Here is a 56167-nt window from a genome sequence, read left to right as displayed (position 1 = left end):
GGAAGGCGAGCCCGACATGCATCCGATGCTGGCGGGATTAGGCGTCGAGCCTACAGGCAACGCACTGGACGGCACGCTGCTCGCTTCGTTGCTGAAAGGTCGCAAGTCACCGCTGAAAGCGGCACTTCTGGACCAGAGGCTAATTGCCGGGCTAGGCAATATCTACGTCTCGGAAGCGCTTTGGCGGGCCGGCCTGTCGCCGCTGCGCGAAGCGGGCACCCTCGCGAGAGCCGGCAAGAAAGCCAAAGAGCAGAGCGAACGCCTGGCCGAAGCTATCCGCTCGGTCGTCGCCGATGCGATCGCCGCCGGCGGCTCGTCGTTGCGCGACTATATGCAGACCGATGGATCGCTGGGCTACTTCCAGCATTCCTTCGCGGTTTACGATCGCGAGGGCGAAGCCTGCTCCAAGCCTGGTTGTGGCGGCCACATCGAGCGTATCGTGCAAAGCGGTCGTTCGACTTTCCACTGCCGGGCCTGTCAGGCTTAAACCAGAAGCGAGGAGGAGCAAAGCATGGGCTATGAAACCATCATCGTCGAAACCCGCGGCAAGGTCGGGCTGATTACGCTGAACCGGCCGCAGGCGCTCAACGCGCTGAATTCACAAGTGCTGGCGGAACTGGTCGCCTCGGTGAACAGCATGGGCGCCAATGCCGACATTGGCGCCATGGTCATCACTGGTTCGGAGAAGGCTTTCGCGGCAGGTGCCGATATCAAGGAAATGCAGTCGATCTCCTACGTGGATGCTTATGTGCAGGATTTCTTCGTCGGCTGGGAAGAATTTACGCGGGCACGAAAGCCGATCATCGCGGCGGTGGCGGGCTATGCGCTGGGGGGCGGCTGCGAACTGGCGATGATGTGCGACTTCATCATCGCCGCCGACACCGCCAAGTTTGGCCAACCCGAGATCACGCTGGGCGTCATGCCCGGCATGGGCGGATCGCAGCGCCTGACCCGCTTTGTCGGCAAGTCGAAGGCAATGGATATGTGCCTGACGGGACGAATGATGGACGCAGCCGAGGCCGAGCGTTCCGGTCTTGTCTCGCGCGTCGTGCCAGCCGGCGAGTTGATCGAGGAAGCACTTAAGGCAGCAGCGAAGATCGCCGATTTTTCCTTGCCGTCGGTGATGATGGCGAAGGAGGCCGTCAACCGCGCCTATGAGACGACGCTCACCGAGGGTCTGCGGTTCGAGCGCCGGCTGTTTCATTCGCTGTTTGCGCTGGATGACCAGAAGGAAGGCATGGCGGCCTTCACCGGCAAGCGGAAGCCGAATTTCACGAACCGGTGAGATGACGAGGCACCGGTCAAAAAGAAAACACTGCAGCGTTGACGTGCCGGAAAAGCTGAACTATAAGCCGCAACAACCGAGGCGGCCCTGTGGCTGCCCGTTTGTTTTTTGCGCCCCGCGGTATCCCGCAAGCGCCCACCAGATCAGAAGAGAGGCACCATGGCCAATACCTCCTCGGCCAAAAAGGCAACGCGCAAGATCGCCCGTCGCGCAGCGATCAACAAGAACCGCCGCTCCCGCGTCCGAACCTACATCCGCCAGGTCGAAGAGGCGCTCGCGGCTGGCGACAAGGCGGCCGCACAGGCTGCCTTCAAGGTGGCCGAGCCGGAACTGATGCGCGCCGCGACCAAGGGCGTGGTGCACAAGAACACGGCATCGCGCAAGGTGTCGCGGTTGGCCCAACGGGTCAAGGTGCTGTCAGCCTGATATATCCATTCCTGAACTGCGCTACTTCAAACCCGGCCAATCGCGCCGGGTTTTTTCGTTTGCCGGCAAGTACTTAAAAGAAAGCCCGCACAATGGCGCTCCGCGAGCATTTCAAAGTTCGAAATGCTTTGCCGGCATATACATGCCCGCTCATATTCGGAGCCTCCGAAACCGCCAATACGAAAATTTCCGAGCGTCACGGATTACCGTTTCCTTTCAGAAGCTTACCGATGGTGATCCACAGCTTGTTCACATCAGCTGCGGCCGATAGGCGACAATTGGCTGTCAAGTGAATTATTTCAGAAAATTTCGCGTTGTGTGGCCTTTTTCATATTCGCCGGAAAAGGGTTTGAATCACAATGGCTTTGTCAAAATCAACTATTGCAGCATGGCGTTCGAAACGTCCCTTGCTAGTCAGATTCCTTAAAAATCCGTTAGGGGTGGCCTTGCCCTATCCACAGCGATTTCGGTAATGTCTGTCCATCGAAGGGATGGGCCCTTGGCCCTTGACCAGCCTGAAACCGGCCAGCTCAAATTGGCAGAGTTTACAGCGCGGATTCAACTCCGCGGACGGGGTTGGTTTGTCTTTTCGATACGGTAGGGGACTGGCGTAATTGTACATGGCAGGTCGACGGTGCGCCGGCGGTTTTTCGCCGGACGGCATTTTGTTGCCCTGACATGACCAAAGCGGATCGGCGCTTCGGCGCCGGACCGACAACGAGGCGATTCATCAGCCGGCGGCGGCGATGGTGTCGCAGCGAAGACACGGTCGCCGGAAACATGGATGCAGGAGGCGCATCCCCGGCGGAAAACAGGTACAAGAGACAAGGAACTCGATCATGCAGAGCGGCGGCATCGAAAGGGAGCTTACAGGCGACCTCCCATTTCCTGGAACGTTAGTCGGAAGGAACGACATGGCGGCTTCCAATGAAGCTGAACAGAAGTTCGATCGGGTCAAGGCCCAGTTGAAGGCGCGTCTGGGAACCGAGGTCTATTCGAGCTGGTTCGGGCGCATGAAGGTCGCTGAATCCTCTAAGGGCATTGTCCGCATCTCAGTGCCAACCGCATTCCTGCGTTCATGGATCAACGGCCACTATCTCGATCTCATCACCGAGTTGTGGAAGCACGAGGATCCGGAGATCCTCAAGATCGAGATCGTGGTTCGCACCGCCACACGGCAGGGCCGCAACAGCGTCGAGCCAGAAGTGGCGCCGGCGCGCAAGATGACCAGGCAGACGCAAACCGCGCTCTCTGCGGGCACGGCGAGCCCCAGCAGGGTCGAACGGGTCCCGGCAACCCGCCCGGGGATGCCGGCAGAAACCGAGTTCCGGCACAATGTTCTCGGTTCGCCGCTCGATCCACGCTACACTTTCACCTCCTTCATCGAAGGACCATCGAACCGAGTGGCTTTTGCCGCCGCCAAGGCGGTCGCGGAATCGCAGTCGAGCGCGGTGCGTTTCAATCCGCTCTTTCTTCACGCGACGGTCGGGCTGGGCAAAACGCATCTGTTGCAGGCGATCGCCGCAGAATCGCTGAAGCAGAATCCGAAATCGCGGGTCGTCTATCTTACGGCTGAGTATTTCATGTGGCGGTTCGCCACCGCGATCCGCGACAACAACGCACTGACGCTGAAAGAACAGCTGCGCGACATCGACCTCCTCATCATCGACGACATGCAGTTCCTGCAGGGCAAGTCGATCCAGCACGAATTCTGCCATTTGATCAACATGCTGCTCGACAGCGCCAAGCAGGTGGTGGTCGCTGCCGACCGGCCGCCGTCCGAATTGGAGTCGCTGGAGCCACGCGTCCGCTCGCGCCTCAACGGCGGCGTCGCGCTGGAAATGTCGGCCCCGGATTTCGCAATGCGTATCGGTATGCTCAAGCTCAGGCTTGCCACCGCCAAGCTCGACGATGCGTCGCTGGATATTTCCGAAGAGATACTCAACCACGTCGCCCGCACGGTGACCGGCAGCGGGCGCGAGCTCGAAGGTGCCTTCAACCAGCTTTTGTTTCGCCAATCCTTCGAACCGCAGATCACCATTGACCGCATCGACGAGATCCTCGGCCACATCTATCGTTCGGGTGAACCGAAGCGGGTGCGTATCGAGGACATCCAGCGCATCGTCGCGCGCCACTACAACGTGTCGAAGACCGAACTGCTGTCCAACCGGCGCACACGCACCATCGTCAAGCCGCGGCAGGTCGCTATGTATCTGTCGAAGGTGTTGACGCCGCGCTCGCTCCCGGAGATCGGGCGGCGGTTCGGCGGCCGCGACCATACGACCGTGCTGCATGCGGTGCGCAAAATCGAGGATCTTTCCGGTGCCGACAACACACTGGCGCAGGAACTCGAATTGCTGAGAAGGCTGATCAACGACCAGGCCTGATGGCCCGAAAAACGCCGGCTCGCGAACTTCGGCCTTTTTATCCCCAGAAAGCCCGCGCAGCCGGTCCGAACCGGTGGCGCGGGCTTGCGTTTGCCGGGTTTTTCCTGTCAGTTTACGCAGATTCTGAGCCTGTTCAGACCTTTCGCGGGGCGCCGCTTGCCGGAGACCCGTTCATTCATTCAAGCGAGCCTGTTTCGTCATGCGTGTTATCCTGGAACGGTCAAATCTCCTGAAGTCTCTCAACCATGTTCACCGCGTGGTCGAGCGGCGCAACACCATTCCGATCCTGTCGAACGTGCTGCTCAGCGCCGAGGGGGCCAGCCTTGAAATGAAGGCGACCGACCTCGACCTGGAGGTGACCGAAGCGACGCCGGCAAAGGTCGAACGCGGCGGGGCGACAACGGTCCCGGCGCATCTGCTCTACGACATCGTGCGCAAGCTTGCCGACGGCGCGGAGGTGGCGCTGAAGACCGACGAAGACGGCAACGCCATGACGGTGACGTCGGGGCGCTCGAGCTTCCGCCTGCAGTGTCTGCCGCAGTCCGACTTTCCCGAACTTTCAGCCGGGTCGTTCTCGCATATTTTCCGGCTCGATTCCGTCGGACTAAAGAGCCTCATCGAAAAGACCCAGTTTGCCATCTCGACCGAGGAGACGCGCTATTATCTGAACGGCATTTATCTGCACACGCACGAGACCGGCGGCAAGCTGAAGCTGCGCTCTGTCGCGACCGACGGCCACCGACTGGCGCGCGCCGAGATCGATGCGCCGGCAGGCTCTGAGGGTATGCCTGGCGTCATCATCCCGCGAAAGACGGTCAGCGAGTTGCAAAAGCTGGTCGACGATCCCGATGTTGCAGTCACCACCGAGTTGTCCGACACCAAGATCCGTTTCACCATCGGCAGCGTTATCTTGACCTCCAAGCTGATCGACGGCACTTTCCCGGACTACCAGCGCGTCATTCCGACCGGCAACGACAAGAAGCTGATTATCGATCGCCAGAGTTTCGCCGCTGCCGTCGATCGCGTTTCGACCATTTCGTCCGAACGCGGCCGGGCGGTGAAGCTTTCGATCGCCGAAGGACAGGTCACGCTTGCGGTCAACAACCCGGATTCGGGCAGTGCCACCGAGGAACTGGCGGCCGACTATTCGTCTGATCCGATCGAGATCGGCTTCAACGCCAAATACCTGCTCGACGTTGCCGCGCAACTGACCGGCACCGAGGCGAAGTTCATGCTGGCGGATGCCGGTTCCCCGACGCTGATCCACGACATGGCCGACGAGACCGCGCTCTACGTGCTGATGCCGATGCGGGTGTAGGGCCCGAACAGGGCCATCTTGCTGTCGTGACCAAATCTGCAAAACCGCAGCAGACCTACATAAGTAAGCTCACACTTACGAATTTCCGCAACTATGCGGCGTTGGCAATCGACCTTGATCCCGGCGCCGTGGTTTTCTCCGGCGACAATGGCGCCGGAAAAACCAATCTGCTTGAAGCGATCTCGCTGCTCACGCCTGGCCGCGGCCTGCGCCGCGCACCCTATGCCGAGGTGGCGCGCGAAGGCGGCGACGGTGGCTTTGCGCTGCATGCCCGGCTTGACGGGCCGGAAGGCCAGGTCGAGATCGGTACCGGAATAGCGGGCAGCGACGGCGAAGGCGGCCGGCGAGTGCGGATCAACGGCGCGGCGGCACGCTCGGCCGAAGACATGCTGGAATGGCTGCGCGTGGTCTGGTTGACACCGGCTATGGACGGCCTGTTCCCCGGGCCGGCGGCCGATCGTCGGCGCTTCCTCGATCGGCTGGTGCTTGCGATCGATCCTGGCCACGGCCAGCGCGCGCTTGACTACGAAAAGGCAATGCGCGGCCGCAACAGGCTGCTCGCCGACGGTTCGCGCGACAGTGCGTGGTTCGATGCGATCGAGATGCAAATGGCCGAGACCGGCGTGGCAATTGCCGCTGCGCGTGCCGAACTGGTGCGCCTGCTCGCCGCCATGATCGACCGGCTGCCCGGCGACGGACCGTTTCCGCAAGCCGACATCGGCATCTCGGGCGAACTGGAAGGCGAAATCGGTATTTTACCGGCCGTCGACGTAGAGGAACGGTTCCGTCGCGCGCTTGCCCAGGGGCGCGACCGCGACCGCACCGCCGGGCGCACGCTCGACGGCCCGCACCGTACCGACCTCGTGGTGCGCCACCGGCCCAAAGCGATGCCAGCCGAGCTCTGTTCGACCGGCGAGCAGAAGGCGCTGCTGGTCGGCATCGTCTTATCGCATGCGCGGCTAACCGGCGAAATATCGGGCATGACGCCGATCCTGCTGCTCGACGAGATTGCCGCCCATCTCGACGGCGGTAGACGGGCGGCCTTGTTCTCGATCCTGGAGGAACTGAACTGCCAGGCTTTCATGACCGGGACCGATGCCGCGTTGTTTGACAGCCTCAAGGGACGAGCGCAGTTCCTGACCGTGGATCACGGTAAGGTCAGGCCGACCATTTGAACTTCGGCCATGGCGCACACTTCTGAGCGGCACGCATTGATGCCTGACAAGTTTTTTCCTCCGTTATATGGTCCCGGGGATGATCACAGCCGCCCTTACCGACGAAGAGCTCGAACGCTACGCCCGCCACATAGTGCTGCCCGAAATCGGCGGCGCCGGCCAGCAGCGGCTAAAGCGGGCGCGGGTGCTGGTCATCGGCGCCGGCGGATTGGGTGCGCCGGTGCTCGAATATCTCGCCGCTGCGGGCGTTGGCGCGCTCGGTATCGTCGATGACGACAGCGTCTCCCTTTCCAACCTGCAACGACAAGTGATTCACGGCACGGACATGGTCGGCATGGCAAAAACCGACAGTGCCAAGGCTGCGATCATCCGCATCAATCCAAACGTCGTCGTGGAAGCGCACAATTTCAGGCTGACCGCAGACACCGCCCCTGCTCTCATCGCCCATTATGACATCGTCGTTGACGGCTCCGACAATTTCGAAACACGCTACGCAGTGGCCGACGCCTGCGCCGCCGAAAGCCGGCCGCTCGTGCATGCCGCCGTTGGCCGCTTCGACGGCTCGGTCACCGTATTGAAGCCTTTCGAGACCGGCCCGGACGGCAAGTTGAACCCAAGCTACCGCGATCTTTTTCCCGAAGCACCGCCGCCGGGACTGGTGCCGTCCTGCGCGGTGGCCGGCATTGTCGGCGCGCTCACGGGGGTCATCGGCACGCTGCAAGCAATGGAAGCGATCAAGCTGATCACCGGGATTGGGGAGCCGCTGGTCGGGCGACTGCTGCTCTACGATGCGCTGGCCGCACGCTTCGACACGATCCGCTACAAGCGAACCAGCCCGTGAGCCAGCCTGCCGAGGTCTTCATTGTGCAGCTTGCGGCCGATTTTAACCGTTGGGACGAGGTCCTGGCTCTGATCATGCGCGCCTTCGCCTTCATGGACGGGGTTATTGACCCGCCGTCCTCGGCGCATCAGGTCACCGTCGAAAATCTCAGGGCTAGAGCGCAGGAGGAGACAGCATTCCTGGCGCTGAAGGAAAACGAGATCGTCGGTTGCGTCTTCGTCCTGAAGCGCGCACACGACTTCTATATTGGAAAGCTCGCGGTCGAGCCGGTTCTTCAGGGACAAGGCATTGGAAAACAGCTGCTGCAGGCCGTCGAAGATCTTGCCCGCAGCCACAACAGGACCGCCATAGAGCTCCAGACCCGGATCGAGCTGACCGGAAATCACGCAGCCTTTGCCCGCCTCGGTTTTCGTGAAACCGAACGGACGGCGCACAAGGGCTACGACCGGCCGACCTCAATCACCATGCGCAAGATGCTTCCCGTAGGCAAACGCTATCCAAAGACGAACGCGCGGTTGCTGCGGCAAGACCATGCCGGTCACGCCCTCAGCGGCAGCACGCGGTCGGGCGGGCGATGACCGTCGAAGAAGGCGCGGATGTTGATGATTACCTTCTCGCCCATGTCGATACGGCCTTCGAGGGTCGCCGAGCCCATATGCGGCAACAGCACGACCTTGCCTTTGTGGGCAAGCTTCAGCAACTTGCTGTTCAGCGCCGGCTCGTGCTCGTAGACGTCGAGACCGGCGCCGGCGATCTTGCCGTCATGGATGAGCTTGACCAGCGATTCCTCATCGATGATATCGCCGCGCGCGGTGTTGACTATGTAAGCTGACGGTTGCAGAAGCGCCAGCCGCCGCGCCGAAAGCAGGTGGAAGGTTGCCGGTGTCGATGGGCAATTGACCGAGATAATGTCCATGCGGGCGAGCATCTGGTCGAGGCTTTCCCAATATGTCGCTTCCAACTCGTCCTCGATTGCCGGAAGCACGCGGTGGCGGTTGTGGTAGTGGATCGAGAGGCCAAAGGCCTTGGCGCGCCTGGCGACGGCGGTGCCGATGCGACCCATGCCGACAATGCCGAGCCGTTTGCCCCAGATGCGCCGGCCGAGCATCCAAGTCGGCGACCAGCCCGCCCATTTCTTGTCGCCGGTCAGCACGTTGGCGCCTTCGGCCAGCCGCCGCGGCACGGCCAGCATTAGCGCCATGGTCATGTCGGCCGTATCTTCGGTCAACACGTTCGGCGTGTTGGTGACGGTGATGCCTTTCTTGGCCGCTGCCGCAACATCGATCTTGTCAACGCCATTGCCAAAATTGGCGATCAGCTTGAGGTTGTCGCCAGCCTGGGCAATCAGCGCCGCATCGATATTGTCGGTCACGGTCGGCACCAGCACGTCGGCCTCCTTGACCGCCGCCACCAATTCCGGCTGCGTCATCGGCCTGTCCTCGACATTCAAGCGGGCGTCGAACAACTCGCGCATGCGGGTCTCGACCGGGTCGGGCAATTTGCGCGTGATGATGACGAGGGGCTTCTTTTTGCCTGCCATTGTTTCCTCGAACCCGATCTCGTTGAGACCTCTTTAACCAAGAACGGCGAAACTGAGAGCCGATCGCGGTACCGGTCATTCATGTAACAAGCGGTTCCGCCGAAGACAAAGAAAAAGGGGCGAAGGCCGATGGGCCGGCGCCGAAAGGAACGAAAGTGTCTGGTTTCGCGTCGCTCCGCCTGACCCTCAGTGCAGCATTCCTCGGAGCCCTCATCCATAGCCCACTGGTGATGGCGCAAAGTGCCGCGGCACCCGCCCAGAGCGTCACGCTCGGACCAAGCGGCTTGCCGCTGCCGCGCTTCGTCAGCCTGAAATCCGGCCGCGTCAACTCGCGTGTTGGGCCGGGCGTCAATTATTCCGTCGACTGGATGTATATGAAGCCAGGCCTGCCGATGGAGATCATCCAGGAGTTCGATACGTGGCGCCGTGTGCGCGATGCCGACGGCTCGGAAGGCTGGATCAATCAGTCGCTGCTTTCGGGCCGCCGCACGGCGATCGTCGCCCCCTGGCAGCGTGGCAAGGACGCTCGCGTCAACCTCCTAGACGACCCGGCAAAAGATGCTGGCGTCATCGCGATCCTCGAACCGGGTGTGATGGGCACGATCAAGTCCTGCGATGGCCAGTGGTGCGAAATGACCTTCGACGGTCATACCGGCTGGCTCGCGCAGTCGCTCGTCTGGGGTGCCTATCCCGGCGAAAAGGTCAAGAACTGACGTTCTGGACCGCAGGTCGGGCCAGCACGGCAAGCACCGGATCCGGCACTTGTTTCGCTGATCTTCGGTTCGGCGATAGTTTAGCGGCCGATGCGGCCGAGATGGGTATCCTGGAAGCTGCTCGACAGCTTCAGCCATATCCCAGAGCGCGATCAACGGCGATGTGGGCGATCCAGATCAGCGCAACAGCCATCGCCATTGCATTGTCAAAGACGTTTCCGACAAGCGCCAGCAGAACGGGCAAGATCATTATGTGCAAGGCGTTGTAGGCGACGGCCCCGACGCGCGGCCCGGCCATGTAGCCCAGCATCGACAGGTCGGGCGCCAGAATGAGCACGGCAAATAACCACCAGGAAACACCAGCGATCGCATAGAAAACAAGAGCCGCCACCGCGACGGCGACCCATTCAAAGCCGGAGCGTCAAATCCAGGAATTTCATAAGGCGCCGGTCAGTCGCAGCGTTTCGGACGCAGTCTCACCACGATATCGACATTGGCGATCTCCATGCCTTCCGGCGGTTCCGGCAGGTTGGAAACCGTCACCGGGCCGCTGTCTATATCGAAGATCCTGTTTTCGCCCTCGATATAGAAATGATGGTGATCGGAGGTGTTGGTGTCGAAATAAGTCTTCGATCCCTCGACGGCAAGGATGCGCAGAAGACCGGCCTGGGTAAACTGGTGCAGAGCATTGTAGACGGTGGCCAGAGACACCGGCACGCCGGCGGCAAGCGCCTCCTCGTGCAGTTCCTCGGCCGAAAGATGGCGGTCGCCCTTGGCGAAAAGCAGATCGGCCAGCGCGATGCGCTGGCGTGTCGGCCTCAGACCGGCCTCGCGAACCCGCTTGTCCACAGCGACATTATCCTTCCGGCAACCCAGATCCATCTATCCGTCGCGCTCACAGTTGCGCCTCAGACACGTCCAAAATGGCAGAAATTGAGCATCTGCCGAAACTGGACGTGTCCTGACATATATTCTGTCGACCGAATGCGATCAATAGCGCGCATTGACCCGGGCAGACGGGCAGGTTAAGCGCAAACGCCGGTTTCCGGCCTGAAACAGATTGTGTTAGGAAACCACCGACAAGGGCGCCTTTCGCCCGGGACGATCACGGGGACGAGATTGATGGCGGGTTCGAAATCCAGCTACGGTTACGAGGAATTGCTTGCCTGCGCCCGCGGCGAGCTGTTCGGACCGGGAAATGCGCAGCTGCCCTATCCGCCGATGCTGATGTTCGACCGCATCACCGAGATCAGCGAAACTGGCGGTGCGTTCGACAAGGGTTTCATCCGCGCGGAGTTCGATATCAAGCCGGATTTGTGGTTTTTCGCCTGCCATTTCATTGGCAATCCGATCATGCCGGGATGCCTGGGCCTGGACGCCATGTGGCAGTTGACGGGGTTCTATCTCGGATGGCTCGGTGAACCCGGCAAGGGAATGGCGCTGTCGACCGGGGAGGTGAGGTTCAAAGGCATGGTCACGCCAACGGTCAAGAAGGTGGAGTATGGCGTCGACTTCAAGCGGGTGATGCGCGGTCGGCTTGTGCTTGGTATCGCCGATGGCTGGCTGAAGGCAGATGGCGAGCCCATATATGCGGCAACGGATCTGAAGGTCGGTCTTTCCAAGCAATCGGCCGCCGTCTGAACGAAGACCCTACAGTGCCACGTCTTGGACGTCCAAAGGACGCTGTAGCACTTTAATTTTGCGCATAGTTCCGTTCCGCAAATCGATTTCAGGTTTCGGAGGTCCGCGCTGGAAGGAGTTGCGAATGAGACGGGTCGTAGTCACAGGTCTCGGCATCGTGTCGTCGATAGGCAATAATGCCAACGAGGTGCAGACCTCGCTGCACGATGCCAGATCCGGCATCAGCTTCTCCGACTCTTTCGCCGAGCATGGCTTCCGTTGCCGGGTGTGGGGTGCGCCGACACTGGATCCGTCGGGCATGATCGACCGTCGCGCCATGCGCTTCCTGTCGCAGGGTGCTGCCTGGAACCACGTCGCAATGGACCAGGCGATCGCAGATGCCGGCCTCGACGAGACCGACATCACCAACGAGCGCACCGGCATCGTGATGGGCTCCGGCGGACCGTCGACCCGTGCAATCGTCGAGGCGGCCGAGACCACGATCAAAAACGGCAGCCCCAAGCGGATCGGCCCGTTCGCGGTGCCAAAAGCGATGTCGTCGACCGCATCCGCGACGCTTGCCACCTGGTTCAAGATCCACGGCGTCAACTATTCCATCTCATCGGCCTGCTCGACGTCAGCGCATTGCATCGGCAATGGCTACGAGCTGATCCAGTGGGGCAAGCAGGACATCGTGTTCGCCGGCGGCCATGAGGATCTCGACTGGACGATGTCGGATCTCTTCGATGCCATGGGCGCCATGTCGTCCAAGTTCAACGACAGGGCATCGGTCGCCTCCCGCGCCTACGACGTCGATCGCGACGGATTCGTCATTGCCGGCGGCGCCGGCGTGCTGATTCTTGAAGAGCTCGAGCACGCAAAAGCGCGCGGCGCCAAGATCTATGCCGAGATCGTCGGCTATGGCGCCACATCGGACGGCTACGACATGGTGGCGCCATCGGGCGAAGGCGCGGCACGCTGCATGCGACAGGCAATGGCGACCGTCACTTCACCAGTCGACTACATCAATACGCACGGCACCTCGACGCCGGTCGGCGACGCCAAGGAAATGGGCGCCATCCGCGAGGTGTTCGGCGACAACATGCCTTTCATCACATCGACGAAATCGCTGACCGGCCATTCGCTAGGTGCGGCCGGCGTGCAGGAATCGATCTACTCGATCCTGATGATGCAAGGCGGCTTCATCGGCGAGAGCGCCCACATCGAGAACCTCGATCCGGAATTCGAAGGCATGCCGATCGTGCGCAAGCGCATCGACGGCGCAAGGATCGACACTGTTTTGTCCAATTCGTTCGGTTTCGGTGGCACCAACGCTACGCTGATTTTCCAGCGCTATTCCGCATAAGGATTTGCCGACCATGGACGGATTGATGAACGGCAAGCGCGGGCTTGTCATGGGTGTCGCCAACGATCATTCCATTGCCTGGGGTATCGCCCGCAAACTCTCCGAACATGGCGCGGAACTCGCCTTCACCTATCAGGGCGACGCCTTCGGACGCCGGGTCAAGCCGCTCGCCGAGAAGCTGGGCGCATCGCTGGTGGTGCCTTGCGACGTCGAGGACAGCGCATCGGTCGCCGCAACTTTCGAGACGTTGGGCAAGGCATGGGGTGGGCTGGACTTCATCGTCCACGCCATCGGTTTTTCCGACAAGAACGAGCTGAAAGGCCTCTACGCCGACACCAGCCGCGACAATTTCATCCGCACCATGGTGATCTCCTGCTATTCCTTCACCGAGGTTGCCCGCCACGCCGCCACGTTGATGAAGGACGGCGGCTCGATGATCACGCTGACTTATGCGGGTTCGGTTCGCGTCATGCCGAACTACAACGTCATGGGTGTTGCCAAGGCCGGGCTGGAGGCCAGCGTCCGTTATCTAGCCAACGACTACGGGCCGCGCGGCATCAGGGTGAACGGCATATCGGCGGGACCGGTACGGACGCTTGCGGGCGCCGGGATTTCCGACGCACGCCACATGTTCTCCTACCAGCAGCGCAACTCACCGCTACGCCGTACGGTGACGATCGACGAAGTCGGCGGCTCCGCGCTCTATTTGCTGTCCGACCTGTCCTCCGGCGTCACCGGCGAAATCCATTATGTCGATTCCGGCTATCACATCGTGTCCATGCCGACGCTTGACGAGTTGAAGCAGACTGACGCCGGACGGGAATAGCGCGAGCGACGCGTCGCCGGCTTGCCCGCAGCGTGTCAGCGTCGCGCCGAGAAGACCGTGAACATGCCGTCGCGGGCGAGCTCCGCATGGCTGGAGAAGGCGGCCGCCAGCACCGGTTCGTAGGGAAGCTGACGGTTTGCCACCATGAACAACCGGCCGCCCGGCTTCAGCGCTTTGCCTGCCGCGCGGATCATACCGGCACCGATTTCCGGCTCAGTCGCCCGGCTGCGGTGAAAGGGCGGGTTCATGACGACCACATTGTAGCGGCGCTCGACCGGTTCGCTCAAAAGATCTGTCCAGAAGAAACGTGGCTCCACGCCTGTGTTGCCGACATTGGTTTTGGCCGCCTCCAGCGCCTCGAAATCCGCTTCGTAAAGCTCAAGCGCCGATATGCCGGGTGAGCGGGCGGCGACCTCGGCAGCGACATAGCCCCAACCGGCACAGAAATCCGCAACACTGCCACGCAGATCGTTGGGCAGATTTTCGACCAGCAGCTTCGATCCCGCATCGATCTTGTCGAAGGAAAACATGCCTGGGGCCGTGCGGAAGCGGTCCTCGACCACCAAATCCGGATTGGCGGCTCGAAGCGTTGCCGCGGCAACGGTATCGGCCGGCCGGCGAAACCAGAAGGCAATGCCGTGATGCTTCGGCAGGTGGCCTTCGAGCGGCACAAGGGCGCCGACATGCTTGCGCAGGCTGGCGACGCCATCGTCCTTGCCGCCGGCGACGACGATCAACCCCCCTGGTGCCACGCGTTCGACCGCTTCGGCGACGCGCAACTCGTTTTGGCCGCGATGGCGGCCGGCGAGCACAAATGCCGCGTCGAAAGCCTCGCCTTCGACCTGCGGCGTGACAGTGAAGCCGGATGCCTGCAAGGCACGAAAATGCGGCCTGAAGCCTTGGACGAGATGAAGCTTGGCATCAAAGCCTTCGGGTAAGCGAAAGCCGGGCTCGGCACCGAGAAAGAGAATGCATTCATCCTTTCGTGGCAGGGACACAGCCCCCGCCTCGAATGGATGGAAAAGCGTCTTCAGCGGCTCGGCGGACATTCACCACTCTTGAACTGCAAGGCTGTTGTTGAATGCAAACGGGCGCGACCTTCCGGCGCGCCCGCTTCGATTGCATAGTTAGATCAGCTTAGGCGGCGTTTTCTTCGCCTTCGCTCTTTTTGTCGCGAGCGATTTCCTTGCCGGTGGCCTGGTCGACGACCTTCATCGACAGGCGGACCTTGCCGCGCTCGTCGAAGCCCATCAGCTTGACCCAGACCTTGTCGCCTTCCTTGACGACATCGGAGGTCTTGGCGACACGATCATTGGCGAGCTGCGAGATGTGGACGAGACCGTCCCGCGGGCCGAAGAAGTTGACGAAAGCGCCGAAGTCGGCGGTCTTGACGACCGTGCCTTCGTAGATCTCACCGACTTCCGGCTCAGCGACGATGGTGTGGATCCACTTCTTCGCTGCCTCGATCTCCTTGGCGTTGGCCGAAGCGATCTTGACCGTGCCGTCATCCTCAATGTTGATCTTGGCACCGGTCTTTTCGACGATTTCGCGAATGACCTTGCCGCCCGAGCCTATCACATCGCGGATCTTGTCGGTCGGAATGTGCATGACCTCGATGCGCGGTGCGAACTCGCCGAGCTCGGCACGCGCGCCGGACAGGGCATGGGCCATTTCGCCAAGAATGTGCTGACGGCCTTCCTTGGCCTGGTCGAGGGCGATCTTCATGATCTCCTCGGTGATGCCCTCGATCTTGATGTCCATTTGCAGCGAGGTGATGCCGTAGGCGGTGCCGGCAACCTTGAAGTCCATGTCGCCGAGGTGGTCCTCGTCGCCAAGAATGTCGGAGAGCACGGCGAAGCGCTCGCCTTCCTTGATCAGGCCCATTGCAATACCGGCGACCGGCTTGGCCAGCGGCACGCCGGCATCCATCAGCGCCAGCGAGGTGCCGCAGACGGTAGCCATCGATGACGAACCGTTGGACTCGGTGATCTCCGAAACGACGCGCAACGTATAGGGGAACTGGTCGGCGGTCGGCAGCATCGGCCGGATGGCGCGCCAGGCGAGCTTGCCATGACCGATTTCGCGGCGGCCTGGCGAACCCATGCGGCCGGTTTCACCGACCGAATAGGGAGGGAAGTTGTAGTGCAGGAGGAACTTCTCCTTGTACATGCCGGTCAGCGAATCGACATACTGTTCGTCCTCGCCGGTGCCGAGCGTGGCGACGACCAGTGCCTGGGTCTCGCCGCGAGTGAACAGCGCCGAGCCGTGCGTGCGCGGCAGGACGCCGACTTCCGAGACGATCTTGCGGACCGTCTTCAGGTCGCGGCCGTCGATGCGCGAGCCGGTGTCGAGGATGTTCCAGCGCACGACCTTGGCCTGGAGCTCCTTGAACACGGTGCCGATCTGTTCGGACGTGTATTTGGCCTCTTCGCCTTCTGCCGGCGCGAACGCTGCCTTGACCTTCGCCTTGACGGCGTCGACGGCGGCATAGCGCTTCTGCTTGTCGGTGATCTTGTAGGCGTCGCGAAGCTCGCCTTCGACGATCTTGAGCATCTCGGCTTCAAGTGCGGAATAGTCCGGGGCGGTGAAGTCGCGCGGGTCCTTGGCCGCGACTTCAGCCAGCTTGATGATCGCGTCGATCACCGGCTGGAAGCCCCTGTGGCCGAACATGACGGCGCCCAGCATAAGGTCCTCGCCGAGTTCCTTGGCTTCGGACTCGACCATCAGCACGGCGTCGGCGGTGCCGGCGACGACCAGGTCGAGCTTCGATTCTTGCATCTCGTCGACGTGCGGGTTGAGCACATATTCGCCGTTGATGTACCCGACGCGGGCGGCGCCGACCGGACCCATGAACGGCACGCCGGACAAGGTCAGGGCGGCGGAGGTGGCGACGATCGACAGGATGTCCGGATCATTTTCGAGATCGTGCTGGACGACAGTGACGACGATCTGGGTGTCGTTCTTGTAGCCTTCGGCGAAGAGCGGGCGGATCGGGCGGTCGATCAGGCGGGAAACCAGCGTTTCCTTCTCGCTCGGACGGCCTTCCCGCTTGAAATAGCCACCCGGGATCTTGCCGGCGGCGTAAGTCTTTTCCTGGTAGTTGACCGTCAGCGGGAAGAAATCGAGGCCGGGTTTCGGCTCCTTCATCGAGACGACGGTGGCGAGAACCTTGGTTTCGCCGTAGGTAGCCAGCACCGCGCCATCAGCCTGACGCGCGATCTTGCCGGTTTCGAGAATGAGCGGGCGGCCGCCCCATTCGATTTCCACTTTGTGGTAATTGAACATGTCTTGTCCTTCGTATGCGGAAAGGGCCGCGCCGTTTCAGCGTGCGCGGATGCCCTTTCCCTTGGCTTCCTTTCTCGGGCAGCCACGGGCAAGACAACGGGAAGCTCGGCTATTCGGCGCGGTGCCGCACGAGCGTCCTGCAATCCTGCCCCATGACCGTCCATGGGCGGTTTCGAATGGCCCTCTGCTGTTTCGAAACCGGGTTGGCCAATCGATCCGACTGGCCTTGCGCGTGAACCCGAAAACCAGGTTTTCGGAAAGTATCCTGCGCAAATCTAAAACTTCAGAGCGTCCTTTGCGCAGCCAAACCGGTGCGCGGCGCTCTGCTTTCTTCATTGGAGCCTTGGATGATCCGATGCTCCAATGCGCGACCGGCGGGCTCTCGAAAGAACCCGCCGGTCAATTCGTCAACGGCGCAGACCGAGCTTCTCGATCAGCGTCTGATAGCGCGCGTCGTCCTTGCGCTTGAGATAATCAAGCAGGCTGCGGCGCTGGGAAACGAGAGCGAGCAGACCACGGCGGGAATGGTTATCCTTCTTGTGGTCCTTGAAATGATCGGTCAGGTTCTTGATGCGCTCGGAAAGGATGGCCACCTGAACTTCCGGAGACCCGGTATCGCCCTTGGCGGTTGCGAATTCGCCCATCAATTCCTTCTTGCGTTCGGCAGTAATCGACATCGTGTTTTTCCTTGTCTGTTTGAGGAAACGGGACGCCCTCAGCCGGGATGTCGTCCAGCAGGGGCCGGTGCAAGCAACGCGTCAAAGCGCGAAGCTGCGGCGCATATAGTGCAATTCCGACAAAAAGGCCAGCCTAATTCACAAGCCGGCTTTTCGCTGCATAAACGGGCACTTCCGCCTAGTCAGAGCCATTTCTTCCATTTGAAGTACGCAAAGAGCCCGACCGCAACAAGCGCCATGAAGGCGAGCGACAGGGGATAGCCGTAATAGGCCTTCAGCTCCGGCATATTCCAGGGCGAGGTGTCGGGGTCGAAATTCATGCCCCATACGCCGACGAGAAAGGTAAGCGGCATGAAGATCACCGAGACGATCGTCAGATAGCTGATGACGTCGTTGGTGCGCGCCTGGCTGAGCGACAAGTGCATCTCGATCAGGCCGGTCAGCATGTCGCGCTGGGTTTCGACCAGTTCGATCAATCGCAGCGAATGATCGAGCGTGTCGTTCAGGAATATCTTGGTTTCGGCCTTCACATAGGGCACGTCGTTGCGGATCATGGTCGCCAGCGCATCGCGCATCGGCCAAAGCACGCCCTTCAGCACATTGGCATCGCGCCGCAATTCGTGAAGCTGCCGCATCTGGTGCTTGTGCGCCTGGTGCAGCATCTGGTCCTCGATGCTATCGACCAATTCGCCAGCAGCCTCGATCGGCGGGAAATAGCTGTCGACGATGGCGTCGATCAAAGCATAGGCGAGATAGTCGGCGCCGCGCGAGCGCAAGCGGTTGGGCACCGAGCTTGCGATCCGCTTGCGCACGGGGTCGAATGGGTCGCCTTCGCGCTCCTGGAAGGTGACGACGAAATTCTTGCCGAAGAAGACGGCGATCTGTTCGTAACGGTGCGCGGTGACGTCGTCGATCATCCTGACGACGACAAAGGCGTGGTCCTCGAAGAAATCCACCTTCGGCCGCTGACCGGTGTTGACGACGTCTTCCAGCGCCAGCGGATGCAGGTTGAAAATCCGGCCGATCTCCTCGATCAGCTGGATATTGGCGAGGCCTGTGCAGTCGAGCCAGATGACCGGCCAATTGTGGCAATGGGTGTTGACGTCGTCGATGCTGGCATTCTCGATCGTCTTGAACTTTTCAGGCGAGATCAACGTCAGCCTGAGCTCGGAGCGGCGCGCCGCCGGGTCGGCGATCAGCGTGCCCGGCGAAGCCCCGACCGGCGGCCTCCGTGTTTTGAGCGCCGCTCGTTTGTTGACCGTGTCAGCCTTTGCCATGTGCCCCCTCGAGTGCAGCGTCGAACGGCACTACGCGCAGCGCATCCTTTCGGACGGCAAACGGCACCGTAGCCCCGTTGATTTAACGCATGATCGTTTCCCAAAATAGAATCCGGTTTGGAGATCATGCGCCGGGCCACAGCTGTTACCCGATAAAGACCCGCTTTGGCTTGAACATGCCTTGCTCAATGGCGCCGATGGCGACCAACTTGCCGCGCGCGGTGGCGCAGGCCTCCTCCGCTTCCACCGGCGCGTCACGGCCGCGAATGATGACCGGATTGCCGAGGCGGATTTTGGTTGCCGCATCATCGCTGATCGCGACCTGCGGCAGGCATTCGAGCGCCGCGGCGGTGTCGACCAGGAGTGCATCGATGGCACCGAAGTCGATCGGGGCGTCCGCTGCTTGCGGCTCGCCCTGCTCGCCGAAGCGGGCGACTTCCAGCTCGGCCAGGGTGACGAAATCTTCCTGCGTGAACGGCTCGACCTCGACCCGCCGCAGCTCGGCAATGTGGCCGAAGCAGCCGAGGTCGCGGCCCATGTCGCGCGCCAGCGAGCGGACATAGGTGCCCTTGCCGCATTCGACCTCGAAGACGGTGCGATCGACCATATGCTCGACCAGGTCGAGCCGGCCGATCTCGACCTCGCGTGCCGGAATGTCGACCGTTTCGCCATCGCGGGCAAGGTCATAAGCGCGCTCGCCGGCGATCTTGATCGCCGAAAATTGCGGCGGCGTCTGCATGATGACGCCGGTATATTTCGAAAGCAGCGCCAGCACGTCGGCTTCCGCCGGACGGCGGCCCGAGCTTTTGGTCGCCGGGCCTTCGAGGTCGTCGGTCGAACGCTCCTCGCCCCAGGCAACCGTGAAGCGGTAGACCTTGGCGCCGTCCTGGACGTAAGGCACGGTCTTGGTCGCTTCGCCGAGCGCGATCGGCAGCATGCCGGACGCGAGCGGGTCGAGCGTGCCGGCGTGGCCGGCCTTTTCCGCCTGGAACAGCCATTTGATCTTGGACACGGCTTCGGTCGAGCCCATGCCGACCGGCTTGTCCAGTACCAGCCAGCCCGAGATCGGCCGGCCCTTCTTCTTGCCGCGACGCGCCACTATTCGCTATCCTTCCGGTCGTCTTTGTCTTTGTCGTCGGCGCTGAGATCGCGCGCCACTTCGGGCGAGTGCAGCAATTCGTTGATCTTCTGGAAATTGTCGTAGCTGGTGTCGAGCCGGAAGCGGAATTCCGGCATGTACTTCATCTGCCGCAGCGCGCCGGAGACACGGCCGCGGACGAACTTCGCATGCTTGTTGAGCGCTTCGACCACCACGCCGGCATCCTTGGCGCCAAGCGGTGAGACGAAGGCGGTGGCGATCTTCAGATCGGGCGACATACGCACTTCGGAAACCGAGACCACGGCATTCTCGATCAGCGGATCGAGAATTTCGCCGCGCTGCAAAGTCTCGGAGAGCGCATGGCGCACCTGCTCGCCGACGCGCAGCATGCGCTGGGATGGGCCAGCTGTTGATGGTCTTGGCATGAAAATCTCTTCTCTCAGTGCGGGTTCGAACCGCCTCAAACGGTTGACTTAGCGCCGTTGATCCGGCTTGGCTACCCCAAGGAACCTGCACCTCAGCTAATGTAAGGTGCGCGGCACTGAATGCTCTGTCTCCGGGCCGGCCTGTAATGAGACCATGAACGAAACGATCCTGTCGTATTCGGCTTTCAAATCGCTCTCGGACCCAAATGCACTCATCGGAATAAACCAGCCACCCTCTTGCGTCACAAAACCGATGCCGAATTCGGTCAGAGTAACTCGGCTTACGGATTTCCATCCGATGTGGATCTCTGTATCTGCGGCACGCTTTGAGATGCCGGCGACATCCACTCGGATCATGGTGGGTTCAGGCTCGAAATGAGCAACCTCGACTCGCCTCGCCAGAATGGGGCCGAGATTGATCATGATACCCGTGACAATGGTCATCATGCCCACAACTCCCGCACTCCGGCCAAAGCACCGGAGCCGTCGAGATAGTTTGTGGCAAGCACAAGCGGAATGCCAACGAGAAAGCAGTAAAACAACCGTCTCAGGGCGCCGAGACGACTTTCGCTCCGCGCCCTTGAGTAGACCCCTGAAAAATCGGCAGGAGACAGAACAAAGCGGTACTCAAGGCTTCGTTCTTGCTCCATATGCCGACACTACAGCGTCCTGGTCACCATCTCGACGCGGAAGCACTCGATGACGTCGCCGGCGCGCATGTCCTCGTAGTTCTGGAAGGCCATGCCGCATTCCTGGCCGGCCGGAACTTCCGAAACTTCGTCCTTGAAGCGCTTCAGGGTCTTCAGCGTGCCTTCGTGGATGACGACATTGTCGCGGATCAGGCGCACGCCCGCACCACGCTCGACCTTGCCTTCGGTGACACGGCAGCCGGCGATCTTGCCGACCTTGGTGATGTCGAAGATTTCGAGGATCTCGGCATTGCCGATGAAGGTCTCGCGACGCTCCGGCGAGAGCAGGCCGGAGAGCGCCGCTTTCACATCATCGACCAGATTGTAGATGATCGAATAGTAGCGGATCTCGATGCCTGCCGCAGCCGCGGCTGCGCGGGCCTGCGCGTTGGCGCGAACGTTGAAGCCGATGATCGCAGCCCCCGAGGTTTCCGCCAGCGACACGTCGCTTTCGGTGATGCCGCCAGCTCCCGCATGGACGATGCGCGCGCGCACCTCGTCGGTGCCGAGATTGTCGAGCGCTGCGTTGATCGCCTCGATCGAACCCTGCACGTCGCCCTTGATGACCAGCGGGAATTCCTTCAATCCGCTGGTCTGCAATTGCGACATCATCTGTTCAAGCGAGCCGCGCTGGCCGGCATGTCTGGCCACCGCCTTCTCGCGCGCCAGACGCTGGCGATATTCGGTGATCTCGCGGGCTCGGGCCTCGTTGTTGACAACGGCGAAGCGGTCGCCGGCCAGCGGCGTACCTTGCAGACCGAGGACTTCCACCGGCATTGCCGGCCGCGCTTCCTTGACCTGCTCGCCGCGATCATTGACGAGCGCGCGTACCCGGCCCCATTCGTTGCCGGCGACGAGAATGTCGCCCGGCATCAACGTGCCGGTCTGCACCAGCACGGTAGCGACCGGGCCGCGGCCCTTGTCGAGCTGGGCTTCGATGACCACGCCTTCGGCGGTGCGATCCGGATTGGCCTTCAGGTCGAGGATTTCGGCCTGCAGCAGGATCGCTTCGAGCAACTTGTCGAGATTGATGCCCTTGGTCGCCGACACCTCGACATCCAGCACCTCGCCGCCCATGGATTCGACGAACACCTCGTGGCGCAGCAGTTCCGAGCGCACCTTCTGCGGATCGGCGTCATGCTTGTCGATCTTGTTGATCGCCACGATTATCGGAACGCCGGCCGCCTTGGCGTGATTGATCGATTCGATCGTCTGCGGCATGACGCTGTCGTCGGCTGCCACCACGAGGATGGCGATATCGGTCGCCTGGGCACCGCGGGCACGCATCGCCGTGAAGGCGGCGTGGCCGGGCGTGTCTATGAACGTGATCTTGTGACCGTTCTTCTCGACCTGATAAGCGCCGATATGCTGGGTAATGCCGCCGGCTTCGCCGGACACGACGTTGGCATTGCGGATGGCATCGAGCAACGAGGTCTTGCCGTGATCGACATGGCCCATGATCGTTACCACCGGCGGACGCGGCTGCAGGTCCTCGGGACGATCCGCGATGTTGAACAAGCCCTCTTCGATGTCGGACTCGGCGACGCGGCGGACCGTGTGGCCAAATTCGGTGGCGACCAGTTCGGCCGTGTCGGCGTCGATGACGTCTCCAGGCTTCAGGATCTGGCCCTGCTTCATGAAGAACTTGACCACGTCGACAGCGCGCTCGGACATGCGCTGCGCCAGCTCCTGGATGGTGATGGTTTCGGGCAGGATCACTTCACGCATGACTTTCTCGCGTGGCTCGTTATGCAACGCGCGCTTGAATTTCTCCTGACGACGGCGCATCGACGAGAGCGAGCGGGCGCGCGCATCCTCGTCGGAAAGAGCCGAATTCAGCGTCAGCTTGCCGCGGCGGCGGTCTTCCTCGCCCTTGGTCGGCTTGGCAGGACGCGCCACTTCGGGCGTGACCAGACGGCGCACTGGTGCACCGGCACCGGTCCGCTTCGGCTTGACCTCTTCCTCGTCATCGACTGTCGCCAGTTCGGCGGCGAGCGGCGCACGGCGGCGCGCCTCTTCCTCGGCACGGCGGCGGGATTCGGCCTCGGCTTGCAGCCGTGCCTCTTCCTCGGCCTGACGGCGAGCCGATTCCTCGCGCTCGCGGCGGCGGCGCTCTTCGTCCTCGCTGCGGCGCTTGGCCTCCTCGATGGCGCGCTGGCGATCCTCGACGTCGCGGACCTTCGAGCCCTCGAGAGCCCGGCGGCGTGCTTCCATTTCCTGGCGCGACAACTCGTTCAGCACCATGCCGCCGCGTTCGAGCGGCGGAGGAGGCGGCGGCGCCTTGGGAGCTTCCTGCACGGCAGGCGCTGCCGCGACCGGCTTCGGCGTGAAAACGGACACAGGCGCTGCCGCCGGCTCCGGCTTGTCGCCAGGCAGCGAGAACTTGCGCTTCTTGGTCTCGACGACCACCGACTTGGTGCGGCCATGCGAGAAGTTCTGGCGCACCGTGCCCTGTTCCATACCGGGGCGCTTCAGCGTCAAGGTCTTCTTCGGCGTAACACTCAGCGTCTTGTCGTCGCCCGATTTCGTATCGCTCATTCCATATCCTCTGCGGCATCATCTTCGTCAGCAACGGCCGCAAGCATTGCCAGATCGTCCGGGGAACCGCCCCGATATCGGTCGAGCGCAACCATGCGCTTCTGGACCGCCCTGCCCGCGTCTCCCGCGAGAACGGCAGCATGTATCACATTTGAACCCCCCAATGCCAAGCTCAACTCGGCCTCGGAGAAAAGTTTATAAGCGCGGATCGCAGGCCCGCCGAGGTGGACCGTTGCCCGTCGCGCCTGGCTTATCTTGCGGACGCCATCGTCGGAAGCCTCGGTCGCGTGGAGCACGAAAAGTGCAAGTCCGCCGCGCACGGCGCTCTCGACCTTGGTCGCTCCGAGCGCTATGGCGCCCGCCTTGCGGGCCAAGCCAAGCATGCCCAGAGCGGACCTGGAAAGCAGCGCGTCGACCATACCGCCAAGATCGGCTGGCACGCTCACCTGCGCCTTGAAAGCACGGGCAAACAGGTTTTTCGCCGCTGCCTTGTCTATATGTAGGCGGTCGGCCGTCACCCAGCAACCGCGGCCGGGCAGGTTTCTCTTGATGTCCGGAACGACGGCCGAATCCGGGCCGACGACGAAACGGATCAGTTCATCCGGTTCGGCTTGCCTGCGGGTGACGATGCAGGTGCGATCGTTCATCTCGTCCAAGGGCGGGTTCGGTGCGATGCGGTTTCACCTCACGCACCGACGGTTTCGTCGGCCGGCACGCCCTCGGCGGCAAGCTCGTCTTCGGTGATCCAGCCAGCCTTCAGGCGAGCCGCCAGGACCATCTGCTCGGCATCGGCGCGTGATACGCCATGGTTGGCGAGCACACCCGGGAATACCTTCGTCTCGCCGTCCTTGCGTTCTTTCCAACCGGTCAGGTCGTCGGCGGCGTAGCCGGCGAAATCCTCGATCGTCTTCACGCCGTCCTCGCCGAGCGTCACCATCATGGCGGTGGTGATGCCGGGAATCTCGCGCAATTCGTCCTTGACGCCGAGGGCCTTGCGCTTCTCGTCGTGCTCGGCTTCGATCTTCTCCAGATATTCGCGGGCGCGGGTCTGGATTTCCGAAGCCGTGTCCTCGTCGAAGCCGTCGATCGACGCGATTTCGCCGGAATCGACATACGCGACTTCCTCGACGCTGGTGAAGCCTTCGGAAGCGAGCACCTGGCCGACCATCTCGTCGACGTCGAGGGCTTCCATGAACAGCGACGACCGTTCGACGAATTCCTTCTGGCGGCGTTCGCTCTCTTCCTGCTCGGTCAGGATGTCGATATCCCAGCCGGTGAGCTGCGAGGCAAGACGGACGTTCTGGCCGCGGCGGCCAATGGCCAGCGACAGCTGATCGTCGGGAACGACGACCTCGATGCGCTCGGCATCCTCGTCGAGCACGACCTTGGCGACTTCCGCCGGCTGCAATGCATTGACAATGAAGGACGCCGCCGAAGGCGACCACGGAATGATGTCGATCTTCTCGCCCTGCAATTCACCGACGACCGCCTGGACGCGGCTGCCGCGCATACCGACGCAGGCACCGACCGGATCGATGGAGCTGTCGCGCGAGATGACAGCGATCTTGGCGCGCGAACCCGGATCGCGGGCGACCGACTTGATCTCGATGATGCCGTCGTAGATTTCCGGCACTTCCATGGTGAACAGCTTCGCCATGAACTGCGGATGGGTGCGCGACAGGAAGATCTGCGGACCGCGCTGTTCGCGGCGCACGTCATAGACATAGGCACGGACGCGATCGCCATACTTGTAGTTTTCGCGCGGAATCAGCTCGTCGCGGCGGATGATCGCTTCGCCGCGGCCGAGATCGACGATGACGTTGCCGTATTCGACGCGCTTGACGGTGCCGTTGACGATCTCGCCGATACGGTCCTTGTATTCGTCATATTGTCGGTCGCGCTCGGCCTCGCGCACCTTCTGCACGATGACCTGCTTGGCCGACTGGGCGGCGATGCGGCCGAAATCCATCGGCGGCAGCTGTTCGGCGATGAAATCGCCGAGCTGGGCGTCCGGATTTCGCTCGCGCGCCGAGGAAATGGCAATCTGGGACGCGTAGTCGTCGACCTTCTCGACCACTTCCATCAGCCGCTGCAGCTTCATCTCGCCGGTATTCGGATTGATATCCGCCCGGATATTGGTTTCCTGGCCGTAGCGCGAGCGCGCGGCCTTCTGGATCGCATCGGCCATGGCGGCGATGACGATCGACTTGTCGATCGACTTTTCACGCGCGACCGCATCGGCGATCTGCAGCAGTTCAAGCCTGTTGGCGCTTACAACCATCTTCTTTCTCCCGAGCTTGTCGCCGACCTTACCGCCGGCAGCCCAATCACATTTCCTGTTCGGTTTCGTCTTCCGCACCCGCTGGTGCGTCTTCGGGTTCGCCGCGGCGTTTCCTGGCTTCCTTGCGCGCCCGGTTGTCCTTCGACAGTGCATCGCGGATAAGATCGTCGGTCAGAACCAGCCGCGCTTCGGCAATCGCATCGTAGGGAACACGCACCGTCGGCTCCTCGCCGTAAGCGGCCTTGTCGCGCTCGATCACCACACCGTCCGCGTCGCTTTCGGCGATCTTGCCCTTGAAGCGCTTGCGGTCGGCGACGAGAACAGACGTCTCCATCTTCACCAGATGGCCGGCCCAGGCTGCAAAGTCCGATTTGCGGACCAGCGGCCGGTCGATGCCCGGCGACGACACTTCGAGATGATAAGCCTTCTCGATCGGATCATCGACATCGAGCGCCGGCGACACCGCCCGGCTGACCTCTTCACAATCCTCGACCGTCATGGTGCCGTCCTCGCGCTCGGCCATGATCTGCAGCGTCAGCCCGTTCTGGCCCGACAGGTGCACACGTACCAAGCGGAAGCCAATGGCGCGCAGTACCGGCTGAACGATCAGCGCGATGCGCGCATCGATGCCGCTTTCGCGGATGATGCGGTCGTCGCCTTCGCTTGCCGTCACTGTCATTCGGTCCTGTCACTCGATTTCGGTTGGTCGGCAGGTAATAAAAAAGAGCGGGACCGGGTGGACCCACTCTTCGTCATACCGACCAAGAATTTGAAGCTGATATAGACGATCGTGGTTCTCGTTTCAAGCCCGTCGTGCATGACGGCAAGGCTCCGAGTCCGCAGCGCTGCGCCAAATGCATGGCGCCCATGCAGTTATCCCCCTTTGAGCACCGGCCACGCACGACTATCTATGTTGCATTGCACAATTGGAGCGCTCACTGCGCTCGAAAGGGTACGATCATGAACAATCGTGGATTTTTTTCAGCCATAGGCGATGTCTTTAGCGTGTTCGGCAGCGCCGTAGCAGCGTCGCGGGCTGTGGAAAACGGTCGCAAGCCGCGTGCGCATGATCTGCGCAATCTCGGCATGGAGCCGGCAGCCTTCGACAAGATCCGTCGCTTCTGAGCCAAGTGAGCGCCGAGAGCCTTCGGCCGCTCGCCTTGTGCTCAGCTCTAATTTCCCGCTTATTTTCGCACGAAGGTCAGATAGGCGGGCCGTCGGCCTTCGCGAATGGCCTTGGCCTCATAGCGCGTCCCCGGCCAGCCATCATAGGGCCGATGCCAGTCGGCTGCTTCGCTCGCCTGCCACGTGAAGGCGCCGTGCGCCCGGCAATGCAGGAGCGTCCAGTTCACATAGCTGTCGATGTCGGACGCAAAGTGGAACTTTCCGCCGTGCTTCAGGACGCGCGCGAAGCGGTCGAGATTGACCGGGCTGACTAAGCGCCGCTTCCAGTGCTTCTTCTTCGGCCACGGATCCGGATAGAGGAGGTCAATGCCGTCAAGCGAAGCCTGCGGCAGCCAGTCCAGCAGGCGCGTGGCGTCGTCATCATAGACGCGCAGATTGGCAAGCGGCCGCTCCCGGACCGCCATCATCATCTTGGCCATCCCGTTGACGAAAGGTTCGACGCCGATAAAGCCGGTCGCCTGGCTGGCCGTAGCACGGTGCAGAAGATGTTCGCCGCCGCCAAAACCGATTTCGAGCTGGACAGCGGAAACTCCGGCTTCGAAAAGGCTGCGCAGATCGGCCGGCGGTTCAACCGTCAGATCGAGCTTGTAGGCGGCAAAGCCGCTCTCCAGCGCCGCTGCCTGCTGTGGTCGAATGGTCTTGCCGCGCCGGCGACCGAAAAACGCCTCGGTCGCACGGCTTGGCCGGTCCTTCGGGTCCATAGGCGCCGCGGTTAGGCGGCGACTGCTTCGGCGACCGGTTCGGCGAGAGCGTCCTTGAGCGCCTTGGCGAGATCGGTCTTCTCCCAGGAGAAGGATCCGTCGCGGCCGGCCTTGCGGCCAAAATGGCCGTAAGACGACGTCTTGGCATAGATCGGCTTGTTGAGATCGAGGTGGCGGCGGATGCCGGACGGCGACAGGTCCATCACGGTGCGCAGTGCACGCTCGAGCTTTGCCTCGTCGACCTTGCCGGTGCCGTGGAGGTCGACGTAGATCGACAGCGGCTGGGCGACACCGATCGCATAGGAAAGCTGGATAGTGCAGCGATCGGCGAGCTTCGCGGCAACCACGTTCTTGGCGAGATAGCGCGCCGCATAGGCGGCCGAGCGGTCGACCTTGGTGGTGTCCTTGCCGGAGAAAGCGCCGCCGCCATGGGGCGCAGCCCCACCGTAGGTGTCGACGATGATCTTGCGGCCGGTCAGCCCGGCGTCGCCGTCGGGCCCGCCGATGACGAACTTGCCGGTCGGGTTGATGTACCAGTTGCAATTGTCGGCGATCTTCAGGTCGCCCAGTGCTTCGCGAATATAGGGCTCGACGACGTTGCGCACCTTCTTCGAATCCCATGTCTCATCGAGATGCTGGGTCGACAGCACGATCTGCGTCACTTCCGCCGCTTTGCCGTCGACATAGCGGACCGTGACCTGGCTCTTGGCATCCGGCCCGAGCCGGCCTGCATCACCGCTGCCTTCATGGCGCGCAGCGGCCAGCAATTCGAGGATCTTGTGGCTGTAATAGATCGGCGCAGGCATCAGGTCCGGGGTTTCGCGGCAGGCATAGCCAAACATGATGCCCTGGTCGCCGGCTCCCTCCTCACCTTGCCGGTCGGAGGCGTTGTCCACGCCTTGGCCGATATCCGGCGACTGGCCGTGCAGCAGGACCTCGATCTTGGCCGTCTTCCAGTGGAAGCCGGCCTGCTCGTAGCCGATTTCGCGGATTGCCTTGCGGGCGACCGACTTGAACTTGGCCGGGTTGACAATCGGATGGCCGGCCGCATCCTTCAGGACATTGCCCTCCTTGTCCTTCTTGAGCAGCGTCTCGGGGACGCGCACCTCGCCGGCGATGACAACGCGATTGGTTGTCGCAAGCGTCTCGCAGGCAACGCGGACCTTCCACGGGTCCATGCCGGTCTTTCTGGCTTCGCGATAGACGAGATCGACAATCTCGTCGGAGATGCGGTCGCAGACCTTGTCGGGATGGCCCTCGGCAACAGATTCCGAGGTGAAGAAGTAATTGTGCCGCGTCACGGGTGTCCCCTCTTGAAAAAATATCGGCAGGCCGCCGATTTTGGCGCGCCAGTTGTTAACGGTGCCGGGCGCCGCTCGTCAAGCCATGCAGCCGTTCTGGCATGAATTTTGACGTTATTTATCTTTGCATCCCGAGACGGCGGCAGGGCGCACTGCGATCAGCCCTTGCGCCAACAGACTGAGGGAAAACGGCGTCGAGGAAGCGTGTCGAGCAAAATCGATCCGCGCTTTAGCGCATCGGCGGAATGCACATCCCTCGATGCAGGCAAGCGCGAGAAATTGCGTGCCCAGCGACGACGAACTCTACCTCTTGAACTCTTCGCGAGCCAGTCAATCGACCTCGTCGGTGGAGAGCGACTTCACAAGCTCAATGATCTTACGGCGCACTTTCACGTCGGCGATCTTGACGAAGGCGCGGTTCAGCTGGAGCCCTTCCGGGCTGCCGCAGAATTCGACGGCGGAGGTCATCGACGCATCCTCGGCAAATCCACGGTTGCCCACGGGCTCCTGACCGGGCGCATCCTCGAAAAAGAAGGCGACGGGCACGCCGAGTATGGAGGCGATTGCCTGCAAACGGCTGGCGCCGACGCGATTGGTGCCTTTTTCGTACTTTTGGATCTGCTGGAACGTTATGCCGAGGTTTTCGCCCAGTTTTTCCTGGCTCATTCCCAGCATATTGCGGCGAAGCCGGATGCGGCTTCCGACGTGGATGTCGATCGGATTCGGCTTTTTCTTGTTTTCTTCTGTCATTTTGTCCTCGCCGAATTTTTCCGGCTTTTTCTATTTTGCTGCCCAAACGACGCCGCGGCCCGTGCCCCAACAGAACGACCTTATCGACTTCGAAAATTTTCAGGCGCTTACAGTATGAGTTTCTAATGTGTCGGCTGTCAATTCGCCCGTAGCCTTTGCCTTACGTTCAAAATGCATGCCGCTAGGGCGAGCAAAAACATGATCAGCATTCCGTTAATGCGTCGTTGGCTGGAGGAAACGATGGCTTGGTTGGAGATCGGCACACGCACATCGATGGCGCCGCGTGCATCGATTGCCAGCGCGTCGACGATGCGGCCGCGCGGGTCGACAACGGCCGAAATGCCGTTATTAGCCGCGCGCAACAGGGGTACCCCATTCTCCACCGCCCGGATCTGCGCCTGCCTGAAGTGCTGGTACGGCCCTGGCGTGTCGCCGAACCAGGCGTCATTGGTGACGTTCACAATAAGCTCGGCTGACGTTGCGTCAACCGCGACGAGATCGGAGAAGATGACCTCATAGCAAATAAATGGCAGCGCTCGGATACCGCCGGGCAGCGTGATCGGGTGCCGCTCATTGCCCGCCGCGAAGGTCATCGGACCGGCAACAAGCTGCTCAAGCCCGAAGCGGCCGAGCAGATCGGCGAAAGGCAGATATTCGCCGAAGGGCACCAGGTGGACCTTGTCCACGGCATCGACGATTTCGCCCCTGTCGTCGATCGCCACGACCGAGTTGTAGTAACGGCTGCGGGCCGCCGAGCCGCCTTCCTCGCGAACGACGCCGGCAACCAGCATCTGGCCATCGCCAAGCATCTCTCCGATGGCAGGCAAGGCATCCGGACGTTCGGTGAACAGAAACGGCACGGAGGTCTCCGGCCACAGGATCAATTGCGGCCTGTCATGGCCGGGTTCCGGTGCCTTGGCCGAAAGCCCCATCATGGTGGCGAAGATGCGGTCACGCACCGAGGCATCCCATTTTTCCGTGAGATCGACGGCAGGTTGCACGATACGGACGTCGAGGCTATGGGCCGCCGGTTTTTCGGGGGCGGCGAGCCGGATATAGCCGAAGCCGGCATGGGCGGCGACGAGAACGACAAGCAACGCCGCGCCGAGGCGAAGATGCTGGCGCGCCGCAAGCAGCGCCGGCAGCGCGAAGACGAAGACCGCCAGCGCGTTCATGCCGACCATGCCGGTCACCGAGACGCTCTGCATCAGCAAAGGCACCGGCATCGCCGCATAGCCGACGGCATTCCACGGAAAGCCGGTGAACAGGAAGCCGCGCAGCCATTCCGCCAGCGCAAAGCCGAAGGCGAGCGCGGCGATGCGGCCGATGTCGTTGCTCCACAACAGCCGGGCAACCACGGCAGCGAAACCGTAAAAGAAGGCCAGCGCGAGGGGGATGCCGACCACCGCGAACGGCAAGGCCCAGGCAAAGCTGTCGGCCTCGACCAGAAGCGCCGAGCCGACCCACCAGAGACCGGCAAGAAAGTAGCCGAAACCGAACCACCAGCCGACGGCGAAAGCCGGCCGCAAGCGCCGCAGAAAACCGTCCGAGGCTTCGCCGGTCGCGCCATCGAGAAGCCACACCAGCAGTGGGAACGAAACGAAGCAGACGGCGAAGAAATCGTAAGGCGCCTGGGCAAGAACCGCCAGCGCCCCGGCAAGAAACGCCACCAGCGCGCGCCGCCAGCCCCAAAGCAGAATTATCCGGCCGGCCTGGCGCTCCATCAATGCTTCCGAGTCGTGCGAATCAGGAAGCAAGATTTATCAGGCCGCGGGCTTGGCTCCAAACAAACCCTAAGCCTGCTCGGTGCGGACGGCGCGGCGCCGCCGCTCGCCCTTCAGGGTCTCGACGATGCGCACGCGCTTGACGCGGCGCGGATCGGCGTCGAGCACATGGAACTCGAAGCCGGGTATGGCCTGCACCACTTCGCCGCGCGCCGGCACCCGGCCAAGCGTGTTGAAGATCATGCCGCCGATCGTGTCGACATATTCGCCGTGCTCGCCGGCGGCGAAATCCTCGCCGATCATCTTGGCGACATCGTCGATCTCGGCCTTGCCGTCGACGATGAAGACGCCTTCGCCGGCCTGTGTAATCATCGGCTCGTCCTCGTCGTGCTCGTCCTCGATGTCGCCGACTACCATCTCGACGATGTCCTCGAGCGAGACGAGGCCGTCGGTGCCGCCATATTCGTCGATGACCAGCGCCATCTGGGTGCGCGTCGTCTGCATTCGCCCCATCAGGTCGGAGGCGAGCATCGACGGCGGCACGAACAGCACCGGTCGGATCAGGTTGAGATCGCCGATGGTGCGCGCCAGATCGACCTGGGCGAGATCGAGAACCGTCGCGACCGGGGTTTTCCTGGTCGTCCTGCCCTTTCTGACGCGGGCGACCTTGGTGATATGCGCCAGCACGTCGCGGATATGAACCATGCCGCGCGGGTCGTCGAGCGTCTCCGAATAAACCGGCATGCGGGAGTGGCCGGACTGTTCGAACAGCCCCAGAAGATCGCCGAGCTTCGTCGTGATCTCGACCGCCTCGATGTCGGCGCGCGGCACCATGACGTCCTCGACCCGCACTTCGCGCAGGCGCAGGATGTTGTTGAGCATGGCGCGTTCGCCGGGCGAGAAGGATTCTGCATCGCTCGCCGTTTCGGCAAGCGCACCGGCAATCTCCTCGCGCAGGCTGGTGCCGTTGCGGTGCCTGAAAAGCCCGAGCACGCGATCGAACAGGGAAGGACCGGCAGGCGATGCCTCGCTGGCGAAGCTGCCGGTCGTGGTACTCGGACTCGAGCCCTCTTCCGTCGTTTCGGAAGGCTTGATCGCACTGCCGGCGTCGGAGCGGGCGGCAGTCTCTGGTTTGTCGTTCATCATCGTCCGGTCAATTGGTCTTTTGTAATTACGTGTAGGGATCGGGAATGGCAAGCCTCGCAAGTGCTGCGCGCTCTGTCGCTTCCATCAGGTCCGCTTCGGCATCCGTTTCGTGATCATAGCCCAGCAAATGCAGCAGGCCATGGATGACGAGATGGGAGATATGGTCCTCGACGGGCTTGTCTTCCAGTGCCGCCTCGCGCGCGACAGTCTCGGCGGCCAGCACAATGTCGCCGAGCATCGGCGGCAGAGGCCCGCCCCTGGCAAAGGGAAAAGCCGGAAAAGACAGCACGTTGGTCGGCTTGTCCTTGCCGCGCCAGCCGGCATTGAGCGTACGGATATGGGCATCGTCGGAAAAGACGATGCTGAGCTCGGAACGACCGTCCGCACCGGTTTCGGCAAAGGCGGCCGATACGGCGTGGTCGACCAGCCGCGTCAGCGTCGTCTCGCCGGGCCAGTCGCCCGCTTCTATGGCGATATCGATCTCGACGGGAAGCGGCCCTCCCGCCTTTTGCTTCTCAGCCATGCGGCCGCATAATCATATCAGCTTTCGACACCCAAGCCCCTGGCCAGCTTGCCGTCACGGTCGTAGGCCTTGACGATCTCGGCGACCAGCGGATGTCTGACGACGTCGCCTTCATTGAAGCGGACCGTCACCATGCCGGTAACGCCGTCGAGAATTCTCAGCGCCTCGACCAGGCCGGACTTGGTGTTCGGCGGCAGATCGATCTGGGTCGGATCACCGGTGACGATCATGCGCGAGTTCTCGCCGAGCCGGGTCAGGAACATCTTCATCTGCATCGGCGTGGTGTTCTGCGCCTCGTCGAGGATGACGGCGGCATGCGCCAGCGTACGGCCGCGCATGAACGCCAGCGGCGCGATCTCGATGACCTCGGCGGCAATCGCCCGTTCGACCTTGTCGGCCGGCATCATGTCGTAGAGTGCATCATAGAGCGGCCGCAGATAGGGATCGACCTTCTCCTTCATGTCGCCCGGCAGAAAGCCAAGCCGTTCGCCGGCCTCGACCGCAGGGCGCGACAGCACAATGCGTTCGACCATGCCGCGTTCGAGCAGCATTGCCGCGTGCGCCACCGCCAGGTAGGTCTTTCCGGTGCCGGCCGGGCCGATGCCGAAGACGAGTTCCGACCGCTCCAGCGCGCGCATATAGGCGTCCTGGTTCAGCGAGCGGGCATAGATGGTCTTCTTGCGTGTCGATATCTGGGCGGCGGACACCTTGCCCTTGCGCTCCAGCGTCGGCAGCGTCAGCTGGTCGTCGGTGGCGATCGCCATGCGCACCGCGCCGTCGACATCGGACTGGCCGATATCAGTGCCTTTCTGCAGAATGCCGTAAAGATTGTCCAAGGCGCGGCGTGCCTGCTCGGCGGCCGAGGAAGAGCCCTTGATGGTCAATTGGTTGCCACGCGAGCGGATGTCGACGCCGAGCTTCTGCTCGAGCCTGGCCAGATTCTCGTCGAACTGGCCGTAAAGGGCGCTGGCAAGCTTGTTATTGTCGAAAGTCAGTACGATGTGCGCCATATCCGAGGCCCCGGAGGGTAGATTCTGGGGCAGGTTCTTGACTTCAGCAGCGCTCAACCGTCTCTCCTCATCTGCCGAGGCCTTCAGGCCAATTCGGCGAACAGGCTGTTGTAGCCCGTCTTCGTGATTCGTACCTGGATAATGTCACCGATTTCGCCAGCCTTTTCATCAACAATAACCGGCTGCAGCCACGGCGAGCGGCCAACCTTCTGGCCGGCCTGGCGGCCCGGCTTTTCGATCAACGTGTCGATGGTCCTGCCGACCAGGCTTGCGCCGAAATGCTGCTGCTGTTTCAGAAGCAGTGCTTGCAATCGCTGCAGGCGCTCGTCCTTGACAGCCTCCGGCACCTGATCGTTCATTTCGGCGCCCGGCGTGCCGGGCCGCGGAGAGTATTTGAACGAGAAGGCCGAGGCATAGTTGACGTCTTCCACCAACTGCATCGTCGCCTCGAAATCCGCTTCCGTCTCACCGGGAAAGCCGACGATAAAATCGCCGGACAGTGCGATGTCGTTCCGCGCGGCACGGATGCGGTCGATCAACGTCAGGTAGTCCTTGGCCATATGCCTGCGGTTCATCGCCTTGAGTATGCGGTCGGAGCCGGATTGCACCGGTAAATGTAGATAGGGCATCAGCGTAGGCAAATCACGATGGGCGGCGATCAATTCATCGTCCATGTCGCGCGGATGGCTGGTCGTGTAGCGCAGCCGCGCCAGACCTGGAATCTCTGCGAGCCTGAACAGCAGCCGGCCAAGGCCCCATTCCTCGCAGTCTTCGCCTCTTCCATGCCAGGCGTTGACGTTCTGGCCGAGCAGCGTCACCTCGCGCACGCCGGCATCCGCCAAGCGCTCGGCCTCGGCGACGATCTGTGCCACCGGCCGCGAGACTTCCGAGCCGCGCGTATAGGGCACGACACAGAAGGTGCAGAACTTGTCGCAGCCTTCCTGAACGGTCAAGAACGCCGTCACGCCGCGCCTGATCAGTTCGGCGCGCTTGGGCTGCGGCAGATGTTCGAACTTGTCCTCGACGGCATAGTCGGTCTCGACGATCTTTTCTCCGCTCCGCGCCTTCGCCAGCACAGCGGGCAGCCGGTGGTAGGTCTGCGGGCCGATGACCAGATCGACCACCGGCGAGCGACGGATGATCTCGGCGCCCTCGGCCTGCGCCACGCAGCCGGCGACGCCGACCAGCATTTCGCGCCCGGCCTTGGCACGTTCCGCCTTCAACTCACGGATGCGCCCAAGTTCGGAATAGACCTTTTCGGCCGCTTTCTCGCGGATGTGGCAGGTGTTGAGCAGCACCAGATCGGCCTCGCCAACGGCGTCTGTCGCGACATAGCCGTCGGTCGCCAGAGCATCGGTCATGCGCTGCGAATCGTAGACGTTCATCTGGCAGCCATAGGTCTTGACGAAGACCTTCCTGGTCGCGGCAGGCGGAACGACCAGGTCTTCGGCGGCAGCGCCGATGTCGTCGCGTTCTATCGTGTTCAATTCCATTTCGCGGCTTCTAGCGCCTTTCCCTGACAAAAAACAGACGAATCTGGCCGGTACCGCGCAGACTACCGGCTCGGGCGCGGTTCGGCGAGCGCCGCCTGCACCATCTCGCGCACCTGGCGTTCCATCTGCTTTGCCGTCTCCTTGCGGCTGGAGCCCTTGGAGAAAGCAATCGCTTCGCCAAAATGCACCTCGACGTCGAGAGCGCCCTCGGCCATCAGCACCTTGAGGTGCGGCATCAGTTCCTCATCGCCGATCCAGGCGGCAACCGGCCGATGCCGGCGGCCGAGTGGCACGCCATGCAGGCGCGTATAAACGATCGCCACCGGCTGGATGAAGACCTGTTCGGCCGCCCCTTCAGCAATCGCCATCGTAGCGGCGCCGAACAGTGTGCTCTTGAACGGCAGGATCATGTTGCCGTCGCCGGTCGAGCCTTCGGCGAACAGCACCATGGCGTCCCCCTTGGCCATCCGGCGGGCGATCTCGCTCGCCTGGTCGCCCGACGAACGTTTGCGCTCACGTTCGATGAAGACGGTGCGTTGCAGCTTCGACAGCATGCCGATCAGCGGCCAGCCTGCCATGTCGGCCCTGGCGATGAACGTCACGTCGACCATCGATCCCAGCACCATGATGTCGGTCCAGGAGATGTGGTTGGCAGCAATCAGCAATGGGCGTTGGCCGGATGGCGCGCCTTTGACATGGATGCGCAGCCCGAGCGCCCTGACGATCATCCTGTGCCAGATCTTCAGGATGAAGGTCTCGCGCCAGAGCCCGGTCTTCATCGACAAGACCTGCAGCGGCACAAGCACCAATGAGCCGACGACAACCAGCCCCAGCGCCAGGAAAATCCTGATTTTTCCTATCATCCGCACCACCCCGGCGTTTGGCTAGCGAAGATCGCGGCGCATGACAAGCGCGCCGGTCGGGCCGTGCTCCGGCGACTTGTAATAGTTGGCGCGCTTGCCGACCTCGCGGAAGCCGAGCCGCCGGTAGAGCGCGATCGCGGCGACGTTGGTCTCGTCGACCTCAAGGAAAAGCGCCTCGGCGCGCTGTGCGTGCAGTTCACGCAGCACCGCATCCATCAATTGCCAGCCGAGCCCCCGGCGCCGGTGCGAGCGTGCCACTGCGACCGTCAGGATCTCCCCCTCGCCGGCGGCCAGCCGCGCCAGCACGAAGCCGACCGGCGGCTTGGCACCCTGTCCGGTCTCGCGCGCGGCATAGCCGAACACCGTGTCCTGCTCGAGCAGCGCGGCGAATTCGTCGTCGGTCCACGGCCGCGCGAAATCCTCGCGATGCAGCACCGACATGGCCGCGCTGTCGGCAACCGTCAGCGGCTCGATCGCATAGTCCCTGCGACGCGGCTGGAGGAATGGAATGCGCATCAGTTTTTTTGCCTGGATAGAACAAAGCCGGCCTGCGGCTTGGCGTCGGCGCCCCGCAGATAAAGCGGTTTCGGCTTTTCGCCCTCGCCGTGTTTACCGGCACCTTGGGCCGCGGCCAGCCGCGCATAGACAGCGATGTCGGCGGTGGCCGCCGTCCCGCCGAGATCGAAGCTGCGTCCGGCCGCCGCGGCAATTTGGGTTGCCGCCGTGCCGGCGAGAGCAGCAGATCTGTCGACCGCCATGGCTGCGGCGTGCGAGAGTGTGGTCACAGCCGGACCATAGATCAGAACCGACCTCTCATCGTAAAGTGCCGCATGGATCTCCTCGCGGCCTGCATCGAGCGCTGCGAGCACGGCGCGGCGGGGAAATATCGCTGCGGTCTCTGCCGCCAGTGCCTCCAGAGTCGTCACGCCGATCGCCGGGATTTTCAGCGCCAGCGCCAGGCCGCGCGCCGCCGAGACGCCGACACGCAGTCCGGTGAAGGAGCCCGGACCGGTTGAAACGGCAATGGCGCCGAGGCTGGCATAATCGCTTCCGGCCGCCTTCAACGCGCCTTCGATGACACCCATCAGATGCTCGGCATGACCCTTGCCGAGATCGAGCACCGAACGGCCGAGTTCTTTCCCGGCCGCCGCGTCGTAGACGCAGGCGGCGCAGAGATTGGCGGCACAGTCGATGGCAAGCAACTTCATGAAGCGGCCGGTTGAGACAGTTTCGAAAACAGCTTCCCTCTGCCCGCCAGAGCTGATCCCCGCAAGGGAATAATAGATAAATCGTCAGGCGACTTGGCTTCGGCGCGGGTCCAAGAATGTAAGTTCCAACGCACCCAATCGCCACAATAGGTATCGGAACTAGCCGACCTGCGCGAAACGCAGCAGGTGATTGTCCCAGACATAGTCCGGCTCGGAACGTATCGAGCCACCGGACTCGACGATATCGCCGGCGCCGGTCGTCGCCATGAAGCTTTCCCCATCGGGCGCAACGCCGCAAACCTCGACCAGCGCCTTGGTGGCGACGATGCGGCCGCTGCCCGTGTCGATCACGGCAAGCGAATTCCCCTCAGGCGAAGACACGGCGATGGTGCCGGCGGCAGGGTTGGCCGCGACCGAGCCGATATAGTTCCTGAAGCCGGAGAGCACGTCCTGCGACATGTCGAGCAATTTCAAGTCCATGCCGCGCGGCGCGCGGCCGACCAGCGGGGGACGATCGGTACCCGGCCCCCTGTACTGACAGCCGAACCAGACGGTGCCGGACCGGTCGGCATCCATATGGCGGATCGACAGTTGGTGCAGCGCCGGCGGCAATTCGTGCTTTTCGGTGAGATCGCCGGTCAGGCGGTCGACCAGAACATAGGAAGGCTTCATCGTCGCGATGTTGAGCTCGGCGCGGCCATAATCCGGATGCGTCTCGATGCCGCCATTGGCGACAGCGATTGTCCTGCCGTCGGAGAGAAGCAGAAGTTCGTGCGGCCCCATGCCGTAGGTCGGGATCTCGCCGATACGCTTGAATTTCGCATGCGCGTCATAGACGCCGACGACGCCGGCGGCATTGTCGAAATCGTTCTCGGTTGCGTAGAGCAGCGTGCCATCGGCCGAAAACACGCCATGGCCGAAGAAATGCCGGCCGGCAGCGCTGGCAATGGTGTGCGGTTCATCGCGGCCGGTATGGTCGAAGACGACAGCAAAGGTGCCCGGCTGCCTGGCAAACACCACCGAACGCTTAGACACCGGGTCGAAGGTAACGTCGTGGCCCCGATCGGGCAGATCGATCGTGTGCAACAACTTTCCGGCCTCGGACAGGACCGCCGCGCCATAGCTGCCGTCGCGCTTGACGAAAGCCGTGGCGAAGACCGCGTCGGCGTCGAGTGTATTTGCCCAGGCCGACGGCGCCATCGCCGCCACCAAACCAGCGCCCGCGGCCCTCAGGAAATCGCGCCGATCGATCAGCGGCGTCCTCATGATCAGTCGCCATCCAGTGACGAGAACCCGGCGGTCAGGCCGAATTCGGCGGTCAGCCTGGTGCCGATCAGGGTCGTCAGGCTGGATGTCACCAGTGCGAAGTAGTCGAGCTTCTGGCGCAATGTCGGATCGGCTAGTGCCTTGTCGACCGGACCCCTGATCGCCTTGGCGGCCTCGATCCCGTTGGTGAATTGGATGTGGACCGATTCCGCCATCCAGCGTGCATCAGGCGGCAGCGCATCGCCAAGCTGGGAGGCCTGGAACAGCGCATCCATGCCCGCCAGATTGCCGGTCAGCGAGCGTGCGGTGTTCTGCGAGCGCCAATAAATCGCCTGTTTCGGTTTGTCGGTCTCCGGCTTGGCGCCCAGGAAGCCTTTCAGGCGCACGTCGCGAACCATTTCCAACTCGTTGATGAAGACGCCGACCAGTTCGGTCACCGCTTCAGTTCCGTCGTGATAGAGCGCGTTCTGCGGACCGGGATTGGCCCAGAGCGCGGCAAAGCCGTCGGGCTTGTTCCAGGCCTCGCCGACCTCGCCGGCAATCGTCTCGACATTGCCGGCAATGGCTGCACCATAGGCGCAGCGATAGGCGTCGCCCTTGCCGGCCAATTGACCGGCGCCATCGCCGTAGAGCACGAACTCCAATGCGCCGAGCCCTTGCATGGCGACACTCTTTGTCGCCAGTTGAGCCGGATCGGCGGCCGCCGGATCCTTGCCGGCCAGTGCTGCCTGCACCTGCTTCAGGCCGATGCTCTTGCGGTCCGGCCAAAACAGCATGCGCTCAAGCCGGTTGTTTTCGGCGATCGGCCCGAAACGGATGATTTCCACCACCGACCAGGCATCCACGACGCCTGAGAATTCGGCGCGTGCCGCATCGAGAGTATCTTGCGAAGGCGCCTGGCAAAGCGCGTGCATGGTCTTGGCCAAGCTGTCCGCATGGTCATGCAGCCTGGCATAGGCCGGGCGGACGAAGCCGTCGATCGCCCGCTGGATCACATCCGAAGCCTTCACCGCGGCGGATGCCGGCAGCGCATCGGCGAGGACCAGCATCAGCGCGAGTGCAAGACGCTTCCGCATCAGAGCGACTCCAGAAACTTGATCAGCGCGGCGCGTTCGGCCGCATTGGTAGCGGCAAAGCGGTCACGCGCCCTCTGGCCCTCGCCGCCATGCCACAGGATTGCCTCGGCCAGGCTGCGTGCGCGCCCGTCATGCAGGAAGAAGGTGTTGCCGCTGACGGTCTGGGTGAGCCCGATGCCCCACAGCGGCGGCGTGCGCCATTCGCTTCCCGTGGCCTCGCCCACCGCCTGTCCGTCGGCAAGGCCGGGTCCCATGTCATGCAGCAGGAAATCGGAATAAGGCCAGATCAGCTGGAAGGCCTGCGCCTTGTTCGGGGTGCCGCGACGGGTGACGAATTTCGGCGTATGGCAGGAGATGCAGCCCATCTCGTAGAACAGTTTTTTGCCGGCGAGCACGTCTGGTCTATCGAGATCGCGCCGAGCCGGCACGGCAAGGTTTTGCGAATAGAAGGTCACGAGGTCCACGACCGGCGGCGGCGCTTCGACCGGACCGAGGCGCTCCTGAACACCGTTGGGTAGGGCAAGGCAGGTCTTTTCTGCGGCGCTGCAATCGCCCCAGTGCCTCGGCACCTCAGGCGTCGAAATGCCGATATCGCCGGCAAAAGCGTCTGCCGATTGCTGACGGATCGAAGCCGCCTGCGCCTTCCAGCCGAAACGGCCGAGCGTCAGTTCACCGCTGCTGCTGTCGCGTATTATGTTGGGCCTGCCGGAAATCCCGTCACCATCGCGGTCGGTCGCATCGGCATGCGCAAGGATGTCGGCAGGAGCGATCTGCTCCACCAGGCCAAGGCCGATCATCGGCGGTGTCATGCGCGGCGACAGCGTGGTGTGCGGATCGAGCCGCCCGTAGGCGAGACCCTCGACCGAATAGCTCGGCTTGCGCAGCGACACGACGCTGCCGTCCGCCAGTTTTACTTTTTGCTCCTGATAATCGACATGCATCCTGCCTTCGCCCTGCAGGCCGGGAACGGCTAGCTCCTGAAGTTGTGTGCCATAGACCGGGTCGGGAAAGTTGAGCACCTTGTGATCGGCGAGCGCGGCTTTCTCCTCATCTGTACTGGCTTCCCTTGCCAGGCGCAGGAACATCGAGGTGGTGCCGCTGTCGCCTTCGGGTGGATGGCCGCGGCCGTCCTTCAGATGACAGTTCTGGCAGGCGCGCTCGTTGAACAGCGGACCGAGCCCGTCCGAGGCCTGCGTCGAGGATGGCGACGACACCCAGTTCTTGCGGAAAATGGCGTTGCCGAGCTTGAAGGTACCCTCTTCCTCGAAGCTGATGTTGGCAGAGGATTGCGAAAAGGCGTCCTTGTTGACGTCCTTCTTCGAGGTGCCGGCGCCGCCCTGCATCAGCTCGAATTGCTCGGGCTTGGAGAAATCGCCGGTCGGCCTGGTGATGGCGATGACGCGCGCCAGATCCTTCGGCGTCAGATCGGTGCGGCTGGTGGCAAGCCCCGCCGGTTGCGGCGCTCCGGCCAGCGCCGAGGCTGTGAGCGTCGCCACCACGGCAAGAAGAGGGCCGCGAAGGATACCGTATCGCGGCTTCTTCTGAGCCGGCAGGCCGCAACCTTCGGCCGGCAAGCGGCGCAAGCAATCTAGAGGGCGCCGCATTCCGGCATGTCCTTATTCCGCCTCGTCGGCCGACGCCGCGTTGAGTTGGCCGTACTTTTCCTCGCCGATGGAGGCGAGCAGGTCGAGTTGCGTCTCGAGGAAGTCGATGTGACCTTCCTCGTCAGCCAGCAATTCCTCGAACAGCTTCATCGTCACGTAGTCGCCTGCTTCGTTGCAAACCTCGCGCGAACGCTTGTAGGCGGTGCGTGCGTCATATTCGCCGGCAAGATCGGATTCGAGCACTTCCTTGACATTCTGCCCGATACGCAGCGGCGCCACGGACTGCAGGTTCGGATGGCCCTCGAGGAAGATGATGCGCGCCACGAGCCGGTCTGCATGGTGCATTTCTTCGATCGATTCAGCGCGTTCCTTCTTGGCCAGCTTGGCGTATCCCCAGTCCTCCAGCAGCCGGAAATGCACCCAATATTGATTGACCGCTCCAAGTTCCAGAAACAGAGCCTCGTTAAGCCGCTCTATGATCTGCTGTTCGCCTTTCATGGGTTCTGCTCCCGTATTGGACGCGCAGGCCTCTGACGCGATCCAGGTGTGAAACGATGTCGACGCCGCTCGCCGCCGAGCGGGTGTGATAATTTTCGGTGACCCGAATGATCGTTTCGACCACATTTGGGAAGCAGCCGCAACAGCGACCGCGCTTGTGCATGGCATGATAGACCTTCGCCGGCACGATCAGCTGCCAGGGGTCCTCATCCAGCAGTCCGACGATCGTCTGCTCTATCTCCTTTTCGGTGATGATGTTGCAATGGCAAATCAGCATTTGTCGCTCTGGCTAACGGCGCTCATTGCGCCGCGTGGCTGTTGATTTCGACGTTTACTGGAACACCTTGTCCGGTGAATCGAGGCTGTCCGAGCCCTCGAAGGCGATGGCATTGAGCTTCAGGGTGCCGACGGCGCGTTCGATCGACTTGGTCTGATCGACCAGCGCGTCGATCGCCGCCTGCACGGTGGCGTTGCCGTCAGCGTTACCCTCGGCGATCTGCTGGTCATAGGCTTCGCCGGCAAGCGCCCGCGCCTTGATGGCCTCCATCTTGGCGATGGTGACATCCAGTTTAGCCGACAATTCCTTGTCGATCGCCGGATCGGCCGCCTTGACCATGTCGGCCACCGACGGCCCCTCGACGACAGTGCCGTCAAGCCGCGTGTAGCTGCCGTGATAGGCGGCACGGATGCCGATCGCATCGTAGAGATGGGAGTTGTAGGTGTTGTCGGAGAAGCAATCGTGCTCCTCTTCCGGATCGTGCAGCAAAAGGCCAAGTTTCATCCGCTCGCCGGCGAGTTCGCCATAGGACAGCGAGCCCATGCCGGTGAAGATGGTCGAAATGGCGGCGTTCGGCTCGCCATCGACAAGGTTCTTGCGGGCAGCGCCGCCTGCCTTCCAGTCGTCGACCATATCCTTTAGATCGGAAACCAGAAGGTCGCTCGCCGATTTCAGGTACCGCGCCCGACGGTCGCAATTGCCGCCGGTGCAATTGGCGAGGTCGTAATCGGTGTAGGGCCGCTCGCCGGCGCCCGGACCGGTTCCGTGCAGGTCCTGACCCCAAAGCAGGAATTCGATGGCGTGATAGCCGGTCGCCACATTAGCCTCGATACCGCCGGCCTCCTGCAGGGTGCCGGAGAGGAACTCCGGCGTCAGATTGGTGGCGTCGACCTTCTTGCCGTTGATCTCGATCGACTTATTGGCGATCACATTGGCGGTGTATAAAGCGTTGGCATCCGACTCGGTGCCGTAGCTCTTGGCGACATAGTCGATCAAGCCCTCGTCGAGCGGCCAGGAGTTCACTTTGCCTTCCCAGTCGTCGACGATGGCATTGCCGAAGCGATAGACCTCGGTCTGCTGATAGGGAACGCGCGATGCCTTCCAGGCCTCGCGGGCGGCGTTCAGCGTCTCGGCCGATGGCTTGGCGAGCAGCGCATCGACAGCCTTGTCGAGCGCCTCGGCCGTGATCAGCGAATCCTCGTATTTGGCGAGCGCGATGTCGGAATAAGTCTTGACGACCGCCTTGACATCGGTTTGTGCCTTGGCCGGCAGCACGAACACAGCCGCCGTGAGCATCGCGGTGGCGCCGATCGCCGCAAGCCTGCCGCCATACCGTGCCGTGATCATCGTTCTCATGACTGTCTCTCCTCGGGAATCAATGAAATGCCGGCGCCGCGGCGGCAGCTGCCAGCGGGCAAAGAAGGGTCACGCCATCGCGCGGTTCGCGGAAGAAAGACACCGAAATGCCTCCAATCGAAAGGGTTCAAGGCCCAGACATCAAAGGGATGCGCTGACGCGCGAGCTTCCATAAAACGGCGAAGACACCGGATGTCAACTGGTGGCGTAGAAAAAATTCAATTGAAACAACAGTTTAGAATTATTCTAAACTAGAACTGTCAACTTTAACACCGATGTATAGGAATGCCGGCGCATGACGCGGTTGAGAGGCGGCCGTTCCGGGTGCGACCCGGATCGGCGCTCTTGCGGCGGGACCAGACAATCGCCACCTGGCGGGACGTCCTAGATTTGGGTGAGGAATCGGGCTGTTATGAAGATCGGGGTCGTCATCGTCGGTGCGGGTCATGCGGGCGTGCAAGCGGCCGCCAGTCTGCGCGAAGAAGGCTATGACGGGCCGGTAATCCTGATCGGCGACGAAAACGAATTGCCCTACCACAAGCCGCCGCTGTCGAAGACCTTCATCAAGGATCAGCAAGCAAAGCCGCAGCCGTTGCGCGGCGAGGCTTTTTATACCGGCAGCGCCATCGACTACCGGCCAGGCCTCCGGGTCGAGCGGATCGACGTCGCCGGCCGCCGGCTGGAGATATCAGGCGGCGTGCTGCCGTTCGACCGGCTGATCCTCGCCACCGGCGCGCGTCCGCGCCTGCTGCCGCTGCCGGGTTCGGAGCTTTCTGGCGTTGTGTCGCTGCGCTCGCTCAGTGATGCCCGCCTGATCCGCGAATTGAGCGCGCAAAGCGAGGAGGTCGTCATCCTCGGCGGCGGCTTCATCGGCCTTGAGATTGCCGCAACGCTCACCGCCGCCGGCCGCAAGGTCACGGTGGTCGAGGCGGTTGACCGGCTGCTCGGGCGCGCCGTGGCGCCGGTCATCGCCGGCCATGTGCGCCAGCGGCTGGAGGCGACCGGTGTGCGCATTCTTACCGGCACCACCATCGAACGGCTGGAGGGCGAGAACGGCCGTGTTTCGGCTGCAATCACCTCATCTGGCGAAAGATTGCCGGCGCAGATGGTCGTCATCGGCATTGGCGTCGTGCCGAATGTCGAATTGGCCGAAGCCGCCGGCATTGCCATCGCCAACGGCATCCGCGTCGACCAGCAGATGCGCACGTCGGTGCCGGAAATCCTCGCCATCGGCGACGCGGCGTCCTACCGGCACTGGCTCACAGGCGGCGACGTGCGGCTGGAATCGGTGCAGAACGCCACCGACCAGGCGCGGCTCGCCGCACGCACCATCGCCGGCCACACCGACAATTACTCGGCGGTGCCGTGGTTCTGGTCCGATATCGGCGACATGAAGCTGCAGATGGTCGGCCTGATTGCGGGCGGCGACAGCCATCTCGTGCTGGGCGACGTGGCCGAGAACAAATTCTCCATCTACCACTATGCCGGAAGCCGGCTGCTCGGCATCGAATCGGTCAACCGGCCCAGCGACCACATGCTTGGCCGCAAGATGCTCGGCGCCGGCTTTTCGCCGTCGCCGCAGATTGTCGCGACCGGGCCCGACGGGCTGAAGGCGGCGCTCGCCGCCTTCTAGGAAGAAGAGCCTGTCCGCGCTGCGGGATAAGATCAAACCCAATCACCCTGATGACCTAGTCTAGTTCGACCGGGGACTGACCTTCAAAACATATAGCGAAGTAGAGGAAACGGCGGTATTTTGACCAATTGAAATCGTCGGGGGGTGCTCATGGCTCTATATGTCATTGGCGCAGGCATGGGTCGCACTGGCACATATTCGCTGAAGCTCGCGTTGGAGCATCTTGGGTACGGGCCGTGTCATCACATGGCAGATGTCCACGCCAATCCCGAGCAGAAGGCGCTGTGGCGCGCCGCCGGCCAGGGACAACTCCCGACCTGGGATGCGGCATATGCCGGCTATCTTTCCGCGGTCGATTGGCCAACGGCGCATTTTTGGCGCGAAGTGAGTGACCACTACCCTGATGCGAAGGTTATCCTGACAGTTCGTGGCCCCGAAGCCTGGTATGACAGCATGGCGCAAACAATAGGGCTCACGATGGATGCTGCTACCAATGATCCACAGTCCTTTGGTGTGGCGGTGATTGGAAACACTGTCTTTGGCGGTCGATTTGATAACCGTGATCACGCAATCGCTGTCTATGAAGCACATAACGCTTCCGTGAAATCAACGCTGCCACCTGAACGCCTTCTTACTTATCAGGCCTCCCAAGGGTGGGAGCCGCTTTGTGCCTTTCTCGGTGTACAGTTGCCTTCCGAAACGTTTCCACGCACCAATTCGACTGCCGAATTTCGTGCTCGCATAGGGCGTTGAACGGCGGCTTGCCGCCTATCTCGGCCTTCGCCGCAGTTGAATCCCAGGCGATATCCTCGCCGCTCAGGCAGCGCGGGCGTCGCGGATCGAACTTTCCAGGATGTCGAGCGCCTCGTTCATGACGCCGTCCTGGATGGTGATCGGCGCGAGGAAGCGGATGACGTTGCCGTAGACGCCGCAGGTCAGCAGGATCAGACCCTTGTCGAGCGCCTTCAGCCGTACCGCATTGGCGAGTTCCGGCGACGGCAGGCCCTTCGTCACATCGTTGAACTCGACCGCGTTCATAAAGCCGGGGCCCCTGATATCGACGATCTCCGGCGCTTCGTCACGGATCGATTGCAGGCGCTGCTTCAGACGGTTGCCCAGCGTGTTGGCGCGGTCGCAGAGCTTCTCCTCGTCGATGACGTCAAGCACGGCATGCGCCGCGGCGACGCCGATCGGGCTGCCGCCATAGGTACCGCCGAGCCCGCCGGGGTTCGGCGCATCCATGATCTCGGCACGTCCGGTGACCGCCGCCAGCGGAAAGCCGCCGGCCAGGCTCTTGGCCATGGTGGTGATGTCGGCCGGCACCTCGTGGTGGTCCATGGCGAACATCTTGCCGGTGCGGGCAAAGCCGGTCTGCACCTCGTCGGCGACCAGCAGCATGCCATGCTGGTCGCAGATCTTGCGCAATGCGGTCATGAAGTCGCGCGGCGCCTCGTAGAAGCCGCCCTCGCCCTGCACCGGCTCGACGATGATGGCGGCGACGCGGGCCGGATCGACATCGGCCTTGAACAGCCGGTCGAGCGCCGCAATCGAATCGGCGACCGAGACGCCGTGCAGCGCAACCGGGAACGGCGCATGGAAGACATCCGCCGGCATGGCGCCGAAGCCGACCTTGTAGGGCACGACCTTGCCGGTCAGTGCCATGCCCATGAAGGTGCGGCCGTGAAAGCCGCCGGAAAAAGCGATAACCGCCGGGCGGCCGGTGGCGTTACGGGCAATCTTGATAGCGTTCTCGACCGCCTCGGCGCCGGTGGTGACAAAAATCGTCTTCTTGTCGAACTTGCCGGGCAGCATGCCGTTCAGCCGCTCGGCCAGCCGGATATAGCTCTCGTAGGGCACGACTTGGTAGCAGGTATGGGTGAAGCGGTCGAGCTGCGCCTTGACCGCTTCGATCACCCTGGGGTGACGGTGGCCAGTGTTGACGACAGCGATACCGGACGAAAAATCGATATAGCGGCGGCCTTCGACGTCCCAGATTTCCGAGTTTTCGGCGCGATCGGCGTAGATCTGAGTGGTCATGCCGACGCCGCGCGAAATCGACTGGTTCTTGCGTTCGGAAATGGCTGAATTTGTCATCGTATCCCTTACCGGACCGGCGCCCGCTCTCGTTTGATGGCTGTTGAGACTCTTTTGGGCTTATTTCAGGTTTTCCTCAAGTTGGGACCGTCGCCCGGCGATTGGGCCTGTCGATGCCGGTGTCGGCAACCGAACGCCCGTCGCTCATGCCGTCCTGACAAACCCCTCGCTCGCCCTCAGCAGATTGCGCGTGTAGTCCTTGGTGACGCGGCGCTCGACGAGGTCGCCGGCGCTGAGGTGCTCGACCGCCTCGCCGTTCTGCATCACCATCAGCCGCTCGCACATATGGGTGATGATGGCGAGGTCGTGGCTGACCATCAGGAAGGTCAGCTTGCGCCGCCGCCGGATCTCCTCCAGCAGGTTCAGCACCTCCGCCTGCACCGAAGCGTCGAGCGCCGAGGTCGGCTCATCGAGCAGCAGGATCGACGGTTCGAGGATCAGGGCACGGGCGATTGCCACGCGCTGGCGCTGGCCGCCGGACAATTGATGCGAATAGCGAAAACGGAAGCCGGTGCCCAGGCCGACCTCGTCCAACGCCCGCTGGATGCGCTTTTCGCCGTCAGCAAAGCCGTGAATGGCGAGCGGCTCCTGCAGCAAGCGGTCGACGGTCTGGCGCGGGTGCAGCGAGCCGTACGGGTCCTGGAAGACCATCTGCACCTCGCGGTAGAACGCCTTGTCGCGGCGCGCGCCGAGCTGTTTGCCGTTGACGGCGATGGTGCCCGAAGCGGCCGGCGCCAAGCCGGCGATTGCCCTGAGTAACGTCGACTTGCCGGAGCCGGACTCGCCGACCAGGCCGAAGGATTCACCGGACTCGACTTCAAGGCTGACGCCCTTCAGCGCGCGAAAACGGTCGAAGACCACCTCCAGCCGGTCGACGGAAAGGGCTGCCGTCATGCCGCCCACTCCGGCTTGCGGTCGAGCACCGGCAGCGGGTGACGGTCGGCGCCGATCTTGGGCATGCAGTTGAGCAGGCCGCGCGTATAGGGATGCTGGGCACGGCCGAGCTCCGAGGCTTTGAGCTGTTCGACCACCTTGCCGGCATACATGACGATGACACGATCGCAGAAAGATGAGACCAAGCGCAGGTCGTGCGAGATGAAGATCAGCCCCATGCCGCGCTCGCTGACCAGCCGGTCGAGGATGCCGAGCACGTCGAGCTGCACAGTGACGTCGAGTGCCGAGGTCGGCTCATCGGCGATCATCATCTCCGGCCCGGCGATCAGCATCATGGCGATCATGGCGCGCTGGCCCATGCCGCCGGAAACCTCGTGCGGATGCAGGTCGAAGACACGGGCCGGATCGCGGATCTGCACAGCCTCCAGCATGGCAAGCGCGCGGTCGCGGGCTTCGGCCTTGGAGACTTTCTCATGCGTGCGCAGTGTCTCGACGATCTGGCGGCCGATGCTCATCACCGGGTCGAGCGAATATTTCGGATCCTGCAGGATCATGGCGATACGCTTGCCGCGCAGTGCGCGGCGCTCGCGCGGCGAGGCGGCCAGCAGGTCGATGCCGTCGAAAGCAAGCGTCTTTGCGGTCACCTCGGCCTGCGGCGGGGTGACGCCCATAATGGCGCGGCCGGTCTGCGACTTGCCCGAACCGCTCTCGCCGACGATGCCGAGCCGTTCGCGGCCGAGCGAGAAGGAAACGCCGCGCACTGCCTCGATCAGGCCGGTGCGCGTCGGGAAGGTGACGCGCAGCTCGTCGACTTCGAGAAGCGTGCTCATTGGTCACCGCTTCGCGGATCGAGCGCGTCGCGCAGGCCGTCGCCGAGCAGGTTGAAGCCGAGGCTGACGATGAGGATGGCAAAGCCCGGCGCGCCCGCCACCCACCACTGGTCGAGCACGAAGCGGCGGCCCGACGCGATCATCGCGCCCCATTCCGGCAGCGGCGGCTGCGCGCCGAGGCCGAGGAAGCCGAGGCCGGCGGCGGTCAGGATGATGCCGGCCATGTCGAGCGTCACCCTGATGATCAGCGAGGAGATGCAGAGCGGCATGATGTGGCGAAGCACGATGCGGAACGGCGAAGCGCCCATCAATTGCACCGCCTTGATGTAATCGGAATTGCGCACCGTCAGCGTTTCGGCGCGGGCAATGCGGGCATAGGGCGGCCACGAGGTGATGGCGATGGCAAGCACGGCATTTTCGATGCCAGGGCCGAGCGCGGCGACAAAGGCCAGCGCCAGGATCAGCTTCGGAAAGGCGAGAAAGATGTCGGTGATGCGCATCAGGATCGCATCGGTCCAGCCGCCGGCATAGCCGGCAACGGTGCCGACCAGCAAGCCGATGGGCGCGGCGATGATGGCGACCAGAATGACGACATAGAGCGTCCAACGCGAACCGAAGATGATGCGCGAATAGATATCGCGGCCGAGATCGTCGGTGCCGAACCAGTGCGCGGCACTTGGCGCCAGCAGCCGCGAGCCCTTGAGGTCGCCGAATGTCGGCGAATAGGGCGCCAGCACATCGGCGAAGGCCGCGACCACCAGCAGGGCGATGATGATGAGCAGGCCGACAAAGGCCAGCCGGTTGGCCGAAAAGCGCCGCCAGGCCACATAGGCGCGGCCGAGCCTTGCCTGCACGCGCGACGCCGGGCGCTCGCTGAGCAGCCAGTCGCGGCGGGTTTGAATCGCTTCCGTGCTCATCCTGCCTTGGTCCTTGGGTCGAGCAGCCGGTAGAGCAGGTCGGACAAAAGATTGATGCCGATGAAGACCGAGCCGATGATGATCGTGCCGCCAAGCACGGCATTCATGTCGGCGTTCTGCAGCGAGTTGGTGATGTAGAGGCCGATGCCCGGCCACGAAAACACCGTCTCGGTCAGCACCGAGCCTTCGAGCAGCCCGGCATAGGACAGAGCGATCACCGTAACCATCGGCACCGCGGCGTTGCGCAGCGCGTGACCCCAGATGATGCGCGTTTCCGACAGGCCCTTGGCGCGCGCCGCCACGATGTATTCCTGGGTGAGTTCGTTCAGCATGAAGGAACGCGTCATGCGGCTGATGTAGGCGAGCGAGAAATAGCCGAGCAGCGAGGCAGGCAGGATGATGTGGCGGAAGGCATCGGCAAATACGTCCCACTGCCGCTGCCAGAGTGCATCCAGCAGGTAAAAGCCGGTAATCGGCGTGAAGGTGTATTCGTAGACGATATCGAGGCGGCCGGGAAAGGCGACCCATTGCAGCTTGGCGTAGAACAACACCAGCGCCAGCAGCCCCAGCCAGAAGATCGGCACGGAATAGCCGACAAGACCGATGATGCGCACGATCTGGTCGATGATGCTGCCGCGCCGCACGGCCGCCAGCACACCAAGCGGCACGCCGATCACCGAACCGATCAGCGTCCCCAGTGTTGCCAGTTCGAGCGTCGCCGGGAAGGCGCGGCGGATGTCCGTCATCACCGGATTGGTGGTCAGCACCGAGGTGCCGAAATCACCATTCAAGGCATGTTTGACATAGATGTAGAACTGCTCGACCAGCGGCAGGTCGAGACCCATCTCGCGGCGCGTTCGTTCGACGACATTGGTCGGCGCCCGGTCGCCGAGCACCGCCAGCACCGGGTCGATCGGGATCACCCGGCCGATGAAGAAGGTCACCGCGAGCAGACCGAGATAAGTCGTTATCGCGATGACCAGGAACCGGGCGATCGATGAGGCAACGGCAACGGCGCGAGCGCTGCCGCGCCCCGCCGTTGTTTCCCTTTCAGCCAAGCTCATGCGGCGCGTCCGCCGACATCACTCCTTCGAAACAGGGCCGACGAAGTTGGTGTCGAAGCTCGGGCCGAGCGCAAAGCCCTTGAGGTTCTTGCGCAGGCCAGCCACTTCCAGCTGCTGGTGGATGATGACGAAAGGACTGGTATCGAGGATCTTCCTCTGAAGATCCTCGTACATTGCGGCGCGCTTGGCCGAATCCTTCTCGAGCAGGGCCGCTTCCGTCTGCTTGGTCAAGTCCGGAATGTCCCAAGCGTTGCGCCAGGCCAGGGTCTTGGTCTTGGCTTCATCCGAATTGTCCGGGTTGCTGGCAAAGGTCTGGGCATTGGAGTTCGGATCGAAATAGTCCTGGCCCCATTGGCCGATATAGATGTCGTGGTTGCGGGCGCGGTATTTGGTCAGCGTCTGCTTGCCGTCGCCGGGGATGATCTCCAGCTTGATGCCGGCCTGTCCCAGCGTCTGCTGGATCGATTCCGCCATGCCGGTGGTCGGTTGGCCGGTGCGCACGTCCATGGTGACGTTGAAGCCGTCGGCGAGACCCGCCTTGGCAAGCAGGTCCTTGGCCTTGGCGACATCGAGCTTGAACGGGTTTTCGTCGAGAGCACCAAGGTCGCCCTTGGGCAGGAAGGTCTGGTGGATCTCGCCGATGCCCTTGAGGATGGTTGAGCTCAACGCGTCGTAGTCGACCAGATATTTGAAAGCCTGGCGGACCTCGGGCTTGGCGAGGTTCGGGTTCTTCTGGTTGAGGCTGATGTAAAAAACCGTGCCTTTCGGCGCGCTGGTGGTGGTGAGATCGGCGTTCTTGGCGATGGCGTCGAGATCGTTTGGCTCGAGATTGCGGGCGACGTCGATATCACCGGTTTCCAGCGCCAGGCGCTGGCCCGAGCTTTCCTTCATGTTGCGATAGATGACGCGGGCAAGCTTGGCCTTCTCGCCGTAGTAATTGTCGTTGCGCTCAAGGACGACAACTTCGTTGGCGCGCCATTCGCGCAGCTTGAAGGCACCGGAGCCGGCATAGCCGGTCTTCAGCCAGGCATTGCCGAAATCATTGTCCCATTTGTAGTCGGCGCTCGGCGTGACCGCCGCGACATGCTCCTTGACCAGCTTGGCGTCGACGACCGAGGCGACCGTCGCCGACAGGCAGTTCAGCACGAAGCTCGGCGCATAGGCCTTGTCGACGGTGAACTGGAACGTCGTATCATCAACAGCCTTGGCCTTCTCGGTGACGTTGCCGCCGTCGATGCCGAACTGGCCGATGATGAAGGCCGGGCTCTTGTCGAGCTTGATGGCGCGCTCGAACGAATAGGCGACGTCCGCCGCTGTGATCGGATTGCCGGAGGCGAATTTGAGGCCGGGCTTGAGCTTGAACGTGTAGGTCAGGCCGTCGTCGGAGACGCTCCAGCTTTCGGCGAGATCGCCTTTGACCTTCGAGGTGTCGCTGAGGTCGAGGCGCACCAGGAGATCGTAGGTGTTGCCGGTGACTTCAGCGGTAGACAGTTCGAATGCCTCGCCTGGATCCATGGAGATGATGTCGTCGATGGCGAAACCCTCGACCAGTGTGTCGGCGGGCGTGACCGCGAAGGCAGGCGCACCGGCCAGAAGCAGCGCGGACATGGCGGCGCCCGCGAGCAAGAAGCGGGTGCGTAGAGCAAACTTTTCCATCATCATTTCAACTGTTCCCTGTTTTTGTTGACCTGAGTTCCCGGCTCAGGGTTGTGGCATTTCTTGCCGCGTCGAACGGTGATCCCCGGACCGTCGTATTGGCAATTTTTGTGCGGTTCCAGCTCACCATATCCGGCGGTTTCGAGCGCGGCAACGAGCATTTGCAGAACGGTCGATTGGGCCAGACCGGCGGTGCGAAAATCCGGCTATTTCAGCGCGGTAACCAGGTCGGGGTCGGGAAAGCAGGTAGCGGAACGGCCGTTGCTGGCCTGCCATTTGCCGATCGAGCGGCGCGTCTTGAAGCCAGGCAGGCCGTCGGCGCTGCCGACATCGTAGCCCTTGGCTTCCAGCGCCCGCTGCAGGGCGGCGATGTCGGAGCGGTAGAGCCCGCCGACCGCGCCCCAATTGCCCGAGAAATTGCTGTCGCCATGGGCGATGCGATCGGCGCCATGGCCGATGAACAGGGCATAGAGATCGCTGGTGTTATACTGCTTCAGCACGTAGAAATTGGGGGTCACGATGAAGGCCGGGCCGCTACGCCCGGCCGGCATCAAAAGAAAGCCCTCGGCTGTCAGTTCGCTCGCCGGGAACGGTTTACCCGACACACGCCTGATGCCCATATCAGCCCATTGGGAAATCTTCCTGCCCTGGTCCGGACCTTCGAGCGAGCACGAGACGCTTTCCGGCACTATCACCTCGAAGCCCCAGCCGCGGCCCCTGACCCAGCCATAATGTACGAGATAATTGGCGATCGATGCCAGTATGTCGGGCGTCGAATTCCAGATGTCGGTGCGGCCGTCGCCGTCAAAATCGACGGCATGCTTGAGGAACGACGTCGGCATGAACTGCGGCTGGCCGAGCGCGCCGGCCCAGGACGATTTCATCGCACCGACCGGGGCAAGCCCGCGCTCGACGATCTCCAGCGCCGCCAAGAGCTCGGTGCGGAAGAATTCCTTCTTGGTCGACATGAACGCCTTGGTGCCCAGCACCTCGAAGGCGTCATAAGGCAGCTTCGCTGCGCCGAAGCCGCTCTCGCGACCCCAGATCGCCAGCAGCACTTCGCCAGGCACGCCGTAGCGTTTCTCGATCGCTGCAAGGGTCCTAGCGTTGGCCGCCTCGCGGGTGCGGCCGCCGGCGGTCACCGCACGGACGATCTTTTCGGCGAAATAGGCGCCTGGCGAACCGAACTCGGCCTGATGCTGCTTCCGCGGCGTCGTCGCCCTCTCGCCCGGCTTTACCAGGTCGGGCAGCTTGAGGTTCGGCTTGACGCCGTCGAAGGCGGCATCGAAGGTTTTCCTGGAAATGCCTTTGGCGCTGGCTTCGGGCCAGAGGTCGTTGCCAAGCCAGGCGCGGAACTGGTCGTCGATCTTTGCCGCGGGGGCGGGGGTGGCGAGGATGAGGGCAAAGAGGACTGCAAGAAGAAACGCGACGGCTATTTTGCGAAAACAGCGATCCTTCCCACCCCCCTCTGTCCTGCAGAGGGGGGTGGGACGGAGTGCCAGCCTTAAAGAATGCTTAGCAACCATCATCCTCCCCGCAACTCGCCTCAAAACACCGTCCGCGAGCGCAGTGCGGCGGCGAGCGTGCCTTCGTCGAGATAGTCGAGTTCGCCGCCGACCGGAACACCGTGCGCCAGGCGCGTCACCTTGACGTCGAAGCCGGAAAGCTGGTCGGTGAGGTAGTGCGCGGTAGTCTGGCCCTCGACCGTAGCGTTGACGGCGAGGATCACTTCCTTGACCTCGCCGCCGGCGACGCGATCGACCAGCGATCGGATGTTGAGCTCATCGGGACCAATGCCGTCGAGCGGCGACAGCGTACCGCCGAGCACATGATAACGCACGTTCATGGCGGTCGCCCGCTCCAGCGCCCAAAGGTCGGCCACGTCCTCGACAACGATGAGCGTGGTGGGGTCGCGGCGCGGGTCGGTGCAGATCATGCATGGATCGGAGGTGTCGACATTGCCGCAGGTCGAGCAGATGCGCACCTTGTCGACGGCCTCGCCCATGGCAGCGGCAAGCGGCGCCAGCAGCTGCTCCTTCTTCTTGATGAGGTGGAGCGCGGCGCGGCGCGCCGAACGCGGGCCAAGCCCCGGCACCTTGGCCAGCAGCTGGATCAGGCGTTCGATCTCGGGACCGGCGATTCGCTTCGACATCGCTCCGGTTTAGGATTTTTCAACGGGTTTTGGAACAGCGCTGAGGCGCGCTGTTCAGCCTGCAAAGAGGCAATCGCCCGGCGTTGCGCCGCCCCTCATTGCGTGCCGGGCATTTCTCCCCGTACAACGCGCCGACGCCGGCCGCCTCAGTTTTCCTCCAGCGGCCGGGTCTGGCCGGCGATCATCGCGCCGATGGCGTCGGTGTTCTCGGGCGTCGCCTCGAACGACATTGTCGGCTCTGCCGGCGCCGCCTGGAATGTTGTGACCGGCCGGGGGTTCACGGTTCCACCGAAACGGGCCGCGTCCGGTTCCTGCATTGGCTCTTGCAGCGCCACAAGGATTGGCTTCTCCGGTGCCGCCCTCGCCGCGGTCGCCATTCCTGCAGTCACCCTTGTCTGCCTTGCTGGCTGCGATGCGGCGGCGGTAACATAGGTTGCCTTGGCGAATGTCGGCTTGACCTCGCGAGCCGGCTCCGCCGAAGCGACAAGTATGGCCTGAGCGGCAGGCGCTTGCGGCTTGGCCTGGGCTATGGCGACCACCGGTTCGTCCGGCAGCGGCTGCCAGTTGCGGCCGCGCTTTTCATAAAAGGCATTGCCGCCGGCGACCATGGTGTAGTGCATGTTCTTGTAGGGGAAGCGCAGCCCGGCGGTGTGGAAATGCATGGTGTTCTTCAGCTTGGCTTTGCGCTCGCCCTTGAGCACCGCCTCGGCGGCCTCCTCGACGTCGGGCATCGCCTTCGAATTCATCGGCCGTGTCATGACGCCCGGCGCGAACTGGCCGCGCTCGCCAACCACTTCGCAGATGGTGCTGCCGTGCTTGCCGGACCGCAGCCGGTTCATCACCACGGTGCCGACCGCAATCATGCCGTCACGGCTCGACCGGTTGGACTCGAAGAACATCGCCCGCTCCAGGCATTCCTTCTCCTTCGGCGTGGAATTGTAGGAGCGCGAGCTCAGGAAACCCGGCGTAATGGCATCGGTCAGGCTGGACATGCCGTGCGAGGCGGTCTGACTGCAAGCGGCCAAAAACAGCGGCGAGATAACGACGCCGAGCCGCAACGGCGCCTTCCATCGGGTAGAGATCAACAGGTGTCCCCTCATTCTGCTGCCAGCCCGCCCCTGGTTGCGGCAAGAATGAGACACTTTCAGGCAAAAAGATGGCTAAAGCGTTATTAAGTT

54 protein-coding genes and 2 pseudogenes (1 of these 56 cut by a window edge) are annotated in these 56167 nt (G+C 62.5%); 15 read left to right on the top strand and 41 right to left on the bottom strand.

Features of this window, described 5'->3' with window-relative positions:
• The 8 genes and pseudogenes from mutM to NKI79_RS06080 form a co-directional block, all read left to right on the top strand.
• Positions 1-487: the 3' portion of a bifunctional DNA-formamidopyrimidine glycosylase/DNA-(apurinic or apyrimidinic site) lyase gene (gene mutM, locus NKI79_RS06115; protein ID WP_352751487.1), read on the top strand. Its footprint begins 404 nt before the window's first position; the window shows 487 of its 891 coding nt (coding positions 405-891); its start codon lies beyond the left edge, outside the window; the stop codon is at positions 485-487.
• 24 nt (positions 488-511) lie between these two features.
• Positions 512-1285, top strand: a complete 774-nt coding sequence (locus tag NKI79_RS06110) for an enoyl-CoA hydratase (RefSeq protein WP_254816283.1) — start codon at positions 512-514, stop codon at positions 1283-1285.
• A 159-nt stretch (positions 1286-1444) separates the two neighbouring features.
• Positions 1445-1711 (top strand): 30S ribosomal protein S20, encoded by a 267-nt coding sequence (gene rpsT / locus NKI79_RS06105; protein WP_023676922.1) that lies wholly within the window; start codon positions 1445-1447, stop codon positions 1709-1711.
• Positions 1712-2625: 914 nt separating this feature from the next.
• Entirely contained in the window at positions 2626-4098 is a 1473-nt protein-coding gene (gene dnaA / locus NKI79_RS06100) for a chromosomal replication initiator protein DnaA (protein WP_352702317.1), read from the top strand.
• Between the two features lie 199 nt (positions 4099-4297).
• Positions 4298-5416, top strand: coding sequence for a DNA polymerase III subunit beta (gene dnaN, locus NKI79_RS06095; RefSeq protein ID WP_352800462.1), 1119 nt, complete (start codon positions 4298-4300; stop codon positions 5414-5416).
• Positions 5417-5442: 26 nt separating this feature from the next.
• The gene (recF, locus tag NKI79_RS06090) at positions 5443-6591 is read left to right on the top strand and encodes a DNA replication/repair protein RecF (protein ID WP_352800460.1); all 1149 of its coding nucleotides are present in this window, start codon (positions 5443-5445) and stop codon (positions 6589-6591) included.
• 79 nt (positions 6592-6670) lie between these two features.
• On the top strand, positions 6671-7432 hold the full coding sequence (locus tag NKI79_RS06085; protein WP_352800458.1) for a molybdopterin-synthase adenylyltransferase MoeB: 762 nt from the start codon (positions 6671-6673) through the stop codon (positions 7430-7432).
• Positions 7429-7911 (top strand): annotated as a pseudogene (locus NKI79_RS06080) (GNAT family N-acetyltransferase); the annotation flags it as partial. The gene NKI79_RS06085 and the pseudogene NKI79_RS06080, both read left to right, overlap by 4 nt.
• Before the next feature lie 59 nt (positions 7912-7970).
• On the opposite strand, the gene NKI79_RS06075 reads toward NKI79_RS06080, so the two are convergent.
• On the bottom strand, positions 7971-8972 hold the full coding sequence (locus tag NKI79_RS06075; RefSeq protein WP_254816279.1) for a 2-hydroxyacid dehydrogenase: 1002 nt from the start codon (positions 8970-8972) through the stop codon (positions 7971-7973).
• Between the two features lie 155 nt (positions 8973-9127).
• Here NKI79_RS06075 and NKI79_RS06070 point away from each other — a divergent pair, with 155 nt between their 5' ends.
• On the top strand, positions 9128-9685 hold the full coding sequence (locus tag NKI79_RS06070) for an SH3 domain-containing protein (RefSeq protein WP_023676915.1): 558 nt from the start codon (positions 9128-9130) through the stop codon (positions 9683-9685).
• 80 nt (positions 9686-9765) lie between these two features.
• Here NKI79_RS06070 and NKI79_RS06065 read toward each other — a convergent pair.
• Together NKI79_RS06065 and irrA are read right to left on the bottom strand one after the other, a co-directional pair.
• Positions 9766-10125: pseudogene (locus NKI79_RS06065) on the bottom strand (DUF4260 domain-containing protein).
• A 10-nt stretch (positions 10126-10135) separates the two neighbouring features.
• Positions 10136-10567 (bottom strand): iron response transcriptional regulator IrrA, encoded by a 432-nt coding sequence (gene irrA, locus NKI79_RS06060; protein ID WP_023676913.1) that lies wholly within the window; start codon positions 10565-10567, stop codon positions 10136-10138.
• Positions 10568-10807: 240 nt separating this feature from the next.
• On the opposite strand from irrA, the gene fabA reads away from it, so the two are divergent.
• The 3 genes from fabA (at position 10808) to fabI (ending at position 13497) form a co-directional block, all read left to right on the top strand.
• Positions 10808-11326 carry a 3-hydroxyacyl-[acyl-carrier-protein] dehydratase FabA gene (gene fabA / locus NKI79_RS06055; RefSeq protein WP_352506149.1) on the top strand — a complete coding sequence of 173 codons (519 nt, stop codon included), beginning with the start codon at positions 10808-10810 and terminating at the stop codon, positions 11324-11326.
• A 124-nt stretch (positions 11327-11450) separates the two neighbouring features.
• The gene (gene fabB, locus NKI79_RS06050; RefSeq protein WP_352800455.1) at positions 11451-12671 is read left to right on the top strand and encodes a beta-ketoacyl-ACP synthase I; all 1221 of its coding nucleotides are present in this window, start codon (positions 11451-11453) and stop codon (positions 12669-12671) included.
• Between the two features lie 13 nt (positions 12672-12684).
• Positions 12685-13497: an enoyl-ACP reductase FabI gene (gene fabI, locus NKI79_RS06045; RefSeq protein ID WP_352475969.1), complete on the top strand. Its 813-nt coding sequence runs from the start codon at positions 12685-12687 to the stop codon at positions 13495-13497.
• 35 nt (positions 13498-13532) lie between these two features.
• Here fabI and NKI79_RS06040 read toward each other — a convergent pair whose 3' ends face one another.
• The 11 genes from NKI79_RS06040 to rimP all read right to left on the bottom strand — a co-directional run bounded on the left by NKI79_RS06040 (position 13533) and on the right by rimP (position 26447).
• Complete coding sequence (locus NKI79_RS06040) at positions 13533-14546, bottom strand: class I SAM-dependent methyltransferase (protein ID WP_352800453.1); 1014 nt, start codon at positions 14544-14546, stop codon at positions 13533-13535.
• A gap of 88 nt (positions 14547-14634) precedes the next feature.
• Positions 14635-16782, bottom strand: coding sequence for a polyribonucleotide nucleotidyltransferase (gene pnp / locus NKI79_RS06035; protein ID WP_352702325.1), 2148 nt, complete (start codon positions 16780-16782; stop codon positions 14635-14637).
• A gap of 407 nt (positions 16783-17189) precedes the next feature.
• Positions 17190-17501 (bottom strand): 30S ribosomal protein S15, encoded by a 312-nt coding sequence (rpsO, locus tag NKI79_RS06030; protein ID WP_280940423.1) that lies wholly within the window; start codon positions 17499-17501, stop codon positions 17190-17192.
• 140 nt (positions 17502-17641) lie between these two features.
• Entirely contained in the window at positions 17642-18736 is a 1095-nt protein-coding gene (corA, locus tag NKI79_RS06025; RefSeq protein WP_352800451.1) for a magnesium/cobalt transporter CorA, read from the bottom strand.
• Between the two features lie 145 nt (positions 18737-18881).
• Complete coding sequence (gene truB / locus NKI79_RS06020) at positions 18882-19835, bottom strand: tRNA pseudouridine(55) synthase TruB (RefSeq protein ID WP_352800449.1); 954 nt, start codon at positions 19833-19835, stop codon at positions 18882-18884.
• Positions 19835-20260 (bottom strand): 30S ribosome-binding factor RbfA, encoded by a 426-nt coding sequence (gene rbfA / locus NKI79_RS06015; protein ID WP_352475973.1) that lies wholly within the window; start codon positions 20258-20260, stop codon positions 19835-19837. Before rbfA ends, truB begins: the two co-directional genes overlap by 1 nt.
• A 96-nt stretch (positions 20261-20356) precedes the next feature.
• Complete coding sequence (locus NKI79_RS06010; RefSeq protein WP_352506142.1) at positions 20357-20707, bottom strand: hypothetical protein; 351 nt, start codon at positions 20705-20707, stop codon at positions 20357-20359.
• 212 nt (positions 20708-20919) lie between these two features.
• Positions 20920-23487 (bottom strand): translation initiation factor IF-2, encoded by a 2568-nt coding sequence (gene infB, locus NKI79_RS06005; protein ID WP_352800446.1) that lies wholly within the window; start codon positions 23485-23487, stop codon positions 20920-20922.
• Positions 23484-24134, bottom strand: coding sequence for an RNA-binding protein (locus NKI79_RS06000; protein ID WP_352800444.1), 651 nt, complete (start codon positions 24132-24134; stop codon positions 23484-23486). Before NKI79_RS06000 ends, infB begins: the two co-directional genes overlap by 4 nt.
• A gap of 38 nt (positions 24135-24172) precedes the next feature.
• A complete protein-coding gene (nusA, locus tag NKI79_RS05995) occupies positions 24173-25768 on the bottom strand; it encodes a transcription termination factor NusA (protein ID WP_352800442.1) in 1596 nt (531 codons plus the stop codon).
• Positions 25769-25814: 46 nt separating this feature from the next.
• A complete protein-coding gene (gene rimP, locus NKI79_RS05990; protein ID WP_254816265.1) occupies positions 25815-26447 on the bottom strand; it encodes a ribosome maturation factor RimP in 633 nt (210 codons plus the stop codon).
• Positions 26448-26728: 281 nt separating this feature from the next.
• Between rimP and NKI79_RS05985 the strand changes: the two genes are divergently transcribed.
• The gene (locus NKI79_RS05985; protein ID WP_254816264.1) at positions 26729-26893 is read left to right on the top strand and encodes a hypothetical protein; all 165 of its coding nucleotides are present in this window, start codon (positions 26729-26731) and stop codon (positions 26891-26893) included.
• Positions 26894-26952: 59 nt separating this feature from the next.
• Here NKI79_RS05985 and trmB read toward each other — a convergent pair whose 3' ends face one another.
• From trmB to NKI79_RS05900, 17 genes are all read right to left on the bottom strand, one after another.
• Positions 26953-27654 (bottom strand): tRNA (guanine(46)-N(7))-methyltransferase TrmB, encoded by a 702-nt coding sequence (gene trmB / locus NKI79_RS05980; protein ID WP_352800439.1) that lies wholly within the window; start codon positions 27652-27654, stop codon positions 26953-26955.
• A gap of 11 nt (positions 27655-27665) precedes the next feature.
• A complete protein-coding gene (gene metK / locus NKI79_RS05975) occupies positions 27666-28955 on the bottom strand; it encodes a methionine adenosyltransferase (RefSeq protein WP_023719567.1) in 1290 nt (429 codons plus the stop codon).
• A gap of 330 nt (positions 28956-29285) precedes the next feature.
• The gene (locus NKI79_RS05970; protein ID WP_023676895.1) at positions 29286-29705 is read right to left on the bottom strand and encodes a helix-turn-helix domain-containing protein; all 420 of its coding nucleotides are present in this window, start codon (positions 29703-29705) and stop codon (positions 29286-29288) included.
• A gap of 137 nt (positions 29706-29842) precedes the next feature.
• Positions 29843-31429, bottom strand: coding sequence for an apolipoprotein N-acyltransferase (gene lnt / locus NKI79_RS05965; protein ID WP_352800437.1), 1587 nt, complete (start codon positions 31427-31429; stop codon positions 29843-29845).
• A 69-nt stretch (positions 31430-31498) separates the two neighbouring features.
• Positions 31499-32572 (bottom strand): hemolysin family protein, encoded by a 1074-nt coding sequence (locus NKI79_RS05960; RefSeq protein WP_254816261.1) that lies wholly within the window; start codon positions 32570-32572, stop codon positions 31499-31501.
• A gap of 28 nt (positions 32573-32600) precedes the next feature.
• Positions 32601-33098: an rRNA maturation RNase YbeY gene (gene ybeY / locus NKI79_RS05955; protein WP_352800434.1), complete on the bottom strand. Its 498-nt coding sequence runs from the start codon at positions 33096-33098 to the stop codon at positions 32601-32603.
• Positions 33099-33115: 17 nt separating this feature from the next.
• The gene (locus tag NKI79_RS05950; protein ID WP_352464821.1) at positions 33116-34108 is read right to left on the bottom strand and encodes a PhoH family protein; all 993 of its coding nucleotides are present in this window, start codon (positions 34106-34108) and stop codon (positions 33116-33118) included.
• Positions 34109-34191: 83 nt separating this feature from the next.
• Positions 34192-35601 carry a tRNA (N6-isopentenyl adenosine(37)-C2)-methylthiotransferase MiaB gene (gene miaB / locus NKI79_RS05945; RefSeq protein WP_352800432.1) on the bottom strand — a complete coding sequence of 470 codons (1410 nt, stop codon included), beginning with the start codon at positions 35599-35601 and terminating at the stop codon, positions 34192-34194.
• Positions 35602-35663: 62 nt separating this feature from the next.
• The gene (olsA, locus tag NKI79_RS05940) at positions 35664-36464 is read right to left on the bottom strand and encodes a lyso-ornithine lipid O-acyltransferase (RefSeq protein ID WP_352800430.1); all 801 of its coding nucleotides are present in this window, start codon (positions 36462-36464) and stop codon (positions 35664-35666) included.
• A 21-nt stretch (positions 36465-36485) separates the two neighbouring features.
• Complete coding sequence (gene rimI, locus NKI79_RS05935; RefSeq protein ID WP_254816257.1) at positions 36486-36980, bottom strand: ribosomal protein S18-alanine N-acetyltransferase; 495 nt, start codon at positions 36978-36980, stop codon at positions 36486-36488.
• Entirely contained in the window at positions 36980-37672 is a 693-nt protein-coding gene (gene tsaB / locus NKI79_RS05930; protein ID WP_352800428.1) for a tRNA (adenosine(37)-N6)-threonylcarbamoyltransferase complex dimerization subunit type 1 TsaB, read from the bottom strand. Before tsaB ends, rimI begins: the two co-directional genes overlap by 1 nt.
• Before the next feature lie 159 nt (positions 37673-37831).
• Positions 37832-38938, bottom strand: coding sequence for a DUF1513 domain-containing protein (locus NKI79_RS05925; RefSeq protein ID WP_352800426.1), 1107 nt, complete (start codon positions 38936-38938; stop codon positions 37832-37834).
• Positions 38939-38940: 2 nt separating this feature from the next.
• Positions 38941-40014, bottom strand: coding sequence for an imelysin family protein (locus tag NKI79_RS05920; protein ID WP_352800424.1), 1074 nt, complete (start codon positions 40012-40014; stop codon positions 38941-38943).
• Positions 40014-41618 (bottom strand): di-heme oxidoreductase family protein, encoded by a 1605-nt coding sequence (locus NKI79_RS05915; RefSeq protein WP_352800422.1) that lies wholly within the window; start codon positions 41616-41618, stop codon positions 40014-40016. Before NKI79_RS05915 ends, NKI79_RS05920 begins: the two co-directional genes overlap by 1 nt.
• 12 nt (positions 41619-41630) lie before the next feature.
• Positions 41631-42116: a bacterioferritin gene (gene bfr / locus NKI79_RS05910; protein ID WP_023676883.1), complete on the bottom strand. Its 486-nt coding sequence runs from the start codon at positions 42114-42116 to the stop codon at positions 41631-41633.
• Positions 42082-42393 (bottom strand): (2Fe-2S)-binding protein, encoded by a 312-nt coding sequence (locus NKI79_RS05905; RefSeq protein WP_254816251.1) that lies wholly within the window; start codon positions 42391-42393, stop codon positions 42082-42084. Before NKI79_RS05905 ends, bfr begins: the two co-directional genes overlap by 35 nt.
• A 54-nt stretch (positions 42394-42447) precedes the next feature.
• Positions 42448-43740: an imelysin family protein gene (locus NKI79_RS05900; protein ID WP_352800607.1), complete on the bottom strand. Its 1293-nt coding sequence runs from the start codon at positions 43738-43740 to the stop codon at positions 42448-42450.
• Positions 43741-44161: 421 nt separating this feature from the next.
• Here NKI79_RS05900 and NKI79_RS05895 point away from each other — a divergent pair, with 421 nt between their 5' ends.
• Positions 44162-45382, top strand: coding sequence for an NAD(P)/FAD-dependent oxidoreductase (locus tag NKI79_RS05895; protein ID WP_352800420.1), 1221 nt, complete (start codon positions 44162-44164; stop codon positions 45380-45382).
• Positions 45383-45532: 150 nt separating this feature from the next.
• Positions 45533-46135 carry a sulfotransferase family protein gene (locus tag NKI79_RS05890; RefSeq protein ID WP_352800418.1) on the top strand — a complete coding sequence of 201 codons (603 nt, stop codon included), beginning with the start codon at positions 45533-45535 and terminating at the stop codon, positions 46133-46135.
• Positions 46136-46198: 63 nt separating this feature from the next.
• Here NKI79_RS05890 and NKI79_RS05885 read toward each other — a convergent pair whose 3' ends face one another.
• The 10 genes from NKI79_RS05885 to NKI79_RS05840 all read right to left on the bottom strand — a co-directional run bounded on the left by NKI79_RS05885 (position 46199) and on the right by NKI79_RS05840 (position 56074).
• Entirely contained in the window at positions 46199-47476 is a 1278-nt protein-coding gene (locus tag NKI79_RS05885) for a 4-aminobutyrate--2-oxoglutarate transaminase (RefSeq protein ID WP_352800416.1), read from the bottom strand.
• Positions 47477-47620: 144 nt separating this feature from the next.
• Positions 47621-48370 carry an ABC transporter ATP-binding protein gene (locus NKI79_RS05880; RefSeq protein ID WP_352800415.1) on the bottom strand — a complete coding sequence of 250 codons (750 nt, stop codon included), beginning with the start codon at positions 48368-48370 and terminating at the stop codon, positions 47621-47623.
• Positions 48367-49200, bottom strand: coding sequence for an ABC transporter ATP-binding protein (locus NKI79_RS05875; RefSeq protein WP_352800413.1), 834 nt, complete (start codon positions 49198-49200; stop codon positions 48367-48369). The genes NKI79_RS05880 and NKI79_RS05875 overlap by 4 nt, the downstream gene beginning before the upstream one ends.
• Complete coding sequence (gene nikC / locus NKI79_RS05870; RefSeq protein ID WP_352526673.1) at positions 49197-50117, bottom strand: nickel transporter permease; 921 nt, start codon at positions 50115-50117, stop codon at positions 49197-49199. Before nikC ends, NKI79_RS05875 begins: the two co-directional genes overlap by 4 nt.
• Positions 50114-51181, bottom strand: a complete 1068-nt coding sequence (locus tag NKI79_RS05865; RefSeq protein ID WP_352686841.1) for an ABC transporter permease — start codon at positions 51179-51181, stop codon at positions 50114-50116. The genes nikC and NKI79_RS05865 overlap by 4 nt, the downstream gene beginning before the upstream one ends.
• Positions 51182-51199: 18 nt before the next feature.
• Complete coding sequence (locus NKI79_RS05860; RefSeq protein WP_254816193.1) at positions 51200-52843, bottom strand: ABC transporter substrate-binding protein; 1644 nt, start codon at positions 52841-52843, stop codon at positions 51200-51202.
• Positions 52840-52998 (bottom strand): hypothetical protein, encoded by a 159-nt coding sequence (locus tag NKI79_RS05855; protein ID WP_352475995.1) that lies wholly within the window; start codon positions 52996-52998, stop codon positions 52840-52842. The genes NKI79_RS05860 and NKI79_RS05855 overlap by 4 nt, the downstream gene beginning before the upstream one ends.
• A 45-nt stretch (positions 52999-53043) precedes the next feature.
• Complete coding sequence (locus NKI79_RS05850) at positions 53044-54366, bottom strand: lytic murein transglycosylase (RefSeq protein ID WP_502909788.1); 1323 nt, start codon at positions 54364-54366, stop codon at positions 53044-53046.
• A 17-nt stretch (positions 54367-54383) separates the two neighbouring features.
• Positions 54384-54989, bottom strand: coding sequence for a recombination mediator RecR (gene recR, locus NKI79_RS05845; protein WP_352740908.1), 606 nt, complete (start codon positions 54987-54989; stop codon positions 54384-54386).
• A gap of 146 nt (positions 54990-55135) precedes the next feature.
• Positions 55136-56074 (bottom strand): cell wall hydrolase, encoded by a 939-nt coding sequence (locus NKI79_RS05840; protein ID WP_352800408.1) that lies wholly within the window; start codon positions 56072-56074, stop codon positions 55136-55138.
• Positions 56075-56167 lie beyond the last annotated feature (93 nt).

The organism is Mesorhizobium sp. M0340 (genome assembly GCF_040321535.1).
Taxonomy (GTDB): Bacteria; Pseudomonadota; Alphaproteobacteria; order Rhizobiales; family Rhizobiaceae; genus Mesorhizobium.
This window is presented reverse-complemented; position numbering and strand designations above follow the sequence as displayed.

What these genes read in the sequence shown, in the direction of transcription:
- NKI79_RS06110 (WP_254816283.1), top strand. Translation starts at nt 512, where the DNA reads ATGGGCTATGAAACCATCATCGTCGAAACCCGCGGCAAGGTCGGGCTG.
- rpsT (WP_023676922.1), top strand. Translation starts at nt 1,445, where the DNA reads ATGGCCAATACCTCCTCGGCCAAAAAGGCAACGCGCAAGATCGCCCGT.
- dnaA (WP_352702317.1), top strand. Translation starts at nt 2,626, where the DNA reads ATGGCGGCTTCCAATGAAGCTGAACAGAAGTTCGATCGGGTCAAGGCC.
- dnaN (WP_352800462.1), top strand. Translation starts at nt 4,298, where the DNA reads ATGCGTGTTATCCTGGAACGGTCAAATCTCCTGAAGTCTCTCAACCAT.
- NKI79_RS06085 (WP_352800458.1), top strand. Translation starts at nt 6,671, where the DNA reads ATGATCACAGCCGCCCTTACCGACGAAGAGCTCGAACGCTACGCCCGC.
- NKI79_RS06075 (WP_254816279.1), bottom strand. Translation starts at nt 8,972, where the DNA reads ATGGCAGGCAAAAAGAAGCCCCTCGTCATCATCACGCGCAAATTGCCC.
- irrA (WP_023676913.1), bottom strand. Translation starts at nt 10,567, where the DNA reads ATGGATCTGGGTTGCCGGAAGGATAATGTCGCTGTGGACAAGCGGGTT.
- fabA (WP_352506149.1), top strand. Translation starts at nt 10,808, where the DNA reads ATGGCGGGTTCGAAATCCAGCTACGGTTACGAGGAATTGCTTGCCTGC.
- fabB (WP_352800455.1), top strand. Translation starts at nt 11,451, where the DNA reads ATGAGACGGGTCGTAGTCACAGGTCTCGGCATCGTGTCGTCGATAGGC.
- fabI (WP_352475969.1), top strand. Translation starts at nt 12,685, where the DNA reads ATGGACGGATTGATGAACGGCAAGCGCGGGCTTGTCATGGGTGTCGCC.
- NKI79_RS06040 (WP_352800453.1), bottom strand. Translation starts at nt 14,546, where the DNA reads ATGTCCGCCGAGCCGCTGAAGACGCTTTTCCATCCATTCGAGGCGGGG.
- pnp (WP_352702325.1), bottom strand. Translation starts at nt 16,782, where the DNA reads ATGTTCAATTACCACAAAGTGGAAATCGAATGGGGCGGCCGCCCGCTC.
- corA (WP_352800451.1), bottom strand. Translation starts at nt 18,736, where the DNA reads ATGGCAAAGGCTGACACGGTCAACAAACGAGCGGCGCTCAAAACACGG.
- rbfA (WP_352475973.1), bottom strand. Translation starts at nt 20,260, where the DNA reads ATGCCAAGACCATCAACAGCTGGCCCATCCCAGCGCATGCTGCGCGTC.
- NKI79_RS06010 (WP_352506142.1), bottom strand. Translation starts at nt 20,707, where the DNA reads ATGATGACCATTGTCACGGGTATCATGATCAATCTCGGCCCCATTCTG.
- infB (WP_352800446.1), bottom strand. Translation starts at nt 23,487, where the DNA reads ATGAGCGATACGAAATCGGGCGACGACAAGACGCTGAGTGTTACGCCG.
- NKI79_RS06000 (WP_352800444.1), bottom strand. Translation starts at nt 24,134, where the DNA reads ATGAACGATCGCACCTGCATCGTCACCCGCAGGCAAGCCGAACCGGAT.
- nusA (WP_352800442.1), bottom strand. Translation starts at nt 25,768, where the DNA reads ATGGTTGTAAGCGCCAACAGGCTTGAACTGCTGCAGATCGCCGATGCG.
- rimP (WP_254816265.1), bottom strand. Translation starts at nt 26,447, where the DNA reads ATGACAGTGACGGCAAGCGAAGGCGACGACCGCATCATCCGCGAAAGC.
- NKI79_RS05985 (WP_254816264.1), top strand. Translation starts at nt 26,729, where the DNA reads ATGAACAATCGTGGATTTTTTTCAGCCATAGGCGATGTCTTTAGCGTG.
- trmB (WP_352800439.1), bottom strand. Translation starts at nt 27,654, where the DNA reads ATGGACCCGAAGGACCGGCCAAGCCGTGCGACCGAGGCGTTTTTCGGT.
- NKI79_RS05970 (WP_023676895.1), bottom strand. Translation starts at nt 29,705, where the DNA reads ATGACAGAAGAAAACAAGAAAAAGCCGAATCCGATCGACATCCACGTC.
- lnt (WP_352800437.1), bottom strand. Translation starts at nt 31,429, where the DNA reads ATGGAGCGCCAGGCCGGCCGGATAATTCTGCTTTGGGGCTGGCGGCGC.
- NKI79_RS05960 (WP_254816261.1), bottom strand. Translation starts at nt 32,572, where the DNA reads ATGAACGACAAACCAGAGACTGCCGCCCGCTCCGACGCCGGCAGTGCG.
- ybeY (WP_352800434.1), bottom strand. Translation starts at nt 33,098, where the DNA reads ATGGCTGAGAAGCAAAAGGCGGGAGGGCCGCTTCCCGTCGAGATCGAT.
- NKI79_RS05950 (WP_352464821.1), bottom strand. Translation starts at nt 34,108, where the DNA reads ATGGCGCACATCGTACTGACTTTCGACAATAACAAGCTTGCCAGCGCC.
- miaB (WP_352800432.1), bottom strand. Translation starts at nt 35,601, where the DNA reads ATGGAATTGAACACGATAGAACGCGACGACATCGGCGCTGCCGCCGAA.
- olsA (WP_352800430.1), bottom strand. Translation starts at nt 36,464, where the DNA reads ATGATAGGAAAAATCAGGATTTTCCTGGCGCTGGGGCTGGTTGTCGTC.
- rimI (WP_254816257.1), bottom strand. Translation starts at nt 36,980, where the DNA reads ATGCGCATTCCATTCCTCCAGCCGCGTCGCAGGGACTATGCGATCGAG.
- tsaB (WP_352800428.1), bottom strand. Translation starts at nt 37,672, where the DNA reads ATGAAGTTGCTTGCCATCGACTGTGCCGCCAATCTCTGCGCCGCCTGC.
- NKI79_RS05925 (WP_352800426.1), bottom strand. Translation starts at nt 38,938, where the DNA reads ATGAGGACGCCGCTGATCGATCGGCGCGATTTCCTGAGGGCCGCGGGC.
- NKI79_RS05920 (WP_352800424.1), bottom strand. Translation starts at nt 40,014, where the DNA reads ATGCGGAAGCGTCTTGCACTCGCGCTGATGCTGGTCCTCGCCGATGCG.
- NKI79_RS05915 (WP_352800422.1), bottom strand. Translation starts at nt 41,618, where the DNA reads ATGCGGCGCCCTCTAGATTGCTTGCGCCGCTTGCCGGCCGAAGGTTGC.
- bfr (WP_023676883.1), bottom strand. Translation starts at nt 42,116, where the DNA reads ATGAAAGGCGAACAGCAGATCATAGAGCGGCTTAACGAGGCTCTGTTT.
- NKI79_RS05905 (WP_254816251.1), bottom strand. Translation starts at nt 42,393, where the DNA reads ATGCTGATTTGCCATTGCAACATCATCACCGAAAAGGAGATAGAGCAG.
- NKI79_RS05900 (WP_352800607.1), bottom strand. Translation starts at nt 43,740, where the DNA reads ATGATCACGGCACGGTATGGCGGCAGGCTTGCGGCGATCGGCGCCACC.
- NKI79_RS05895 (WP_352800420.1), top strand. Translation starts at nt 44,162, where the DNA reads ATGAAGATCGGGGTCGTCATCGTCGGTGCGGGTCATGCGGGCGTGCAA.
- NKI79_RS05890 (WP_352800418.1), top strand. Translation starts at nt 45,533, where the DNA reads ATGGCTCTATATGTCATTGGCGCAGGCATGGGTCGCACTGGCACATAT.
- NKI79_RS05885 (WP_352800416.1), bottom strand. Translation starts at nt 47,476, where the DNA reads ATGACAAATTCAGCCATTTCCGAACGCAAGAACCAGTCGATTTCGCGC.
- NKI79_RS05880 (WP_352800415.1), bottom strand. Translation starts at nt 48,370, where the DNA reads ATGACGGCAGCCCTTTCCGTCGACCGGCTGGAGGTGGTCTTCGACCGT.
- NKI79_RS05875 (WP_352800413.1), bottom strand. Translation starts at nt 49,200, where the DNA reads ATGAGCACGCTTCTCGAAGTCGACGAGCTGCGCGTCACCTTCCCGACG.
- nikC (WP_352526673.1), bottom strand. Translation starts at nt 50,117, where the DNA reads ATGAGCACGGAAGCGATTCAAACCCGCCGCGACTGGCTGCTCAGCGAG.
- NKI79_RS05865 (WP_352686841.1), bottom strand. Translation starts at nt 51,181, where the DNA reads ATGAGCTTGGCTGAAAGGGAAACAACGGCGGGGCGCGGCAGCGCTCGC.
- NKI79_RS05860 (WP_254816193.1), bottom strand. Translation starts at nt 52,843, where the DNA reads ATGATGATGGAAAAGTTTGCTCTACGCACCCGCTTCTTGCTCGCGGGC.
- NKI79_RS05855 (WP_352475995.1), bottom strand. Translation starts at nt 52,998, where the DNA reads ATGCTCGTTGCCGCGCTCGAAACCGCCGGATATGGTGAGCTGGAACCG.
- NKI79_RS05850 (WP_502909788.1), bottom strand. Translation starts at nt 54,366, where the DNA reads ATGATGGTTGCTAAGCATTCTTTAAGGCTGGCACTCCGTCCCACCCCC.
- recR (WP_352740908.1), bottom strand. Translation starts at nt 54,989, where the DNA reads ATGTCGAAGCGAATCGCCGGTCCCGAGATCGAACGCCTGATCCAGCTG.